The organism is Lysinibacillus sp. HST-98 (assembly GCF_016757845.1).
GTDB lineage: Bacteria > Bacillota > Bacilli > Bacillales_A > Planococcaceae > Lysinibacillus > Lysinibacillus capsici.
In genome coordinates this window covers 1-57,671 of sequence record NZ_JAENHX010000001.1, presented here as the reverse complement: position 1 = coordinate 57,671, position 57,671 = coordinate 1, and the positions used below count along the sequence as shown (strand labels likewise).

Annotated in this window: 53 protein-coding genes, 1 pseudogene and 2 riboswitches (1 of these 56 running past the window's edge); of the genes and pseudogenes, 37 read left to right on the top strand and 17 right to left on the bottom strand. The window is 38.8% G+C overall.

Going from position 1 to position 57,671, the window contains the following annotated elements:
- On the top strand, positions 1-1,684 hold the 3' portion of the coding sequence (ileS, locus tag JIN86_RS00270) for an isoleucine--tRNA ligase (protein WP_202340971.1). 1,409 nt of this gene lie to the left of the window's left edge; only the last 1,684 of its 3,093 coding nucleotides appear in the window; its start codon lies beyond the left edge, outside the window; its stop codon occupies positions 1,682-1,684.
- Positions 1,685-1,726: 42 nt separating this feature from the next.
- On the opposite strand, the gene JIN86_RS00265 is transcribed toward ileS, so the two are convergent.
- Positions 1,727-2,329 carry a LysE/ArgO family amino acid transporter gene (locus tag JIN86_RS00265; protein ID WP_202340970.1) on the bottom strand — a complete coding sequence of 201 codons (603 nt, stop codon included), beginning with the start codon at positions 2,327-2,329 and terminating at the stop codon, positions 1,727-1,729.
- A gap of 110 nt (positions 2,330-2,439) precedes the next feature.
- Between JIN86_RS00265 and JIN86_RS00260 the strand changes: the two genes are divergently transcribed.
- Together JIN86_RS00260 and JIN86_RS00255 are read left to right on the top strand one after the other, a co-directional pair.
- The gene (locus JIN86_RS00260; protein WP_202340969.1) at positions 2,440-3,882 is read left to right on the top strand and encodes an aminotransferase-like domain-containing protein; all 1,443 of its coding nucleotides are present in this window, start codon (positions 2,440-2,442) and stop codon (positions 3,880-3,882) included.
- A 282-nt stretch (positions 3,883-4,164) separates the two neighbouring features.
- Positions 4,165-5,349: an oxalate decarboxylase family bicupin gene (locus JIN86_RS00255; RefSeq protein WP_202340968.1), complete on the top strand. Its 1,185-nt coding sequence runs from the start codon at positions 4,165-4,167 to the stop codon at positions 5,347-5,349.
- A gap of 36 nt (positions 5,350-5,385) precedes the next feature.
- Here the strand turns inward: JIN86_RS00255 and JIN86_RS00250 are convergent, their stop codons facing one another.
- Positions 5,386-6,537: an MFS transporter gene (locus tag JIN86_RS00250; protein ID WP_004227862.1), complete on the bottom strand. Its 1,152-nt coding sequence runs from the start codon at positions 6,535-6,537 to the stop codon at positions 5,386-5,388.
- A 97-nt stretch (positions 6,538-6,634) separates the two neighbouring features.
- On the opposite strand from JIN86_RS00250, the gene yeiL reads away from it, so the two are divergent.
- Complete coding sequence (yeiL, locus tag JIN86_RS00245) at positions 6,635-7,297, top strand: transcriptional regulator YeiL (RefSeq protein ID WP_004227863.1); 663 nt, start codon at positions 6,635-6,637, stop codon at positions 7,295-7,297.
- 169 nt (positions 7,298-7,466) lie between these two features.
- On the opposite strand, the gene JIN86_RS00240 is transcribed toward yeiL, so the two are convergent.
- Positions 7,467-7,778, bottom strand: a complete 312-nt coding sequence (locus JIN86_RS00240; protein WP_004227864.1) for a hypothetical protein — start codon at positions 7,776-7,778, stop codon at positions 7,467-7,469.
- Between the two features lie 284 nt (positions 7,779-8,062).
- On the opposite strand from JIN86_RS00240, the gene JIN86_RS00235 reads away from it, so the two are divergent.
- From JIN86_RS00235 to panF, 16 genes are all read left to right on the top strand, one after another.
- Positions 8,063-9,043, top strand: a complete 981-nt coding sequence (locus tag JIN86_RS00235; RefSeq protein ID WP_004227865.1) for a diaminopimelate dehydrogenase — start codon at positions 8,063-8,065, stop codon at positions 9,041-9,043.
- A 596-nt stretch (positions 9,044-9,639) separates the two neighbouring features.
- Positions 9,640-12,828, top strand: a complete 3,189-nt coding sequence (locus JIN86_RS00230) for a winged helix-turn-helix domain-containing protein (RefSeq protein ID WP_202340967.1) — start codon at positions 9,640-9,642, stop codon at positions 12,826-12,828.
- Positions 12,829-13,034: 206 nt separating this feature from the next.
- Positions 13,035-13,853, top strand: a complete 819-nt coding sequence (locus JIN86_RS00225) for an alpha/beta fold hydrolase (protein WP_202340966.1) — start codon at positions 13,035-13,037, stop codon at positions 13,851-13,853.
- A 1-nt stretch (position 13,854) separates the two neighbouring features.
- On the top strand, positions 13,855-14,388 hold the full coding sequence (locus tag JIN86_RS00220) for a GNAT family N-acetyltransferase (RefSeq protein WP_202340965.1): 534 nt from the start codon (positions 13,855-13,857) through the stop codon (positions 14,386-14,388).
- A gap of 355 nt (positions 14,389-14,743) precedes the next feature.
- Positions 14,744-15,979, top strand: coding sequence for a substrate-binding domain-containing protein (locus JIN86_RS00215; RefSeq protein ID WP_202340964.1), 1,236 nt, complete (start codon positions 14,744-14,746; stop codon positions 15,977-15,979).
- A 60-nt stretch (positions 15,980-16,039) separates the two neighbouring features.
- Positions 16,040-16,816: an ABC transporter ATP-binding protein gene (locus JIN86_RS00210; protein WP_131520136.1), complete on the top strand. Its 777-nt coding sequence runs from the start codon at positions 16,040-16,042 to the stop codon at positions 16,814-16,816.
- Positions 16,791-17,498, top strand: coding sequence for an ABC transporter ATP-binding protein (locus JIN86_RS00205; protein WP_202340963.1), 708 nt, complete (start codon positions 16,791-16,793; stop codon positions 17,496-17,498). Before JIN86_RS00210 ends, JIN86_RS00205 begins: the two co-directional genes overlap by 26 nt.
- Positions 17,499-17,514: 16 nt before the next feature.
- Positions 17,515-18,387, top strand: a complete 873-nt coding sequence (locus JIN86_RS00200; protein WP_202340962.1) for a branched-chain amino acid ABC transporter permease — start codon at positions 17,515-17,517, stop codon at positions 18,385-18,387.
- Positions 18,384-19,400, top strand: coding sequence for a branched-chain amino acid ABC transporter permease (locus tag JIN86_RS00195; RefSeq protein WP_202340961.1), 1,017 nt, complete (start codon positions 18,384-18,386; stop codon positions 19,398-19,400). Before JIN86_RS00200 ends, JIN86_RS00195 begins: the two co-directional genes overlap by 4 nt.
- Complete coding sequence (locus tag JIN86_RS00190; RefSeq protein ID WP_004227892.1) at positions 19,397-20,401, top strand: 3-oxoacyl-ACP synthase; 1,005 nt, start codon at positions 19,397-19,399, stop codon at positions 20,399-20,401. Before JIN86_RS00195 ends, JIN86_RS00190 begins: the two co-directional genes overlap by 4 nt.
- Positions 20,402-20,413: 12 nt before the next feature.
- On the top strand, positions 20,414-21,325 hold the full coding sequence (phaZ, locus tag JIN86_RS00185) for an intracellular short-chain-length polyhydroxyalkanoate depolymerase (protein WP_202340960.1): 912 nt from the start codon (positions 20,414-20,416) through the stop codon (positions 21,323-21,325).
- Entirely contained in the window at positions 21,309-22,040 is a 732-nt protein-coding gene (fabG, locus tag JIN86_RS00180) for a 3-oxoacyl-ACP reductase FabG (protein WP_202340959.1), read from the top strand. The genes phaZ and fabG overlap by 17 nt, the downstream gene beginning before the upstream one ends.
- A gap of 15 nt (positions 22,041-22,055) precedes the next feature.
- A complete protein-coding gene (locus JIN86_RS00175) occupies positions 22,056-23,531 on the top strand; it encodes a class I adenylate-forming enzyme family protein (RefSeq protein ID WP_202340958.1) in 1,476 nt (491 codons plus the stop codon).
- Positions 23,532-23,666: 135 nt separating this feature from the next.
- Complete coding sequence (locus JIN86_RS23690; protein ID WP_255538087.1) at positions 23,667-23,798, top strand: Rossmann-fold NAD(P)-binding domain-containing protein; 132 nt, start codon at positions 23,667-23,669, stop codon at positions 23,796-23,798.
- Positions 23,799-24,048: 250 nt separating this feature from the next.
- Positions 24,049-24,312, top strand: a complete 264-nt coding sequence (locus tag JIN86_RS00165; RefSeq protein WP_009371718.1) for a YhdT family protein — start codon at positions 24,049-24,051, stop codon at positions 24,310-24,312.
- On the top strand, positions 24,312-25,757 hold the full coding sequence (panF, locus tag JIN86_RS00160; protein WP_202340957.1) for a sodium/pantothenate symporter: 1,446 nt from the start codon (positions 24,312-24,314) through the stop codon (positions 25,755-25,757). The genes JIN86_RS00165 and panF overlap by 1 nt, the downstream gene beginning before the upstream one ends.
- A 40-nt stretch (positions 25,758-25,797) precedes the next feature.
- On the opposite strand, the gene JIN86_RS00155 is transcribed toward panF, so the two are convergent.
- Complete coding sequence (locus JIN86_RS00155; protein ID WP_202340956.1) at positions 25,798-26,568, bottom strand: TSUP family transporter; 771 nt, start codon at positions 26,566-26,568, stop codon at positions 25,798-25,800.
- A 125-nt stretch (positions 26,569-26,693) separates the two neighbouring features.
- Here JIN86_RS00155 and JIN86_RS00150 point away from each other — a divergent pair, with 125 nt between their 5' ends.
- A complete protein-coding gene (locus JIN86_RS00150) occupies positions 26,694-27,476 on the top strand; it encodes a TrmB family transcriptional regulator (RefSeq protein WP_202340955.1) in 783 nt (260 codons plus the stop codon).
- Between the two features lie 23 nt (positions 27,477-27,499).
- Entirely contained in the window at positions 27,500-27,886 is a 387-nt protein-coding gene (locus JIN86_RS00145) for a hypothetical protein (RefSeq protein ID WP_202340954.1), read from the top strand.
- A gap of 50 nt (positions 27,887-27,936) precedes the next feature.
- Here the strand turns inward: JIN86_RS00145 and JIN86_RS00140 are convergent, their stop codons facing one another.
- A complete protein-coding gene (locus JIN86_RS00140; RefSeq protein WP_004227912.1) occupies positions 27,937-28,308 on the bottom strand; it encodes a nucleotide excision repair endonuclease in 372 nt (123 codons plus the stop codon).
- Between the two features lie 203 nt (positions 28,309-28,511).
- Positions 28,512-28,623, top strand: a riboswitch (SAM riboswitch).
- Between the two features lie 122 nt (positions 28,624-28,745).
- Between JIN86_RS00140 and metA the strand changes: the two genes are divergently transcribed.
- Positions 28,746-29,681 (top strand): homoserine O-acetyltransferase MetA, encoded by a 936-nt coding sequence (gene metA, locus JIN86_RS00135; RefSeq protein ID WP_004227915.1) that lies wholly within the window; start codon positions 28,746-28,748, stop codon positions 29,679-29,681.
- 40 nt (positions 29,682-29,721) lie between these two features.
- Here the strand turns inward: metA and JIN86_RS00130 are convergent, their stop codons facing one another.
- From JIN86_RS00130 to plsY, 6 genes are all read right to left on the bottom strand, one after another.
- Positions 29,722-30,870: a GerAB/ArcD/ProY family transporter gene (locus JIN86_RS00130; protein WP_202340953.1), complete on the bottom strand. Its 1,149-nt coding sequence runs from the start codon at positions 30,868-30,870 to the stop codon at positions 29,722-29,724.
- Between the two features lie 30 nt (positions 30,871-30,900).
- The gene (locus JIN86_RS00125; RefSeq protein ID WP_004227917.1) at positions 30,901-31,134 is read right to left on the bottom strand and encodes a hypothetical protein; all 234 of its coding nucleotides are present in this window, start codon (positions 31,132-31,134) and stop codon (positions 30,901-30,903) included.
- Positions 31,135-31,139: 5 nt separating this feature from the next.
- The gene (locus JIN86_RS00120; RefSeq protein ID WP_202340952.1) at positions 31,140-32,339 is read right to left on the bottom strand and encodes a Ger(x)C family spore germination protein; all 1,200 of its coding nucleotides are present in this window, start codon (positions 32,337-32,339) and stop codon (positions 31,140-31,142) included.
- Positions 32,340-32,364: 25 nt separating this feature from the next.
- Entirely contained in the window at positions 32,365-33,909 is a 1,545-nt protein-coding gene (locus JIN86_RS00115; RefSeq protein WP_202340951.1) for a spore germination protein, read from the bottom strand.
- Positions 33,910-34,096: 187 nt separating this feature from the next.
- Positions 34,097-34,387 carry a HesB/YadR/YfhF family protein gene (locus JIN86_RS00110; protein WP_004227919.1) on the bottom strand — a complete coding sequence of 97 codons (291 nt, stop codon included), beginning with the start codon at positions 34,385-34,387 and terminating at the stop codon, positions 34,097-34,099.
- A 19-nt stretch (positions 34,388-34,406) separates the two neighbouring features.
- Complete coding sequence (gene plsY, locus JIN86_RS00105) at positions 34,407-35,009, bottom strand: glycerol-3-phosphate 1-O-acyltransferase PlsY (protein ID WP_202340950.1); 603 nt, start codon at positions 35,007-35,009, stop codon at positions 34,407-34,409.
- A gap of 561 nt (positions 35,010-35,570) precedes the next feature.
- On the opposite strand from plsY, the gene parE reads away from it, so the two are divergent.
- The 7 genes from parE (at position 35,571) to JIN86_RS00070 (ending at position 43,880) form a co-directional block, all read left to right on the top strand.
- Complete coding sequence (parE, locus tag JIN86_RS00100) at positions 35,571-37,547, top strand: DNA topoisomerase IV subunit B (protein WP_004227922.1); 1,977 nt, start codon at positions 35,571-35,573, stop codon at positions 37,545-37,547.
- A complete protein-coding gene (parC, locus tag JIN86_RS00095) occupies positions 37,544-39,982 on the top strand; it encodes a DNA topoisomerase IV subunit A (protein ID WP_202340949.1) in 2,439 nt (812 codons plus the stop codon). Before parE ends, parC begins: the two co-directional genes overlap by 4 nt.
- A gap of 108 nt (positions 39,983-40,090) precedes the next feature.
- Positions 40,091-40,201, top strand: a riboswitch (TPP riboswitch).
- 155 nt (positions 40,202-40,356) lie between these two features.
- Positions 40,357-41,352, top strand: coding sequence for an ABC transporter substrate-binding protein (locus tag JIN86_RS00090; protein WP_202340948.1), 996 nt, complete (start codon positions 40,357-40,359; stop codon positions 41,350-41,352).
- A gap of 1 nt (position 41,353) precedes the next feature.
- The gene (locus tag JIN86_RS00085) at positions 41,354-41,644 is read left to right on the top strand and encodes a thiamine-binding protein (RefSeq protein WP_004227928.1); all 291 of its coding nucleotides are present in this window, start codon (positions 41,354-41,356) and stop codon (positions 41,642-41,644) included.
- On the top strand, positions 41,644-42,417 hold the full coding sequence (locus tag JIN86_RS00080; RefSeq protein WP_004227931.1) for an ABC transporter permease: 774 nt from the start codon (positions 41,644-41,646) through the stop codon (positions 42,415-42,417). The genes JIN86_RS00085 and JIN86_RS00080 overlap by 1 nt, the downstream gene beginning before the upstream one ends.
- Entirely contained in the window at positions 42,392-43,141 is a 750-nt protein-coding gene (locus JIN86_RS00075) for an ABC transporter ATP-binding protein (protein ID WP_004227933.1), read from the top strand. The genes JIN86_RS00080 and JIN86_RS00075 overlap by 26 nt, the downstream gene beginning before the upstream one ends.
- Positions 43,131-43,880: a TatD family hydrolase gene (locus tag JIN86_RS00070; protein WP_202341396.1), complete on the top strand. Its 750-nt coding sequence runs from the start codon at positions 43,131-43,133 to the stop codon at positions 43,878-43,880. Before JIN86_RS00075 ends, JIN86_RS00070 begins: the two co-directional genes overlap by 11 nt.
- Before the next feature lie 25 nt (positions 43,881-43,905).
- Here JIN86_RS00070 and JIN86_RS00065 read toward each other — a convergent pair whose 3' ends face one another.
- From JIN86_RS00065 to JIN86_RS00045, 5 genes are all read right to left on the bottom strand, one after another.
- A complete protein-coding gene (locus JIN86_RS00065) occupies positions 43,906-44,082 on the bottom strand; it encodes a hypothetical protein (RefSeq protein ID WP_004227938.1) in 177 nt (58 codons plus the stop codon).
- A 97-nt stretch (positions 44,083-44,179) separates the two neighbouring features.
- On the bottom strand, positions 44,180-45,724 hold the full coding sequence (locus JIN86_RS00060) for a solute symporter family protein (RefSeq protein ID WP_202341395.1): 1,545 nt from the start codon (positions 45,722-45,724) through the stop codon (positions 44,180-44,182).
- A gap of 8 nt (positions 45,725-45,732) precedes the next feature.
- Complete coding sequence (locus tag JIN86_RS00055; RefSeq protein WP_004227943.1) at positions 45,733-46,071, bottom strand: DUF485 domain-containing protein; 339 nt, start codon at positions 46,069-46,071, stop codon at positions 45,733-45,735.
- A gap of 481 nt (positions 46,072-46,552) precedes the next feature.
- On the bottom strand, positions 46,553-48,106 hold the full coding sequence (locus JIN86_RS00050) for a solute symporter family protein (RefSeq protein WP_004227944.1): 1,554 nt from the start codon (positions 48,104-48,106) through the stop codon (positions 46,553-46,555).
- Positions 48,107-48,442: a DUF485 domain-containing protein gene (locus JIN86_RS00045; RefSeq protein ID WP_004227946.1), complete on the bottom strand. Its 336-nt coding sequence runs from the start codon at positions 48,440-48,442 to the stop codon at positions 48,107-48,109. It lies immediately after the preceding gene.
- 585 nt (positions 48,443-49,027) lie between these two features.
- Here JIN86_RS00045 and JIN86_RS00040 point away from each other — a divergent pair.
- From JIN86_RS00040 to catA, 5 genes and pseudogenes are all read left to right on the top strand, one after another.
- Entirely contained in the window at positions 49,028-49,624 is a 597-nt protein-coding gene (locus tag JIN86_RS00040; protein WP_004227948.1) for an SCO family protein, read from the top strand.
- Between the two features lie 205 nt (positions 49,625-49,829).
- Positions 49,830-50,149, top strand: a pseudogene (locus JIN86_RS00035) (ArsR/SmtB family transcription factor).
- 31 nt (positions 50,150-50,180) lie between these two features.
- Positions 50,181-51,179 (top strand): NADP-dependent oxidoreductase, encoded by a 999-nt coding sequence (locus JIN86_RS00030; protein ID WP_202340947.1) that lies wholly within the window; start codon positions 50,181-50,183, stop codon positions 51,177-51,179.
- 353 nt (positions 51,180-51,532) lie between these two features.
- Entirely contained in the window at positions 51,533-52,075 is a 543-nt protein-coding gene (locus JIN86_RS00025) for a pyridoxamine 5'-phosphate oxidase family protein (protein ID WP_004227952.1), read from the top strand.
- Positions 52,076-52,529: 454 nt separating this feature from the next.
- On the top strand, positions 52,530-53,180 hold the full coding sequence (gene catA / locus JIN86_RS00020; protein ID WP_202340946.1) for a type A chloramphenicol O-acetyltransferase: 651 nt from the start codon (positions 52,530-52,532) through the stop codon (positions 53,178-53,180).
- A 292-nt stretch (positions 53,181-53,472) separates the two neighbouring features.
- Here the strand turns inward: catA and JIN86_RS00015 are convergent, their stop codons facing one another.
- Entirely contained in the window at positions 53,473-53,940 is a 468-nt protein-coding gene (locus JIN86_RS00015) for a GNAT family N-acetyltransferase (protein WP_202340945.1), read from the bottom strand.
- Between the two features lie 365 nt (positions 53,941-54,305).
- Here JIN86_RS00015 and JIN86_RS00010 point away from each other — a divergent pair, with 365 nt between their 5' ends.
- Positions 54,306-54,842, top strand: a complete 537-nt coding sequence (locus JIN86_RS00010; RefSeq protein ID WP_004230443.1) for an RNA polymerase sigma factor — start codon at positions 54,306-54,308, stop codon at positions 54,840-54,842.
- 1 nt (position 54,843) lies between these two features.
- Entirely contained in the window at positions 54,844-56,445 is a 1,602-nt protein-coding gene (locus JIN86_RS00005) for a DUF4179 domain-containing protein (protein WP_237497116.1), read from the top strand.
- The last annotated feature ends 1,226 nt before the right edge of the window (positions 56,446-57,671 follow it).

Here is a 57,671-nt window from a genome sequence, read left to right as displayed (position 1 = left end):
TGCTGCGCTACAACAATTAGCCAAAGGAGCTGTCAATGAACAATTAGAGCTCCATAAGCCATTTATAGATGACATTGTCTGTACCTGTCCTGTTTGCCAAGGCGACATGAAACGTACGCCTGAAGTTATCGATGTTTGGTTTGACAGTGGCTCAATGCCATTTGCCCAACAGCATTATCCATTTGAAGATGTAGCGAACTTTCATCATCAGTTTCCAGCAGATGTGGTCATTGAGGGCATCGACCAAACGCGAGGATTTTTCTATAGCTTATTAGCAGTATCGACCTTGTTTACAGGAAAACCACCTTATAAAAATGTGCTATCGTTAGGGCATGTACTCGATGAGCATGGACAGAAGATGTCCAAAAGTAAAGGCAATGCATTAGAGCCTGTTGAGTTAATCGAGGAGTATGGAGCAGATGCTCTACGTTGGGCATTTTTAGTTGATAGCTCCCCATGGAATCCAAAGCGTTTTTCAAAGAAAGTTGTCTTAGATGCGAAATCTAAGCTGGTGGATACACTCGACAATACGTTTAAATTTTATGATATGTATGCCCAAATCGATAACTTTACGTATGATGCTACAAATACAGGTACACGTTCACAGCTAGATCATTGGATATTGTCCCGCTTACATCACACTATCTTGCTTGTCACAACCTCCATGGATGATTATCAATTTACACAGGCTACACGGGAAATTGGTCAATTAGTGGAAGAATTAAGCAACTGGTATATTCGTCGTTCACGTGCTAGATTTTGGGCAAATGGAATGACAGCAGATAAACGAGGTGCATTTAGCACACTTTACGAGGCACTGACATCCATTTGTCCATTAATAGCACCGTTTACACCATTTATAGCAGAGGATATCTACCGTCAACTATGTGGAAAAAGTGTTCATCTTGAGAAATACCCACTATTCGACGATCAACTAGTGGATGTGAGGCTTGAACAAGAAATGGCAACAGTCTTAACAGTTGTGGAACTTGGACGTAGCATTCGCAATAGTCAGGGAATAAAGGTCAAGCAGCCTTTAAGTGAACTCATTGTTGCCCTAAAAGGTGAACTGTCGGATTACCAAGCCTATAGCGAACTCATTCAGGATGAGTTAAACATCAAAGCTTGTAGATGGACACATGATTTTTCAGCCTATGAAAGCGTGCATTATAAGTTAAACTTTAAATCAGCTGGCGCGGCATTTGGTCCAAAGGTTCATCAAGTAAAAGAGTATGTGTTGGCATTAACAGATGAAGAGAAACAAAGGCTACAACACCATGGAACAGTGGATCTCATGATGGACGGTCAACAGCTAACATTATTAAGAGAACATGTAATAGCTGAATCAATCGTCAAGGACCATTATATTTTAGCGGAGGATAGCACTTGCCGTGTCTTGATGAATGTTCAACTTACAGAGAGCTTACTACAAGAAGGGCAAATACGAGAATTAATTCGTACAATACAAGATGCACGAAAAAAATGGCAGCTACCAGTGGCGCAATATGTATCGATTGCCTTTAATGGTAGTGCAGGGGTACTTTTCATGATTCAGCAGCACGAAGCGTTATTACAAGAAAATGTATTAGTTAAAGCTATTCATTATGGTGAGCAATGGCCTCATGCAAAATCCATTGAGACGTCATTGTTTAATGAAAAGCTCACTTTATTTGTTTCTCTATAAAAGAAAAGCTCAGGGTTACCTCCTGAGCTTTTTCTATGTACGTTAAAATAAGCCACTTGCCAGATAACATGCTGTTGCCCAAATAAAGACGGCGGAGCATTTATTAAATAGTTGCATCAATTTTCCAGAGCCGTCTAGTTTTTTGAACGAGGCGCCAGTCAAAGTGAGACCGAAAAACCATAGCCAGGAAATGAACACACAAGCAATAGTGAACATCATTTGCTCGGCTCCACTATATTTTAATGCGCTCGTACCAATAACACCGATTGTATCTAAAATAGCATGTGGATTTAGAAGTGACACCGAGAGGGCAAAGAGAATTTGTTTTTTAATAGGCAATGCTTCGCTATTTTCAGTGTTTGCTGGATTTGAACGCCAAATGCTATAGCCCATATAAAGTAAAAAAACGATACCAATAGCCATTAACGTGATACGCAGCCACTCAAACTGTAGAACAATTAATGACAGACCGAATACCGCAAGTAGAATAAGCAGTGTATCACAGATCGCAGCTGTCACACCTGCTGGCAAAGCACGTAATAAACTTGGTTGTGTAGCACCTTGTGAAAAAACAAAAACATTTTGTACGCCTAATGGCAAAATGAGTCCAAATGCTAAAATGATCCCATGAAGAAAAGCTTCCAATGACCATTCCTCCTTTCTTTACTTATTTTAGATATGGTATAACTAAAAGAAAACGACCAATTGGATGGTTTTTTACCCACCCAATTTTATTGCATGGAAGGAGAAGGAACATGAGCTGGCAGCCGAATAGAAGAAGTGATAATACATTACAGCAGCAGATTGTACAGTGGATAACAGCCAATGTGGAGCGAGGAGACTGGGCAGCAGGGACAAAACTACCTACCCAAAGACAGCTGGCCATGCAGTTCGATGTGAATCGAAGCACAGTTCAGCAGGCTTTGGAGGAATTAAAAGCAATGGGCATTCTTGAAGCAAAGGTAGGCTCTGGTGTTTATGTTACGCACAATTCCTGGCATGCATTAATCCAACAAACACAGCCGAATTGGCAAACTTATATCGAAACAAGCATCCACAAGCCAAACTACCACACCATCCAATTAATTAATGAATACGAACAGCGTGAGGATGTAATTCGTTTAGGAACGGGAGAGCTAGCACCCAGTTTGTTGCCTACCGAGGAAATAGAAGCTTCACTGCGAGAGCTATCCTTTCAACCCAAAACATTGGGCTACTCTTCGCCACAAGGCAATGATCAGCTTCGTAAAGCTATTTGTAAATATGTTCAAAAAAGAGGCATTCCTGCTGAACCTCAAAACGTCTGTATTGTTTCAGGTGCACTTCAGGCACTACAATTAATTGCTGTTGGCTTATTAGAGCAAGGGTCTATTGTGTTTCAGGAGCCAACCTCCTACTTAAATTCTGTTCACCCTTTTCAGTCGGTTGGCATGCAAATGATTAGCATTGAACGTGATGTACAGCTTGCTCAAACATTAGCGCAAAGGAAACGAAAGAAACAAGCCGTGTTTTATGCCATTCCTACTTTACATAATCCAACAGGTCATGTATGGACAACAAGAGAAAAAGAACAGCTATATGAAGCTTGTCAGGCATCACGGATTCCGATTGTAGAAGATGATGTTTATCATGAATTGCTTTTTGAAGAGGCATCACCGCCGCTTAAGGCCATGGATAATAGCGGACAAGTTCTTTATATTGGCAGCGTCTCTAAAACCTTAAGCCCAGGGCTACGCATTGGCTGGCTCATCGGTCCAACCACTGTCATTGAGCGATTAGCCGATATAAAAATGCAAACAGACTATGGCTCAAGTGCCATTTCTCAGGAAATTGTCCTACATTGGCTGCAATCAGGAAAATATGAAAAGCATCTCGCAGGATTACGTCAACAATTACAGGAGCGAGCCGATTTTACGGAACAGCTTTTAAAAGAGAAGTTTACAGATGTGGCGAATTGGAGCAAACCAAGGGGAGGCTTTTATATTTGGCTCAAGTTTCATGAGCCGCTTGTAGATAAAGAGTTCTTTATGAAGCTGTTGCAGCAGCAAGTATTAATCAACCCCGGCTATATCTACGATCCACAAGATCTTCATCATATTCGTCTATCCTACGCTTATGCAACCTATGAAGAATTACAGGAAGGTTTACAAATCCTACATGAATGTGCGGTGGAGGCTATTGGACGAAAGAGTAAGTAAGGACTTGCTCTGGAGTTAGGGAAACGATAGAAGGTTGCTCTAAATAGGTTGAGAAGTGAGGAACCCATTCCAAAATGGTTGAGATGTGATCAAAGAAGTAGGACCCCACTCCAAAATCAGTGAAAAGTGATCATATAGCAAGCTCCTCTCTCAATTAAGTATCCACACTTAGCCACCCAACCCACTGATAGAAAAGAAAGTGAATAATCCAAGCCTTGTATCCATACATTTTAGAAGAATAGAAGTATTTTATTTTGATTACGAACATAAAGAGGTGAACGATTGGAAAATTTGCCACCGGGTTATTTTCAGGTGCCTCAGCCTATTCGAGGTGATGGGGCTGGAGGGGTGGATAAGGGACCACGGGATATTATGAGGGACTTAGAAAATCCTGATATGCTAGTGCCACCAACGACTGATGCAGGTTTGATTCCAAATTTACGATTCTCGTTTTCAGACACGCATATGACCTTAAATCAAGGTGGGTGGTCGCGAGAAATTACGGTTCGTGAATTACCGATTGCTACGACTTTGGCGGGTGTGAATATGAGTTTGGCACCAGGGGGCGTACGTGAGCTGCACTGGCATCAACAGGCGGAGTGGTCTTATATGCTGCTTGGTCATGCTCGCATTACAGCTGTCGATCAAAATGGTTGTAACTTTATAGCGGATGTGGGACCCGGTGATTTATGGTATTTTCCACCTGGCATTCCTCATTCCATTCAAGGACTTGAGGATGGCTGTGAATTCCTATTAGTATTTGATGATGGGCATTTCTCCGATCTGAACACACTGTCAATTTCAGATTGGTTTGCTCATACGCCAAAAGAAGTGTTATCAGCGAATTTTGGGGTTCCTATCCATGCTTTCGATCACATCCCGAGTGAACAAATATATATTTATCAGGATCGAGTTCCGGGGCCAATTGATTCTCAGAAAGTGCCATCTCCTTATGGGGAGGTTCCCCAAACCTTTAAACATCGTCTGTTGGCACAGCCTCCATTAAAAACACCTGGAGGCAGTGTGCGCATTGTCGATTCGACTAATTTCCCAATCTCTAAAAATATCGCGGCTGCACTGGTGGAAATTGAGCCAGGGGCGATGCGAGAGTTGCATTGGCATCCAAACAACGATGAATGGCAATATTATCTGCAAGGAAAAGGCCGTATGACAGTTTTCACAGGAAATGGAACGGCTCGAACATTTGATTATCGGGCGGGAGATGTTGGCTATGTCCCATTTGCGACGGGGCATTATATTGAAAATACTGGAACAGAGCCATTATGGTTTTTAGAAATGTTTAAAAGTGATCGATTCCAGGATGTATCCTTAAATCAATGGATGGCGTTAACGCCGACAGAATTGGTGCAAAGTAAGTTGCAGGTTGGTCCTGAGTTGCTTGAGGCTCTCAGAAAAGAAAAATGGCCTGTAGTAAAATATCCTGGTTTTTCCTATTATCCAAAATAATCAAAGCAGGTGAGGAAGTTCTCACCTGCTTTTAGTTTAATATTGATATTTTTTGCGTGTCAGGAGCAAAATAGCGATGGCTGGTATTGTACAAATGAGCATGGCCGCGAAGGACAGACCTGGCGATATTTCGTATAAATAGCCACCTAAAAATGTAAGGATGGCCGTACTTAAGCCCATAGCTAATGCAGAGTATAAACCCTGTGCATTGGGGATTTGTTCCTTAGGTAGTGCTTTTGTTAAGTAGCGAATAAAGGCAAAATGGGCTAATGCAAAGGATAATGCGTGCAAGGTTTGAGAAGCGATAAATACCCAGACATTTGGGAACATAAAGATTAGTAACCAACGTAGGGAAGAGCCGCTCGCTGCTAAAAGTAATAAGGACGATGAGCGCCATTTCGTCAATAACGTATCAGCCTTCATAAAGTAAAGAATTTCACAAATAACAGCGATATTAATAATCATACCCATATAGAATGGATCAACCTGTAAATCTTCTAAATAAATATAACCGTAACTATAATAGGAGGCATGTGAACCCTGGAGCAAGATGACGATGAATAAAACAATCGGGAAGCCTTTGATAGTCCATAGTGTTTTCATCGACAATGATTTTGCACGCTGTTCTTTTGTTGGGACTACCAGCAATTCCTTTGGTGTTGCAAATTGCTGCATAAGTAACATGCCCATCAACCCTATAATCATGCTCCAAAAGATGATGTTCTTTCCAAAAACGCCTGTCAGCATACTAATAATTAAAACAGCGATGACAAAGCCAAATGAACCATAGGAACGGCTTTTACCATAATGAATATTGCCATACTGGACAAGCGTAGCTGCACTACTTTCCACAGCAGGTAATAGCGCTGGGTAAAAAACACTAAATAAAATGGTCACGATTAATAATGCAGTAAAGCCTGTGCTTGGAATATAGAGCAAGGCAGTTAGCAACGAGCCTATTGCTAAAATGGTAATGAGTCGTTTATTGTGTACATATTTTGCAAGTGCTGGGAAGAAGAAAAGGTTGGATGTGGCACGAGCTAGGAGCCCACAGCCCATCACTACACTTGCCTGCGAGACGGTTAGATGTTTCGCATCCACCAGCCAACCTGTCCAGTAGGGTAAGAAAATGCCCCAAGTGATAAAAAATGTAAAGAAATTCTGAGAAAGCCATCGTTGATTGTTCATATAATTTCCGTACCTCCATTAACTATGTTGAATAATAGCATGTTCATCGCTACAATAATGTGAGATATCTCATATTTTTTATAGGGGAGAGTAAAAAATGCATATTTTAACAGCTGAAGCCCGTACCCATTATCTTGAAAAATATCCGATTGATGATTTTTTCTCATTTGATATCAATCCCTATTTAGAAGTCCGCCAGTTTGACAAGGGGGAGTGGATCTTCCAGGAAGGCTCCTTTCCAGACACCGTGTATTACATGATAGAAGGAAAGGCGAAGCTCTATATGACACATAAAAATGGGAAGGTTTCACTTATTGAATACCTAGAAGCTCCTCTTTTTATGGGGGAAATTGAATTGTTAAATGAGGCTAGGTACACAAAGGGGATACAAACCGTCACCAAAACAATTTGCTATTCGATTACACAGTCATGTAAGGAGAAGTTACTTGCGGATGCTTTGTTTTTACGTAGACTTTGTGTATTTTTAGGGGAAAAAGCGACAAAAATGACATCTAAATATACACAAAATCAGGCCTATCCGCTGGAAAATCGCTTAGCAGCCTTTATCCAATTATCTGCCGACCAAGGTGTCTACAAGGAAAAACATACGGAAATCTGTGAGTATTTAGGAGTTTCTTATCGCCATTTATTATATGTTTTGGCACAGTTTTGTGAAGAGAAGATATTAGAAAAGCGGAAGACTGGCTACCAAATTATTGATAAAAAACGTCTCGCGCAGCTTGCACAGGAAATACTATGAAAATAACCATTCCATAAAGGTTGCCTATTTCAATTCTTTCACTGTGTTTACTATTGTTAGTTATGACAGCTAAGAAACACATTGCTTCAGACTGCTACGAGCAGTGCAGATCAGCTGAGGGAATTAATTCAATTTTATAAGTTATAAATTAAAAATGGATTTGACTTCTTTAAATGAAGTCAAATCCGTTTTTGTTGTATTCACTTTTTTTAATGAACCAGCGAGCGATATCCTTTCCACTATGGTAAAAGTCCACTTCATTTACCTTGTTTTTTTGGATGGAGAGGTCAGGGATGTTTTCTAAAACGTCAAAAGGTAAAACACCGATACATAAATGATTATTTGTTAGATAATCTCCTTGTTGCTTACTGCCACTTTGTATCGATTCACTATGCTTGTTCATTGAGTTTTGTGTCATATGGAATGCAAGTAGTTCTCCTTGTGCCAATGCTGTGCTTGATGAGTAACCAGTACTTTTCATTCAACATGCCCCCTTTTGTCGTTACATTTATTGTACAAGACTAGATGGGAAAATAGCCGTTATTTACAAGGCTTTTACAATAACTTTAAGGTACATGGAAGATTTAGTAATTTGTAACCGTATTCATACCGTTATGGGATATAAACCATAGAAAACTGATATAAATTCTTTTTAAAAAACTCATACTCAAACTATTGTGAATTTTTCTAACACGAAGTATTATTGTAATTAGATTTAACGTGAAAGTTTTCACAAAGTCGCGAAATCGTTAGGAGGAATTTTTAATGAGTGCAATTCGAGTAGGTATTGTAGGATATGGAAATTTAGGACGTGGTGTGGAGTATGCCATTTCACAAAATCCAGATATGGAATTAGTAGCAGTGTTCACACGACGTGATCCTTCAACAGTAAACGTAGCAAGCAATGCGAGCGTATATTTAGTAGATGACGCTGAAAAATTCCAAAACGACATTGATGTTATGATTTTATGTGGTGGTTCTGCAACAGATTTACCAGAGCAAGGTCCACATTTTGCACAATGGTTTAATACAATTGATAGCTTCGATACACATGCGAAAATTCCTGAATTTTTCGATGCTGTAGATGCAGCGGCACAAAAATCTGGTAAAGTATCTGTTATCTCAGTTGGTTGGGATCCAGGTCTATTCTCTTTAAATCGTCTACTTGGAGAATCAGTATTACCAGTTGGTACAACATATACATTCTGGGGCGATGGCCTAAGTCAAGGACATTCAGATGCTGTTCGTCGTATTGAAGGCGTAAAAAATGCTGTTCAATACACATTACCGATTAAAGAAGCGGTAGAACGAGTTCGTAACGGTGAAAACCCTGAACTAACAACACGTGAAAAACATGCACGTGAATGTTGGGTTGTATTAGAAGAAGGTGCAGATGCAACAAAGGTTGAACAAGAAATTGTCAAAATGCCTAACTATTTCGATGAATATGACACAACAGTGAACTTCATTTCTGAAGATGAATTTAAAGCAAATCATACTGGTATGCCACATGGTGGTTTTGTCATTCGCAGTGGTGACAGTGGTGCAAACGATAAACAAATTCTCGAATTCTCATTAAAACTGGACAGTAATCCAAACTTTACATCTAGCGTATTAGTGGCTTATGCACGTGCAGCACACCGTTTAAGTCAAGCGGGTGATAAAGGTGCGAAAACAGTATTTGATATCCCATTCAGCCTGCTTTCGCCAAAATCAGCTGCTGAATTACGTAAAGAATTACTATAAACGTAGCTAATGATCCCGATTATCATTGAGTTGATAATCGGGAATTTTTTTAAGCCTAATTTTTTGCTAAAATAGGTTGCTAATGAAACGATTCATCTACATGTTTAATGCCAAATTCTAAGACTGCTTGATCAATACAAATGGAGGCGTATTGTGTGGGAAGATGAAGTAATGCTTCCTTTATAGCAAGAATAGCTTTTCTAGTTGCCGCTGTTAAATTTTCTTTCATAAATGATACTAAGTCTTTGACATTGCCCCTTTTTGGCTATTGGAAAATAACCACATATCCATATTTCACTCAAGTTCCTCCGCTCGGTAAAGCAGTTTAAAATAATATCCATTAAAATCGGAACTCGTATAATCTCTATATTTAAAGGCGGTTCATTTAGCCAATTTCCTTCTAAATTTTAGTAATATAACAGAGTACAAAAATTAGGAAGAAAATACAAACTAAATTCTACTTCCATTCCTCAAACAAAAAATGGGGATAAAATCTATAAAAATACATAAAAAATATGGTAAACTGTCAATAATTTAATAATCTGAATTTTTGTAGAAATTTTTGTAACCTTACAAAATATGGAGGTTATGTTTATATGACAGCAGATATTGTTATTCAATCAAAATGTATGGCGCCCAATCCATCCACGCATTGCATTAATAGAGCAACACTAATGCGAACGCTAAAGAAAACTCGTCATCATTCTTGTACTTTTTTGCATAGCGGTGCAGGGTATGGTAAAACAACCATTCTAACTCAATTTCTTGCAACCGAATCAAGTACATTTTCTTGGTACAGTATTTCTGATGAAGATGATAATTTATTACCCTTTTTGAGACATCTCTTTTTTAGTATACAGCGCGTCGTACCGAAATTTGGTCATACATTTGATGGGTGGGATCAATTATCACGCTTTCCTAAAATGGATGAGCTCAATCGTTGGTATAAGCTATTTATCAATTGCCTCTGTGATATAGACGAGCCTCTTCTTATCGTGATTGACGACTTTCACCTAGTAGACCATGTTTTTCCTATTAATTATTTCATGGAAAAAATCATTGAATTTGCTCCACCTAGCATTCATTTTATTATTGCTTCAAGAACACTACCCAATTGGGATATTATGAGGAAATTAAGGCTGCAAAAAAGATGGCTGGTTATGAAAGAGGACGAACTAGCCTTTTCAGCTGAGGAAATTGCGGTGTTTTTTGAAGAATATGTAGATGTACATTTATCCGAGGCAGAAATAAAAAAGGTATTAGAGATCACTGAAGGCTGGGCCATTAGCCTCTCTTTATTGGCAGAGCAATGGCATCATGCTTCGTTAGATCATTGGCTGAGGATTCCCACAAATGAGCTATTCACATATTTATCAGAGGAAGTCTATAGTAGAATGACTGCTACTGAGCAGGAGACTATCTTAAAATTAGCGATTTTTCCTACTTTTTCTGCGGAGTTATTGGAAGCGTTTTATGGCACTGAGATTGCGCAAATGCTAAATGCATTAACTCAGCGTCATTTATTTATTCAACCTGTGACAACAGATGGCTTATATCGTTTTCATGCATTGTTTAGTCGATTTTTAGAAATGAAATGGCGACAGTTTCCAAGTCTACATGCGGATCTTCATAAACAAGCAGCAGTGTATTATGGAGAACTTCAAAATATTCAAGCTGTCCTGTATCATGCCTTTAAAACGAATGATCATCATTTTTGTGGAGAGCTACTACAGCTTCATGCAGCATCAATCGTACATGCTGGTCAATTTGAATGGTTGCTCGAAAAAATCAATCGATTTAGTGCACAGGAAAAAGATAAATTTTATAAATTATATTATTTTGAGGGTGAATGTCATCGCTACCGAGCTTACTATGAAAAAGCAAAACAATCCTATGAAAAATGTGCAATTATCGCACAGCAGCAGCGTGATCACCTATTTATGACAAAGTCTCAAGCTGGGATAGCCCATATTTACTTAGACACCATTCAACCTGCTATAGCAGAGCCATATCTTGAGAAAGCATTAGAGCTAGCGAAACATACACCATTGCGCAAAGAGGAACTACTAGAACTTCAACGGCAATATGCTGAAAATTTAGTGAATCTAGGGAAGGCTAAGGGTGCACAGCTCTTTATGGAGGACGTTGCATTGCCAGAGAATGTCATACAACGAGCGAATGTCGATGTGCGTGTTTTACTACGAACAGGACAACTACAGGAAGCCAATGAGTTATTAGCGCAGCGACTTGAATTACCGCCTCAGCTTGTTGCAACCCATCGCGAAAGTGAACTGCTGGCAGCTTTCGTTTATGCATTGTTAGGTCAGGGCAAAGAAGCCTGGTATGCTGCCCAACATGGCATTCGAAGAGGAATAAAAGAGAAGTCTATTTTCATAGAGGCGGTTGGCTATATCAGAAAGGCTCATGCCCTGCTGTTAATGGATTATCCAGATCATCAGGGGGCATGTCAAGCCTATGAAAAAGCATTGACCCTCATGAATGCCATTAATATTTCTCGTGTGAAGGCTGAGCCATATATGGGGTTAGCCATTGTCAAACATTCGTTAGGCGATATGGTAGCGGCGAAGAAATACTTAGCACTGGGCTTACAGGAAACGGAGCAAGTTCAAGATGCTTGGATGACTGCGCTTATTCTTTTAGCAGAAGTAAAAATCATCCTTACTGAGCAAGAAATGGGGAGAGCGAAGCAATTATTAAAGAAGACACAGCAACTATTTCAGGAGTGCGGTGATCGCAATGGCTTGATGCATGTGTTATTTTATCAATCAATGATTGCCCTGAAAGAGTGTAATAAGAAGCCGTTTCAACAGTATTTTCAACAGTTTGCACAACTATGTGTTTCAAATGGCTATGAATACTTCTTACAAAGACCAACGATACTTGGTCCGAGCAATCGAATGGTTTTTTACGAGCTATTGCAATTTAGTCAAAAATGCCAGATGGAGCATCCAGCTATCTTAGCATTGCAAAGTCATTTTCAGGTCGAGGATAGTATTAGTTATCCGCATGATGAAGTACAGATGAATCTTTTTGGAAGTTTACATGTAATTCGTACACAACGAAAGCTGGAAGACAAAGAATGGCAACGTGATAAATCGAAGGAATTATTCGTGTACCTCTACTGCCATCGCCATCGCTTTACACCAAAGGAAGAAATAGCACAGGCATTATGGCCCGAGCGTAGTGTCGAGTCCTTGGATCGAGACTTTAAGGTGGTCTTAAATACGTTACTCAAAGTGTTGGAGCCACAACGACATGCAAGACAAGAGAGCTTTTTCATTCAGCGGAAAAATAATATGTATCAGTTACAAAATATTGCTTTTCTCCAAATTGATGTTGAACGCTTTCACTATTATTACAGCTTAGGAATCGACGAATTTGATCCACAGCTGTCCAATGAGTGGCTCTTATTAGCGGAAGCGAGCTATACGGATGCGCTCTATGCGGAAAAAAAGCAAATCGACTGGCTAACGCAGGACCGTGAAAAGCTACAATTTTTATATATCGAAGTCTTGGAACGACTAGCACAAAATGCAACAAGGCAACAGCAATATAAAAAAGCCATTTTTTTCGCAGAAAAGATGCTACGCGAGGATGCACTCTGGGAAGAAGCGTATCGCCTGCTCATGTACAGCCACTACCAGCTCCATAATCGTTCTCTTGCCTTAAAATGGTATGAAAAATGTGTCCAGCAATTACAACAGGAGTTTAACACAACCCCGATGGAATCTACCATGACAGTCTATGACTTGATAATGGGTTAGCCAGTGTTGTTTAGGCTAAGTGAAGTGTATTGAACTGTTCCTAAGTAATATGAAAGTGCTCCTATTGAGGGGGGAGGCCAGCTCCTAAGAGTAGACAAAGCGCTCTAATTAAGGGTAGAGCCGCTCATAAACCATGTCAACTCGCTCCACAGTGTCGTAGTCTAATATAAACTAGAAAAAAATGTAACCTATTTGGAGGAACAACAATGCCATTTTGTCAGACAAATAAAGCGAAAATTTACTACGAAATAATTGGAACAGGGATACCTATCATCATGCTACATGGTTTTTCTCCTGATCATCGTTTGATGAAGGGCTGTATGGAGCCTGTATTTAAAGAACGTGAAGGGTGGAAACGTATTTATCTGGATCTTCCAGGAATGGGGAAGACAACAGACTATTCATCGATTCAGAACTCGGATGAAATGCTAGAAGCGATTATCGAATTGATACACACAATCATTCCACAAGAATCGTACTTGTTGGTTGGTGAATCTTATGGTGGCTATTTAGCGCGCGGTATTATGAGGAAATCAGTGGATCAACTTTTAGGTACTGCCTTTATTTGCCCTCTCATCATTCCTGAAAAAGAACAACGTACGGTGCCACCGCATTGTATTGTACAAGCAGACACCGCTTTTTTATCAACATTAAGTCAGCAGGAGCAAGATGATTTTATGGCTAATCAAGTTGTCTTAGATGCCTATAATTGGGAGCGTTATTCAACAGAGGTGTTGGCAGGGTGTAATCTAGCGGATCAGGCATTTTTAGAAAAAATTCAACAAAGCTACGGATTTTCCTTTGCCGTTGACGAAAAGTCCTTTGATAAGCCAAGTCTCTTTTTGCTGGGTAAACAAGATTCTGTGGTTGGCTATAAGGACGCGTTTTCACTTCTAGAGAAGTTTCCCAGAGCAAGCTTTGCCATTTTAGATAGAGCAGGCCACAATTTGCAGATCGAACAACCTAAATTGTTTACCGAGCTGATGAGTGAATGGTTGAATCGTGTAGAGGGAGCGATGGATTAAAGTGATACTTGCAAATGATAAATTATTTTTAAGAGAATTCAGGCAGCAAGACTGGGTTGATGTGCATAAATATGCCTCTCAGGAGGTTGTTAGTAGGTATCAAACATGGGGACCGAATTCAGAAGAGGATACAAAAGAATTCATTCAGGATGCTCTCGATGAAGCAACACAAACACCAAGGGAACGATATGTTTTTGCTATTATTCATCAAGAAACATTAATAGGTGCGGTAGAAATCATGATTAGGGATTTTGTAAATGAAGTCGGGGAAATTGGCTATATCGTGAACCCTGATTATTGGGGAAAGGGAATAGCAACGCAGAGTGCTAAATTGGTGATGACTTTCGGCTTTGAAACATTAAAGCTCCATCGTATTTATGCAACATGCGACCCTCGAAATATTGGATCATCCAAAGTATTAGAGAAAATAGGAATGTCAAAGGAAGGAATATTACGTGAAAACATGCTAATGCAAGATGGCGTTTGGCGAGATTCATTATTGTATAGTATGTTGAAACAAGAATGGTTATCATGAAGCGTACGATTAAAAGTCATCTTTATTTAGGGGTATAAAGCTATCAGAAGGAAAAAAGCAATAAGAATCCAATGTATCACTGCAATTAAATGCAGTAGGGAAAGAGAAACGAATTATAGGAAAAAAATAGATGTGGACTCTAAAAAGCAAGAATGTTGATTTCTAAACATTCTTGCTTTTTGTTTTTAGAAATGTTGTTTAGTTGCCATTCTGCTTCGCTTCATTTTCGGGACATAGCTAGGTGGCTCATATTTTAGCCATTTAGCTTGTAACTAATTTGTAACTGAACTCTTATATAGTGTTGTCATAGCAAGAAAGCGCTTTCTAGGGAGCTTATTTTGAAGGGGGATATGGGATGAGGAAGCAGTGGTATTGGTTTCTTTTAGTGATGTTGGCTGTGTTGTTGGTGGCTTGTAATGGGGAAACGAAAGACGGTGCAACGGAAGCGGATTCTTCTGATGGGGAGACGAAGGTGGTCACTGCGGAAGGTGGCACAATTAAAATTGGTGTGCTTGCATCGTTAACTGGGGCGCTTGAGTCATATGGGAAGCAGACGCAGCGAGGATTTGATTTAGGCATTGAGTATGCAACAGGCGGCACGATGGAGGTCAATGGTAAGAAAATAGAAATTGTATATGAGGATACCGAGACAAAGCCAGAGGTGGCTGTGCAAAAAGCGACAAAGCTTTTAGAAGATGATCAGGTTGATTTTTTAGTCGGCTCTTCAAGCTCGGGTGATACGCTCGCTGTTCTACCACTTGCCGAGGAGTATGAAAAAATTATGGTGGTAGAGCCTGCAGTGGCTGACAGTATTACAGGTTCAGAGTTCAATGAGTATATTTTCCGAACAGGTCGTAATTCATCCCAGGATGCCTATGCGGCAGCAGCGGCGATTGCAGGCAAAGGTGTGAAGATTGCTACATTTGCGCCAGATTATTCGTTTGGCTGGGATGGGGTGAATGCCTTTAAAACGGCAGCGGAGAAATTAGGGGCTGAAATTGTACTAGAGGAGTATGCCGATCCTGCTGCAACAGATTTTACTTCCAATTTGCAAAAAGTGATTGATGCGAAGCCAGACTATTTGTTTGTGGTTTGGGCGGGGGCAAATTCACCATGGAATCAAATTGCAGATCTTAAAATTCAAGAAAAGGGCATTAAAATTTCGACGGGTGCGCCGGATATTATTGCGCTTCAATTTATGAACCCATTGGTTGGGATGGAAGGCTTCTCGGTGTATTATCATACACTTCCTCAAAATGATGTCAATGAATGGTTAGTAGATGAACATCAAAAACGTTTCAATGAAGTGCCCGACTTATTTACTCCTGGCGGCATGTCTGCGGCGATTGCGATTGTGGAGGCATTGAAACAATCGGATGGGGATGCAGACGCCAACAAGTTAATCGACGTTATGGAAGGTATGTCCTTTGAAACACCAAAAGGGACAATGACATTCCGTGAAGAGGATCACCAGGCGCTACAATCCATGTATTCGATTCGCTTAGAGCAACAAGATGGTGTGGATTATCCAGTACCAGTACTTATTCGGGAGCTTAGTCCTGAAGAGACAGCACCGCCCGTTATGAATTAAAGAATTGAGAGGCAGCATAGCTGTCTCTCTACATAAATGTGAGAAGGAAGGGAGTAGAGAATGGAGCCTATATTATATACAGATAATTTAACAATTCGTTTTGGGGGACATACGGCTGTAGATGGCGTTAATTTTCAAATGCCTGAGAAGCATTTAAAGTCCATTATTGGGCCGAATGGTGCTGGGAAAACAACCTTCTTTAATTTGATTAGTGGTGAGCTAAAGCCAACTGCGGGTGATGTTTATTTTAAAGGGCAATCACTTGCACAAAAGTCGGCCATTGAAAGAACTCGAATGGGATTGGGACGATCTTTTCAGATTACCAATGTTTTTCCAAACTTAACGGTTCTCGAAAATGTTCGTTTAGCCGTTCAATCCAAGGAGAGAATTCGTTATCAGCTATTCCGCCATTACAAAAGCTATCAGGCGATGACGGACAAAGCGGAGGAGTTATTGGCACTTGTGTTACTCGACAATAAACGAGATGCCCTGACAACAATGCTATCCCATGGAGAGAAAAGAAAGCTTGAGATTGCCATGCTACTCGCGTTAGATACAGAAATTCTACTGCTCGATGAACCAACTGCAGGGATGTCATTAGAGGAAGTACCTACAATTTTAGAAATTATTCGAAGCATAAAACAGCAGGGGGATAAAACCATTTTGCTCATTGAACACAAAATGGATATGATTTTGGATTTATCGGATTCTATTATGGTGTTGTTCAATGGTCAGCTATTAGCAGATGGTTCACCAGAGGAAATTATGAATAATGATACTGTGCAACATGCATATTTAGGAGGGCTGTACGATGACCACCTTACTGACATTAAATGAGGTTCACACGCACATTGGTCAATATCATATTTTGCAGGGCGTTAATTTTGAAGCGAAGGAGGGGCAGGTGACTGTACTGCTCGGACGCAATGGCGCAGGGAAAACGACCACCCTGAAAACGATAATGGGTTTAACGCCTGCAACAAAGGGTGACATTGCCTTTCGCTCCCAATCGATTAAAAAAAGCCCTACCCATAAGGTGGCGAAATTAGGAATCGGCTATGTACCTGAAAATCAAGGGATTTTTGCAGATTTAACGGTAGAGGAAAACATGAAGGTAGCGATGCGCAAGGAGGATACAGCCACATTAGAGCGACAGCAATATGTGCTAGAGCTGTTTCCTGACTTAAAGAAGTTTTGGAAAAAAGCTGGTGGGCATTTATCGGGTGGTCAAAAGCAAATGCTGTCCATGGCAAGAGCCTTTATCAATGATAGCCAATTAATACTGATAGATGAGCCTTCCAAGGGACTTGCTCCGATAGTTGTGGAAAAAGTGATGGAAGCGATTGTGGAAATGAAAAAGAAAACGTCCATTGTTCTAGTGGAGCAAAACTTTATCATGGCTAGTCGAATTGGTGATACTTATTCATTAATCGATGATGGGAGAACAGTCAATTCGGGCAATATGCAGGATTTGATTTATGATGAAGAGCTAAAACGCAAGTATCTTGGTATTGGATAGAGGGGGGTGCCTAACATTGGAGCTATTGGTCAATTTAATCATTAATGGCTTAGCCACTGGAATGTTAATTTTTCTGCTAGCAGCTGGTTTGACATTAATTTTCGGTTTAATGGATGTATTGAATTTTGCGCATGGTGGGTTATTTGTTTGGGGGGCCTATGCGGGCATCTTTACCTATATGTGGACAGAAAGTTTTATCGTTGGGATTATAGGCGCGATTGTGACTGGAGCGTTGCTTGGACTGTTGACAGAGAAATTCATTATTACGCCTGTTTACGGCAATCATATTCAGCAAATTTTAATTACCTTAGGGCTGATGCTCGTTTTGCAGGAGCTTATTAAGGTGGTCTTTGGTCCAAATGGGGTGGCAGTAAAAACACCAAGTTATTTAGCTGGAAGCTGGGAAATTGGTGATGTGATCATCATTAAATATCGTTTATTTATTATTGTCATAGGGTTTGTGATTTTTGGTATTTTCCAATATATGCTGAAGCGCACGAAGATTGGCTTGATCGTTCGGGCTGGGGTGCAGGATAAGGAAATGGCGCAGGCTCTCGGTATTCATATTAAGCGTGTATTTTTATACGTCTTTATGGTGGGCGCTGCTCTGGCGGCACTTAGTGGGATGTTGATGGCTCCCTACTCAGGTGTGATTTATGCGGAAATGGGCATGGAGTATGCCATTTTAGGCTTTATTGTTGTGGTAATTGGCGGTATGGGTAGTTTTTCCGGCTCCTTGCTTGCAGCGATTTTAGTGGGGCTAGCAGGTAGCTTTATGGCTTATTATGTCCCTGTGCTGTCACTGGCGGTCAATATGATTTTAATGGCCATCGTTTTAATTTTCCGTCCTCAGGGGCTGTTTGCGATGCGAAAGGAGCGGACATCATGAACAACAAAATATCCTTACGCGCTTTCGCTTTTTTCCTGTTACTTGTCATTTTTATTATCCTTCCTTTTGTCAATGATTCAAGGACACTACTTATTTTACTCACACAAATCTTTATTTTTGGGATATTGGCAATGAGCTATGATATTTTACTAGGCTATACAGGCATCGTCTCCTTTGGGCACGCCATGTTCTTCGGCATTGGTGCCTACACAACAGCAGTCATGCTGAAGCAGATCGATCACACACTCTTGATTTTTGTACTGTCTATCGTGATAGGCATGATATTAGCAGGCTTCATTAGCTTTTTAGTAGGTTTATTAACCTTACGCTTAAAAAGTCATTTTTTTGCGATGCTGACGCTAGCCTTTTCGGGGTTATTTTTAGTCTTAGCTGAAAAGTGGCGCTCTGTTACGTATGGCAATGATGGCTTTACATTCAGAGCACCTGATCTATTTAGAGATCGAATGACCTTCTATTTCTTTGTGCTAGCAAGCTTGGTTGTCATCTTTTTGGCGCTCTACCGCTTTGTTAATTCACCAACAGGTCGTATTTTAATTGCCGTTCGTGAAAATGAACAGCGGACGAAATCATTAGGCTTTAATACGTTGCACTATAAAGTCATTGCCTCAGTTGTGGCAGGCATTGTAGCAAGTTTTGCTGGCTCCTTATATGCAGTGTCATTGCGCTTCGTTAACACGAGTGTGATGGCCATGGATATTACGCTGGATGCATTGTTAATGACGATTATCGGTGGGGTTGGTACTTTAGTGGGGCCGTTATTAGGCTCGGCGGTCATTGAATATGCGCAACATGCACTGTCAGGGCTTGCACGAGATTATCCTATTTTTGAACGTTGGATTATCTTCTTCGGGATTCTCTATATTTTAGCCGTTATCTTCTTCCCAAAAGGTATTATTGGCTCATTAAGATTGCTCTTTTGGAAGTGGCGAGGAAGGCTAAAGCAACGAAAAACAACAGGTCCCCTGCCTCAGGAAAAGGAGCGATTTGAATGACAGTTGGTATTGTAAGTACGGGTATTTATCTACCTCAACAGAAGATGACATCGCAGGAAATTGCGGCTGTTTCCAATATTCCTGAGGACATTATCCGTCAAAAAATGGGCATTCATGAAAAGCCAATTCCTGATAAATCTGATCATACAGTGCAAATGGGTATCTGGGCAGCACAGGAGGCGATTCAAAAAGCGAATATAGACCCTAAGGATATTGATGTTGTCATCTATATGGGGGAGGAACATAAGGAATATCCACTCTGGACAGCCTCCATTAAAATGCAGGAGGAGCTTGGTGCAGTGAATGCATGGGCATTTGATGTGCAATTACGCTGCGGCACAACAATCATGGCGTTGAAAGTGGCGAAAAGCTTAATGGCTTCAGATGACACGATACGAACCATTCTGTTAGCAGGTGGTTATCGCAATGTTGATTTTATCGATTACAGCAATCCACGAACGCGCTTTATGTACAATTTAGCGGCAGGTGGAGGTGCCATGTTATTACAAAAAAACTATGATAAAAATCTGCTACTAGAGGCAGATATTATAACGGATGGTTCTTTCTCAGAGGATGTAGTCGTGCCAGTTGGGGGAACGAAAAATCCATTAACCCCAACCCATTTAACCGAAAATTTATATAAGCTTGACGTTTTGGACCCCATTGGGATGAAGGAGCGGCTAGAACAAAAATCTTTAAGCAATTTTTTGAAGGTCATTCGCAGTTCTTTAGCGAAAAGTGGATACAGTGACGATCAGCTAAATTATTTAGCGATGTTGCATATGAAAAGATCTGCACATGATTATATTTTAACGGAGCTTGGCTTACAACAGAAGCAGTCTAATTATTTGCAAGACTATGGACATATTGGTCAGATTGATCAAATTTTGTCCCTACAGCTAGCACAGGAGCAAAATCAAATTCAAGCAGGCGATATTGTGACGCTTGTGAGTGCTGGCATTGGCTATGTATGGGGCGCTATCACAATACGTTGGGGATAAGGGGGAAATGGCATGGTAAAAACGATTCAACTAGCAAATGGAGAGACAATGGCCTATCGCAAGCGATCAGGTGGAGGTCATCCTTTAGTGTTGGTACATGGCAATATGACATCTTCTAAGCACTGGGATATTCTGATGAATGCTTTAGACGACAAATACACTATTTATGCGATAGATTTACGTGGTTTTGGTGAATCATCCTATCTTAAGCCAATCACAGCTATTAAAGATTTTAGTGATGATGTCAAGCTATTTGTGGATGCACTACAACTGCAAAGCTTTGATATGATTGGTTGGTCAACAGGTGGAGCTGTCTGTATGCAGTTTGCAGCAAATTATCCAGGATACTGTCAACGACTGATTTTACTTGCGTCTGCTTCTACACGTGGCTATCCATTTTACACGGATTTAGGAACAGGCAATCCAGACTCCTTTAAGCGAGCCTATCATTATGAGGAGGTATTGGTGGATACATCCAAAACAAAGCTTATTCAAGGCTTCTACGATGCAAAAAATGCGGAAGGCTTACAGTCTATATGGAATGCATTAATTTATACGCATCATCGACCAAACGAAGGAAAATATCAAGAATATGTAGAGGATATGCTTACACAGCGCAATTTAGCAGAAGTATATCATGCACTCAATACATTTAACATAAGCGCTGTTGATAATGAGGTGGCAAAAGGCTCTCGGGAGGCCATGTTGCTTCATATCCCAATTTTAGTGCTACGAGGGGATCGTGATTTGGTGATTACAGAGGAAATGAATGCAGAGTTATTACAGGATTTAGGCAAAACAGCACAGTTTGTAGGTCTAAAAGACTGTGGGCATTCACCGTTAATCGATGATTTAGCACAATTGACAGCTGAAATTGAAGCTTTTTTAGAAATTGGAGGAAGACAGTATGCGTTTGAACAATAAAGTGGCTATCATTACTGGGGCTGCAAATGGTATTGGCTATGCGGCTGCTGAACGTTTTATCGAGGAGGGGGCATGGGTGTTTATCGCCGATTTTGACGATAAAGCAGGCATTCTAGCAGCACAACAACTAGGTGAAAATGCTGTATTTATACAAGTAGATGTTGCAAGTAGAGAGAGCGTTAAACAGCTGGTGACGGCAGTGATCGAACAGGCAGGACGGATTGATATTTTAGTGAATAATGCGGGGATTACACGAGACGCCATGCTGACAAAAATGACGGAGGATCAATTTCAGCAGGTGCTAGATGTCAATTTGACAGGTGTCTTCCATTGTACACAGGAGGTCATTCCCTATATGGCGGCAACAGGTGGAGGCAAAATTATAAATACATCCTCAGTTAGTGGAGCATATGGCAATGTTGGTCAAACCAATTATGCAGCGACAAAAGCAGCGATTGTAGGTATGACAAAAACATGGGCGAAGGAATTAGGGCGTAAGGGGATTAATGTTAATGCAGTGGCACCTGGCTTTACAGAAACAGATATGGTCAAAAAAATGCCTGAAAATATTTTGGCTCAAATGCGATCAATCGTCCCCCTACAACGTTTAGGGACACCACGTGATATTGCCAATGCCTATTTATTTTTAGCATCTGATGAGGCCTCCTACGTTCATGGGCATACTCTGCATGTGGATGGCGCAATTATGATGTGATAGGGGGTAGTCAAGATGTTTGTTGAGCAAGAATGGATTTTAAAACGTGCAGCTTTAACACCTCACCACATCGCCTTGATTAATTTAACATCAAAGGAACAATGGACCTACCAGCAATTATCTGAGGAAATCGGCAAGTGGAGTCAATTTTTCGAGCGTCAGCAGCTACAAAAAGGAAGTAGAGTCGCTGTTTTTGCGAAAAATCATATCCAATTGTTTGCTGTTTTATTTGCCTGTGGGCTACGTGGGCTCATTTATGTACCGTTAAATTGGCGCTTAAGCAAGGAGGAGCTAACACAAATTTTGGCGGATGCGACCCCTGCTATCCTATTATACGAAGAGGATAGTCATTGTCCCTTGGTTTTAGAAAAAATGTTTTCACTTCACGTTAGCCAGCATGAGAAGGAGATACAACCAAGTAGGCAAGACGTGGATGTGGATGATCCGTGGTTAATGATTTATACAGGAGGCACGACGGGTCAGCCAAAGGGGGTAGTGCTATCCTTTTTGTCGGTCAATTGGAATGCCATGAATACTATTATTAGCTGGGGTCTACATGCTCAAGATCGGACATTAAATTATATGCCGATGTTTCATACTGGTGGCTTAAATGCTTTATGCATTCCCTTACTGATGGCGGGAGGAACCGTCATTATTGGCGATAAATTTGATGCAGAAGAGGCTCTCCAAGCAACGAACCAATATCAAACGACCATTTCGCTTTTTGTGCCAACCATGTATCAAGCAATGATTGCTACGAAGTATTTTCAGGAAAATCAATTTCCTTCTATGAAGGTATTTTTATCTGGCGGTGCCCCGTGCCCTCATCCTATTTATGATGCTTTTTATAATAAGGGATTATTTTTTAAAGAGGGATATGGTTTAACAGAAGCAGGACCCAATAATTTTTATATTGACCGAGAGCGTGCCTATGCAAAAAAAGGGGCTGTCGGGAAAAGTATGCAATTCAATGAAGCGAAAATCATCAATCATACAGGAAAAAGTTGTGCACCTGGAGAAGTAGGAGAGCTATTGGTAAGAGGGAAGCATATGTTTCGCTTTTACTGGAATAACAAGCAAGAAACTGCCAATATCTTGAAAGATGGCTGGTTGAAAACAGGGGATTTAGCGATGATGGATGCGGATGGCGATTTTTATATTGTTGGGCGTAGAAAAGAAATGATTATTTCAGGTGGTGAAAATATCTATCCTCAGGAAGTAGAACAATGTCTACTACGGCATCCAGATGTGCGGGAGGTGGCCGTGATTGGTGTAGGTGATGACTATTGGGGTGAGATCGTGACAGCTTTTATTGTTTGTCCCCACCAGGTAGCCTCTCTATTAGATGATCTTAATGAGCTATGTCATCAACAATTAGGTCGTTATAAGATTCCAAAACAAATGATTTTCTTAGACGAACTACCGAAAACAAGCGTTGGTAAAATCGATAAAAAGGCATTGTATAGGCTTGTCGACTCATCTATCTGTTAAGTATGATGAGAAGGAAGATACGCTAGTCTTTCTAAATCCGAAATAAGAGAGGGACACATAAATGGCCCACGCATTAGTTATTGGTGGAACAGGGCAATTGAAGCTCCATGCTCGTTTGCAATAAAGACAAGTTTTATGATGGAAGAAGGTCATGCGAGATGGCTGACGCATGAGGAAATATCGCAAGGTGTCATTGTTGCCATTCAACAGGATCCACCTATTCATATCGTCGGGACGCTAAAACCTTGGGAAAAGCGACTGTTATAACTACTAACCTTCGTCTAACTAGATGGACGAAGGTTTTTACATATTTCCATTATCAGTTTGTTGTAGATGTCTACATAATCGTGAGGGGTGTAAGGTTTGTATGAAAAACGTCAGAATCAACCGACTTTTTTCTCCTTACATTTTACTTAGTATTACAAAATCATTTCTATATAACTTATCCTTATTTACTCACATCTCTTCCCATCAGACCGACATATCAGTAAAATAGAGTAGGTAAGGGGGATTACATGTGAAAGATCAACGCTTTAAAATAGCGCATCGAGAGGCGCTTATCGGAATTGGACTCGTCCTTGTCAACTTTGCGATTTGGTTTGGCTTTGCCTATGGATTAGGTTCAGGAGATCCAAAAAATTACACGTATGTATTTGGTTTTCCTGCCTGGTTTTTCTATAGCTGTATCGCTGGGACAGGTTTTATGATCCTTCTTATCTGGATTGTGATGAAACTCTTTTTCAAAGAGGTACCATTTGATGATGAGGAGGTGGATCGCTAATGCATTGGCAAGTTGTATTTCCATTGCTATTATTTTTAATTATTATATTTGGAATCGGTATTTGGGCCAATAAGCATGTACGTTCCTCTAATTCATTCCTACAGGAGTATTTCCTAGGTGGTCGTGAAATGGGTGGTTTTATCCTTGCGATGACGATGATTGCTACATATGGCAGTGCGAGTAGTTTTATCGGAGGACCGGGTGTAGCCTATACAAAAGGACTTGGATGGGTATTACTGGCAATGGCTCAGCTACCAGCAGGTTATTTTGTGCTCATGATATTAGGGAAAAAATTCGCCATTATTGCTCGTCGTTACCAGGCCATTACGTTAATCGACTTTTTACGCGAACGCTACAAAAGCCATGTCATTGTTATTTTATCAGCCATTAGCATCATTGTTTTCTTATTTTCGGCTATGATGGCTCAATGGGTTGGGGGGGCACGCTTAATCGAGTCGTTAACTGGCTTAAGCTACACTGCAGCACTGTTTATTTTTGCGATTTCCGTGTTAGTATATGTGATTATTGGAGGTTTCCGTGCGGTTGCGCTAACAGATACGGTCCAAGGTTCCATTATGTTGATTGGTACAATAATTTTATTAATCGGCACGATTGTGGCAGGTGGAGGCATCGACAATATAATGGCCTCACTGGTTGCTGAAAATCCTGACTTTGTGTCACCATTTGGCGCACAAGGAGATTTAACACCTTTGTATGTCTCGACATTTTGGATTCTCATCGGTGTAGGGGTTGTAGGACTTCCGCAAATTGCGGTTCGTGCGATGAGCTATAAGGATTCCAAAAGTATGCATCAAGCGATTCTTATTGGCACGATTGCCATAGGGACAATCATGTTTGGCATGCATTTAATTGGGGTGTTAGCCCGACCTGTCTTACCGGGCATTGAAATTGGTGATAAAGTCATGCCGCTCCTGACATTGAAGGTATTACCGCCATTTTTAGCAGGAATCGTTTTAGCTGCACCAATGGCTGCGACAATGTCAACGGTTAATGCTTTACTAATGCTTGTCAGTTCTACAGTTGTCAAAGACATCTATTTAAATTATATGAAGCCGAAAGCTAGTGATGCAGAGATTAAGCGTGCAAGCTTTATTGTAACAACAGTCATAGGCCTAGCGGTTGTCATCTTTGCACTCAATCCACCTGATTTATTAGTTTGGTTGAACTTATTTGCCTTTGGTGGACTAGAGGCTGTCTTTATTTGGACAGTCGTTTTAGGATTGTATTGGAAAAAAGCGAATAAATACGGAGCGATTGCGTCGATGATTACAGGCATGTTGTTGTACATTATGATTGATCGATTTTATCCTTCTGTCTTTGGTATGCATACAGTCACAATACCAATTGTCGCATCCTTCTTTATTTTTGTGCTTGTCAGTTTGTCCACTAGTCATAAATTTAAAAACGAAAAGCTTATGATTTAACGCCAAAACGCCACAGATTTCAAATTCTGTGGCGTTTCTTTTAATGCATCATAAAATCATAGGCATTTTTCGCAAGTAATGTCATCGTAACAACAATAAATAGCGTGCGGACAAAGCCACTTCCTTTTTTGATTGCCATGCGTGAGCCAAGCATAGCCCCACCAATTTGCGCAATGCCCATGATTAGACCATAAACATAATGAATTTGACCTAAGTAAGCAAACATACAAACACCAGCCACATTACTCGCCAAATTTAAAAACTTCGCATTACCAGCCGCCTTTAAAAAATCAAAGCCTACCAGTAAGAAGCTAAAGATTAAAAAGGACCCTGTCCCAGGACCAAGAAATCCATCATAAAAACCAATAGCAAATAATAGCAGCATAAATAAAAACAAATGTTTTTTAGATAGATTTTTTACAGTAGCGACGGCACCCCAATCCTTTTTAAAGATCGTATATACCCCAACAGCCGCCAGCATAACAAGCATTAATGGCTTTAGTAATGCTGGATTGATTAGATGTACAGTCCATGCACCACATAATGATCCGATAAATGCTAGCGGAAAATATTTGAGGACAGAGCGAATGTCCAGCTGGCCAGAACGGTAGAAAGAAATAGAGGAAGTGAGAGAGCCCATAGCTCCTGCTAGTTTATTCGTGGCAACAGCAGCGGCTGGATTGAGCCCTACAAATAGTAAGGCTGGTAGTGAAATTAAACCGCCCCCTCCCACTACTGAGTCAACAAAAGCTGCCAGAAATCCAAATGAAATTAATAGTATGAGAATATGTACATCGATTTCAAACAACATATGACACCTCTTTAGAATTAGTTACTACTGAAATAGTAACTAATTTTATTTACGCTGTAAACCCCATTTTTTCATTGGCAAATCTTCACAAAGGTAGCCTATAATAAAGATAATGGAGGGATTACATGGAGGAATTAATCACCCAGCTGAAAGAAATGGGTTTTACAGAATATGAAGCGAAGGCCTATACGGCACTTGTTCAGCAAAGTCATGTCAGTGCCTATCAGGTTAGTAAAAATTCTGGCATACCACGTGCAAGAGTGTATGATATTTTAAATATCCTTGTAGAAAAGGGCATCGTGTTAAAAGAAGAGACCGCAGAACAAACGACCTATTCGGCAATGCCTGTGTCTGTGTTCTTACAGCAAATTCAACAGCGCTGGGAGTCCAATTTTACGTCTATAAGCGGGAAACTAGAGAAATTAGAGGAAAAAGTGCAGGAAGCTGAGCCTAAAGTGGTCATGCTGAAGGGCAAGGAATCCATTATCAACTATTGTCAGTCACTTCTAAAGAAGGCGAAGAAAAAAGTGATGCTATCGATGTGGGAAGATATGTATGATGCCTTACGTGAAGATTTGCAAGAGGTGGCGCTGCATGTTCCTGTTCATGGCATTACGTTATATGTAGGAGAGCATCTCGCCTCTATTGACCAGCACAGAGCCACACATTATACAAAAAAAGCGTCGACACCGCATTGGTTTATCTTATCGGTAGATGGTCAGGAAATGATTTATGGTCATTCTCCATCTACCCAAGAGACGGCCTTTATCACCAATGATTCGGTTCATATTTATTTGTTAGAGGATTATATATGGCATGATGTACTCATTAATCGGTTAGTAAAACGGGATGATCAGGAGTTAGAAGACTGGATTGCTAAGGAGCGGAAAGCTTTTTTCTTAGAATAGTCTTATAAGGGAAGGGGAGTAACTTGAAAAACTTCGTGTTGCTATTTTTAATGAGCTTACTCATGCTAGGAGCCTGTAATGCTACACCACCATCCGAACCACCAACGATTCATGAGCTAACGGTTGTCCCAGATAATGTCCAAAAAAATATTGTTTCTAATGACAGAATACAACTATTACATGAAAATGATGCTCCATATTACCTTGTTTATTATTCAAAAGGGAATGTATTGGCAAGTATTACAGCTGAGGGAAATAGGCTTATCATCCAGTTAGAAGAAGGCAGCGAGCAAAGGAAAGAGGCTCAGCCCTTTGTTTTTCAAATCACCGTCAAGAATCCTGAGCTTGATACCATTGATTTGCGAATAAACGGTCAGAGTACGCCCATTGATCGTATGACCATTATGTGATAAAAGAAACCGAAATCTTTAGATGAGATTTCGGTTTCTTTATGAGATGTCTAATAAAAGACTTTGTCTACGTTATATTTAGAGCGGAAAGTATTAATCGCGTATGTTTCGTAAATTTCACGTTCCATTGGATCTTCTACTTCATAGACTTCAATTTTGAACACTTCATCACGATGGTTTTTCATCGGAGATACATTATCCTCGAAATGTTTTTTAATACGTTGACGAATTTTACGTGCTTTCCCAACAAACAATAGCTCATTCTTGTCATTATAGAATAAGAAAATGCCGCCTTTATCACGTGTGATTTTATGGAAGTCAATAAAACCGAAGTAAGGTGTGATTGGCACATCACCTGGTTTTAAATCTTGTTCACGTTGACGGATTACTAGATCTGGTTTTGGAAATTCAATTTTAATCAAACTATTCACGTTCCTCTCTCTTACTAAAAGTATATGGTAACATAATTACGGCATGTTTACCATAAATTTTAAATGTAGAAACACCCCATATAGCAAGCTTAGTGTACATCAAATGAGCAAGGAACATGCACATGAATCACAAAATATTCTATGAATTATTGATATTCTAACTAGTTCGTGTTACAATTCAAGATAATTAAATAATCTTATCAAGAGAAGCTGAGGGATTTGGCCCGATGACGCTTCAGCAACCTCTAACAATTGTTAGAAAGGTGCTAATTCCAGCAAAGGATTTTTTCCTTTGAGAGATAAGAGTGGACGTGAAAAAATCCTTCTCATTCTATCTCGTATGGAATGAGGAGGATTTTTTAATTTCGTTGCATCCTATGCAAGCAAGGTTTGCTAAAAGAGAGTGATTATAGAGAGGGGAAAGCAAGATGCCAATTAATATTCCGAAAAATTTACCAGCTGGAGAACATTTACGTGAGGAAAAAATCTTCGTCATGGAAGAAGATCGTGCGAAAACACAGCAAATCCGTCCATTAAATATATTAATACTAAATTTAATGCCTGAAAAAGAAAAAACAGAGCTCCAATTATTACGTTTATTGGGGAATACACCATTACAGGTGAATATTACCTTTTTGAATACAGCCACTCACGAGTCTAAAAATGTGAGTAAATCCCATTTGCAGCTTTTCTACACAACGTTCAATCAGATTCGACACCGACGCTATGATGGTATGATTATAACTGGTGCGCCAGTAGAAAAAATGGCTTTTGAAGAGGTCAACTATTGGCAGGAAATTTCAGAAATTATGGATTGGTCTAAAAAGAATGTGACATCCGTGCTACATATATGTTGGGGGGCACAGGCTGCATTGTATCATCATTATGGCATTGGCAAGGTTGAGCTTTCTGCTAAATGCTCAGGCGTCTATTCCCATGTGATTACAGATTTAACTGTAGATTTGGTACGCGGCTTTAGTGATTTATTTACTGCGCCCCATTCACGCTATACATCTGTTTCGATTGACGAGGTTCGCAATCATCCAGATCTACGATTATTATCCTATTCAGAGGATGCTGGGGTATTTATTGTACAATCAAAAGATAATAAAAATATTATGATTACGGGGCATCTAGAGTATGATGCGACAACGCTAGCCGATGAATACAGTCGCGATGTGGCGAAGGGCATAGATATCGCTGTTCCTGTAAACTACTTCCCGAATGACGATCCGACACAAGTGCCGATGAATACATGGCGTGCCCATACGCATCTATTATTCTCTAACTGGTTGAACTACTATGTTTACCAAGAAACACCATATGAATGGGATTTTGTAGATGAAATCGAATATCATATTTAATTAATAAAAAGTCTAATTTCTTTTCTAGCTTTAGAAGAAATTAGACTTTTTGATTGTCATTTTCTGTTTCCTGCTGAGGTGTTTCGTTTTTTTGAGCTTTGGATTTACGATTTCGAATAACTACCACAATCAGCAATAGTATGGGTAATAAAATGGTGAAAATAAAGGAAAAGATTGGCCAAATTTCATTATTATAATTAGTAGAATGCACAATATCTGGATGAACAATTTGAGAAAGTCCAATGACAATTATCCCCATCGGTATAATGAGTGGGCGATGATCCTTAATCTTCAAAATTTGTGCGAGGCCAACAACGGTCGTATAGAAATACATAAATGTACGAATATATATAGACGTAATCCACATAAATGCCATAATGATTTCAATGCGCTGTAAAAAATTACCTATTGATATTCTTTGGGCTAAGGCATAGCTAGGAAATGTCCTTGATGCTGTGTTTTCAGGACCTAATACAAGAATCGATAGGACAATCAACGTAACTAAGACGATTCCGCCAAAGATTGCCCCAATATATAGCCCTTTTTGTGCAGACTGCTGTACATTGACGCCAGTAGGATAGAGCATCAATAATACAATTAATGGAAAGGAAAAGATACTCATAAAACGTGCAATACTATAAAACATAGATGCTTTGGTCGCTTCTAGTAGAGGCTGAATATTCTCAAATGTAATTTGAGGGGTAATACTAAGGACGAAAAAAATAAAAATAAAGGTAAACAATGGGAAGAGGATTTCTGCCGAACGGGCAAAGGTCTCAATCCCTAAATAAGCGGCATACATAATAAGGATACTGAACAGTAGGGCAAATGCTAATGTCGGTGTCTCTGGCATAACTTCCGTTTTCATGAAAATACCGATAAAATAGAGTAATTCTCCAGCGGAAAGAAAGGTCATAATCAGGAAACAAGTCGCTGTGATTTTACCAAAAAAACGCCCAAGAATTTTTTCATTGGCCTCAATAAAGTTTAGGGATGGTGTTTGATTGGCCAGTGTTAAAAATAATTTTAGGACCAGTAAACTTAGGAGAACACCAATGCTTGCCGCTATCCAAGCATCTTGCTTTGCGGCACCAGTAATACTCGAAGGGATAATTAAAATCGCTGTACCGATAGAATAGAGAAAGGTAACGATCGTAAACTGTCTTGAACTAATTATCTCTTTTTCCATCTAGCTACCCTCCATTTCTCAATCCTCTTTCTATTTTGTGAATGACACAATGTAATCCCTAATCGGTGTGAAGATAAAGGTAATCAAATCTAATGGGCTAGGAATATGGATTTTCAGGGCAATCCCCATATTTAAAGCCGTTCCAATAAGAAGCAAAAAGGAGAATACAATCATGGCTTTTCTATCCTGTTGCTTTTTTAGCTTTGGAATAAAAATAAGCGCAACGATTATCGCGATGATCAAGATAGCTACGGCTAGTACCATTGCATTTATTCCTCCTTTGGCTTGTTTAATAATGAATTTTGCATCGTACCTGAACCTTGGGTAGTTACCTTTACATGAACTACCACTGCTAAATCTGGAAAAATGGAAGTCCAATCATCCTTGATTTTTTTCCACTGCTTAGGATCTGCCCGATGAAGGGCATCCCCAAATCCAAAAACATCTACTTCATATTGCTGTTGAATTTTCTCTACTGTTTTTTCTATGCGTTCATCAATTCCCTGGGCTGTTTTTTTATTAACGTAATCAATCGATTTATTTTTGGTAAGATCGATATCACATTCGACCTCTCCAACATTCTGCTCTACATTAATATGAACATCGATTTTCGGTTTCCCGTTTTTAAATGACCCTTTCACCTTTGTAGTGGATTGGGTAATTTCAGTAGACAAGGTCCCTTTATTAGGACAGGCAATGATTTCTATCGTACTTTGAATTTTGTCATTAAGAAAACTAACACTTTTGCTTTCACTTTCAGTCAGTAGCCCTATATATTTATCTCCTTTAAAGACTGCTAAACCTGTATAACGTAATAGCACAGGTGTTTTAACACGTTGCACATTTGTTTGATCTACCCCTAATTTCTTATCGCCATGAACTTCAATAGCAGAAATTAATGCCCCTTTATGCTTATTGCTTAACGTATTGACTAATTCATCAATATTAACAGCTATTGTGGAGCCCCAAGCCTTTTCAGAGACATCAAGGGAATTTAAGATTTTATTAGCAGGAACTTTTTCGATGGGTGTTAGTACATTTAATACTTCCTTCGCTGTTGCTTCGTGAGACATAATGACGTCGAAATCCTTACGAAATTCATGGTCCCTTACAATTAAATCAAGTGCATCACTCATGCCTTCTTTAGCAAGATCTTCCCCTAAAATAACCACTTGAAGGTGGGCAAAATAGGGCTTTCGAGCAGCGATGGTCGTCATTTTTCGTATCGCCTCAAAGATAGTTTCGCCTCTCGAATGATAGCTAACGACAGGTGAGCGTTGAGTGGAAGCTTGTCGCACTGAGACTTCACTAGGATCGACAATTTGAACTGTAATTTCATATTCCTCATCTATTTTGTCAATGCCTAGTGCTACGACAATGGCTAATTCATTTAATTCTCGCTTACTCCAGCAACCACTTAAAAGTAAAGTGAGGATACATAGTAAGCAAATCCAGTTTAATTTTGCCATATTCTATTCCTCATTTATCCTGAAGTTATTTCCTGCCTTTTACATTGGTATAGTTATGTCCTCTAACAATATTTTTTTGATTGACTAAACGAGGTCGTGTAAGTAATTTTCTACGCGGGAACAGCACAAATGCATCCTTCTGATCCTGTAATACCAACGGTGCGAATGGACTTAAATAAGGTACACCAAATGAACGAATGCTACATAGATGAAGAATAATTAGCATAATGCCAAACATTACACCGAATAAACCAAACATAGCAGCTAAAATCATTAATGGGAAACGTAGTACCCGAATCGTATTCGATAAGCCATAGGCAGGGAATAGGAAGCTGCAAATCGCTGTTAGGGCTACGATGATTACCATTACAGCGGAAACGACCCCTGCTTCAACTGCTGCCTGACCAATAACTAAAGTACCTACAATGGATACCGCAGGACCGATTGTTCGAGGCATACGAAGTCCAGCTTCCCTTAAGACCTCAAAGGCAACCTCCATAATAAGCGCTTCTACCACTGCAGGAAAGGGTACGCCCTCCCTTTGTGAAGCGATGCTAATTAACATGGGTGTTGGTAGCATTTCTTGGTGGAAGGTAGTAATCGCTACATACAAGGATGGTGCTACTAATGCTAGACTGATACCAAAGAAACGCAATATACGTACAAGTGAGCTAATCATCCAATGCTGATAATAATCTTCTGCTGATTGTAAAAAGGATGTAAATAGCGCTGGTACGACTAAGACAAAAGGTGTGCCATCAACTAGAATCGCCACTTTTCCATCTAATAATTCACCTGCGATGACATCAGGACGTTCGGAGTTATAGACTGTTGGAAACATAGAGTTTTTTGAGTCTTGAATAAAATCCTCAATATAGCCACTTTCCAAAATGCCATCAATATTAATACGATCTAATCGAGCCAATACCTCTGCGACGATTTTGTCACTGGCGATGCCATTTATATACATCACCGCTACATCTGTTTGTGTCACATCTCCAATTACACGGGACTTAATCCAGAGATTCGGACTTTTTATTTTGCGACGAATGAGCGCTGTATTCGTACGCAAGGTTTCCGTAAAGGATTCCCTCGGTCCGCGAATAACGGATTCCGTCGATGGCTCTGTGACAGCTCGATCTTTGGCACTTCTTGTACTTGTCACAATCCCCTCAGCAAAGCCATCTAATAAAATAACCGTTTCACCATTGAGAATGGCATTGTAGAGTGTTGTGAAATGCTCAATATTCGTGACATCGCCTACTGTTAAATAGGAATTCCGAACATATTGATTAATGGTTGTTATTTCAATATCTTGTTCTTCTTCAATATTTGCCATCAGTTTATCGATAACAGAATTAGAAATAGTCGTTTTATCCGATAAGCCATCAATGGAAATGATGGCGAGGCTATGGGGATCAGTTTCTCCAATCGCAATTTCCCGTATGATAATATCATTACTATGCCCTAGTGACTGTTGAATGATTTTTATATTTTTAGATAGGGAAGTATACAATAAATCGTTCGTTGTATGGGATGGGGAGGTATCGGTATGGTTAGACATGGACATGTGTTTTCCTCCTCAATTGGTGGTTCATTACCTTTAGAATGGACAATTTTTTTGAGAGATAAACGAAAGAGATATGAAAAATCTAGCTATTTGTGGCAATATCACATTCCTTGCGACTTTTGTGTGTCTTGTTTTGGAATAAATAAAAAACAGTCTGTCCTTTCATTTATTGAAAGGACAGACTGCTTTATGTACGATAGTCGTATTGTAATTCATCTTTACTTGTATCAACATCAACATGTAAATTGTGATCGTTAAAGAACCAAAGATCTTTCTCATCAATATAATAAATAACACCATCAATTTCTGTCTGCACACCTATAGCAATAGGTTCCTCACGTGTCATGCCTAGTGAAAAGCCTTCATGAAACGGACTTGAGCCACCATAACGTGCATAAAAACGGATTGTATCACCAGGTTCAACTTCCATTTCATGTTTGAACCATTGTAGGGCTTCATCTGTCAATGCAATATTCATTTCAAATGCTCCTCTCTTCCTACAGCCATTTTACCTTTGGTTCGGTGCCGTTTTTAATACGAGCAATATTGGCACGGTGCCGATAAATAATAAAGGTAAATAAAAAGGCTACCAAGATGCCTAATGCAAAGTCACCTGTTATAAAATAATAAACGATTGCATAGATAAGCGCTACTAAAGCGGCTATCATTGATGTTAAGCTGACGATTTTTGTGATTTTTAATGTCACAATAAAGGTAATAAATAGTAGGACAAAGAGTGGCCAAGAATAGCCTAATAATACACCCGCTGACGTTGCCACAGCTTTCCCACCACGGAAGTTGGCGAAGATCGGGAACATATGACCGATTACGGCGACAAGCCCCAGTAATAAAGGGTGGAGTGTAGTATCAGAGAAAACAGGAAGTGTCACGAGTAAGACAGCGGCAGTCCCTTTTAGGACATCCATCACCGTAACAATAATACCAGCCTTTTTCCCTAATGTTCTAAAAGTATTGGTTGCACCAAGATTACCGCTCCCGTGTTCACGAATATCGGTATTATAAAAAATTTTGCCTATCCATAATCCAGAAGGTATAGAGCCGATTAGATAAGCACATAAAATAATAAGTCCATTGATCATAGTTGGACTCCTTTCATTCATAGTCCATCACTTGGTACTAATAGTTTGTAACAAGTATTTTACACTTTTTCTTGCTAATCTACAATGTTATGAAGGAGATTTCATCCGAAGTCTTGAATCAATACAAAAGAGAATCTATTAGCGAGGACTAGGCTTTTAGACATAAATTTGTAGGAAGCACTAAAACCTTTATAAAAATATAGGCAAAATGGCAATTTTGTCAATCGTTCATTCCTTTGGTAGAATAGAAGTCTAACTTTATCCTGTTTAATCACAAGACACGAGGTAGTGTGCTTCTATTTGCAAGCATCACAACTATATTTTGCAACTTAGTAGGCTTCAATGCGTCAAATGATGATGGAAGCTAGAAGCAGTCTGTCTTGCTTAAATACCAATTTTAAGCAACTGTTGAAGATGTTTACTATTAATAAAAATAATCAAAACTGTGAGCAATTTTTAAAATTTTATTGGACCTGTCGCTAGCTATTGACAGGAAATGCTATTATTATTAGGATGAGAACATAAATAGAACATGTGTTTGTTTTTTGGAGGGGAATTTTTTTGACGAATAAACAGTCACCTAGCGTCTATAATGATGACGCTATACAAGTATTAGAAGGATTAGAAGCGGTACGCAAACGACCTGGCATGTATATCGGTTCGACGGATGGCCGTGGACTTCATCACCTTGTGTATGAAATCGTAGATAATGCGGTAGATGAAGCACTGGCTGGCTTTGGATCTCATATTATTGTCACAATTCATAAAGATCAAAGTATGAGTGTACGCGACTTTGGACGTGGGATGCCAACCGGTATGCATAAAATGGGCAAACCGACACCAGAAATTATTTTTACTGTGTTACACGCTGGTGGCAAATTTGGTCAAGGTGGCTATAAAACAAGTGGAGGTTTACATGGTGTTGGTTCTTCCGTTGTGAATGCGCTCTCAACATTTTTAGAGGTGACAATTCATCGCGATGGTAAAAAGTATCGTCAACGCTTTGAGCATGGAGGACAGCCTGTCACAACACTTGAAAATATTGGGCAGACCAAGCAGACAGGAACGCTTGTTCATTTCCTACCAGATGAAACAATTTTCTCTGTCACAAAATTCAATTATGATACGTTAGCAGAACGATTACGCGAATCAGCCTTTTTATTAAAGGGCTTAAAAATTGAATTAATTGATGAGCGCGAGGAGGGCAAGAGCGATGTGTTCTTTTATGAGAATGGCATCGAGGCTTTCGTTGCGTATTTGAATGAGGAAAAAGATGTCCTTCATCCAGTAAAATATGTAGAAGGCGTACAGGATGAAATCGAAGTAGAGTTCGCTTTCCAGTATAACGATGGTTATTCAGAAACGATTTTATCATTTGTTAATAATGTCCGTACACGTGATGGTGGTACACATGAAACGGGTGCAAAGGCAGCATTGACACGTGTCTTTAATGAATATGCAAGAAAAATTGGCTTGTTAAAGGACAAGGATAAAAACCTTGAGGGGACAGATATTCGTGAGGGCTTAGCAGCGATCGTGTCTGTTCGTATTCCAGAGCATTTACTGCAATTTGAAGGACAAACAAAGGGCAAGCTTGGGACAAGTGAGGCTCGTTCTGCCGTGGATAGCGTAGTGTCTGAGCAAATTTTGTATGTGCTAGAGGAAAATGCAGAGTTATCAGCTTCTCTTGTTCGTAAAGCGATTCGAGCGCAGCAAGTGCGTGAAGCAGCTCGTAAAGCGCGTGAGGATGCACGAAATGGCAAGAAAAACAAAAAGGGTAGTACGATCCTATCTGGAAAATTAACGCCAGCTCAGTCACGTAATGCAGCAAAAAATGAGCTGTATTTAGTCGAGGGTGATTCTGCGGGTGGCTCTGCTAAACAAGGTCGTGACCGTACATTCCAAGCGATTCTGCCATTGCGCGGGAAAGTAATCAATACAGAAAAAGCCAAACTACAAGATATTATGAAAAACGAAGAAATTTCAACGATTATCCATGCGATTGGAGCAGGTGTTGGTACGGATTTTGCGGTGGAAGATTCTGCCTACGATAAAGTAGTCATCATGACCGATGCGGATACGGACGGGGCACATATTCAAGTCTTGCTATTAACATTCTTCTATCGTTATATGCGTCCACTTATTGAGTCTGGGAAGGTCTATATCGCACTACCGCCGCTTTATAAAGTCTCAAAAGGTACTGGAAAAAAAGAAATCATTGAATATGCTTGGACAGAAAGCGATTTACAAAAGGCCATCAAAAAGGTTGGCAAGGGTTACATATTACAGCGCTATAAAGGTCTTGGCGAGATGAATGCAGACCAACTATGGGACACAACGATGAACCCTGAAACACGGACATTGATTCGTGTCACAATCGAGGATGGTGCACGTGCGGAGAGACGTGTCACGACGTTAATGGGCGATAAGGTAGAACCACGTCGTAAATGGATCGAAGCCAATGTAGACTTCGGTATGGAGGATGATTCTAACATTCTAGAGAATGAATTCATCCAACAAGAGGAGGACCAAGCATGAGTAGTACAGAAAAGTTCCAAGATTTACCGTTAGAAGAAGTGATGGGTGACCGTTTTGGTCGCTATAGTAAATATATTATTCAAGACCGCGCGTTGCCTGATGCACGTGACGGTCTTAAACCAGTACAGCGCCGTATTTTATATGCGATGTTTACGGAGGGCAACACACATGATAAGCCGTTCCGTAAATCCGCAAAAACAGTGGGTAACGTAATTGGTAACTATCATCCGCACGGCGATAGCTCTGTGTATGAAGCGATGGTACGGATGAGTCAGGATTGGAAGGCACGTCATATGCTCATTGAGATGCACGGGAACAATGGGTCAGTCGATGGCGATCCTCCAGCTGCGATGCGTTATACAGAGGCAAGACTATCTGCTATTGCTGCTGAAATGCTACGAGATATTGGCAAGAAAACGGTCGAGTTTGTGCCAAACTTTGATGATCAGGATATGGAGCCAACTGTTTTACCAGCACGTTTTCCTAACCTTTTAGTCAACGGCTCTACAGGGATTTCCGCTGGCTATGCGACAGATATTCCGCCACATGCCTTAGATGAAGTACTGGATGCTGTGTTGATGCGCTTAGACAAGCCTAATGTTACTGTAGATGAATTGATGACGGTGATGAAAGGGCCTGATTTCCCAACGGGTGGCATCATTCAAGGTGTTGATGGCATTAAAAAGGCGTATGAAACAGGTCGTGGTAAAATCATCGTCCGTGCACAAGCAGTTGTTGAACCAATCAAGGGTGGTAAAGAGCAAATTGTTATCACTGAGTTACCATATGATGTAAATAAAGCGAATCTTGTGAAAAAAATTGATGAGCAACGTGTAGATAAACGACTAGAAGGCATTGCGGAAATTCGTGATGAATCAGACCGTACAGGCTTACGAGTGGTAATTGAGCTGAAAAAGGATGTACCAGGACAAGGAATTTTACAGTACTTGTTTAAAACAACGGATTTACAGGTAGCTTATAATTTTAATATGATTGCCATTCATAATCGTCGTCCTACGATGATGACATTACCATTATTGCTAGATGCGTATATTGCCCATCAAAAAGAAGTGGTAACAAACCGTTCCATTTATGATTTGCAAAAGGCAAAGGACCGTTCTCATATTGTAGATGGATTAATTAAAGCTCTTTCTATTTTAGATGAAGTCATTGCGACGATTCGTTCTTCTAATGATAAGAAGGATGCAAAGCTTAATTTACAAGAGAAGTTTGATTTTACAGAAGTACAGGCAGAGGCCATTGTAAGCCTGCAATTATATCGATTAACGAATACGGATATTACAGAGCTTCGTCAGGAACAGGACGAGTTAGATAAGTTAATTGCGAAGCTAGAGGGGATTCTACAAAGTGAGGCTAAACTTGTGCGTGTTATTAAACAAGAGCTGCTTGATATTAAGAAACGCTTTACAGAGCCTCGCCGCTCGAAGATTGAGCAAGAAATTGAAGAAATTAAAATTACATTGGATGTCCTTGTGCCAAGTGAGGAGGTTGTCGTAACAGTAACGAAGGATGGTTATATTAAACGCACATCCACACGTTCTCATGCCGCTTCAAATGGGCAAGATTTTGCCATGAAGGATTCAGATTATTTATTGTATGAAGCAAACTTAAATACACAGCACCATCTATTGCTGTTCACAAATCGAGGCAATTATATTTATCAGCCTGTTCATGAGCTGCCTGATATACGCTGGAAGGATCTCGGCCAGCATATTTCAAGTATTGTCCCAACAGGGGAAGATGAATCGATTATTGCGGTTTATGGCTTCGAAACATTTGAACAGCCAAATACGTATGTCTTCACAGCCACAAAAGATGGTCAAATTAAGCGCTCACCACTCGCAGACTATGCAGTGACACGTTATTCAAAGCCTATTAAAACGATGAACGTCAAGGCTGGTGATGCGATGATCTATGCCTCGTTTGTAACAGATGGCGTGGAGCTGATGCTCACAACGGATACAGCCTATGCGATTCGTTTCCCAATGGAGGAACTACCTGTGACAGGTGTGAAAACAGGCGGTGTGAAAGGGATCACACTAAAAGATGGAGAAGCCTTAGTTGGCGTCAATGTATTACAGCCTGATGTTACCCAATATGTAGTGATTGTGACACAGCGTGGTGCCGTGAAGAAAATGAATGTCGCTGAAGTTGAAGTAGCAGGTCGTGCAAAACGTGGACTAAAAGTATTAACGGAGTTAAAAGCTAACCCTCACCGAATTGTGGCAGTTGTTCAAGCAACAGACGGGGAGCAGGTTGTGATTGAAACTGAAAAAGGTGTTCAAGAGGTGATAGACGTGCAAGCATTGTCTCGTGCGGATCGCCATTCCAACGGTTCATTTAAAGTGGATATTGCAACAGATGGGGCAATCTCTCATGTTGTCACAGCCAAAAAAGAACAGAAACCAAGCTAAAAGAATGCCCAGTCTCTTAGGAGTGCTGGGCTTTAAGCTCTTTTCAAAAATAGCACCTTGTCATTTAAGTGAAACTATGGGTATAATAATCATCGAAAAGTTCATAGCGAAAGAATGTAGGGGGGCTAGTAATTGCTAGCTGAGATTGTGTCCGAAAGACGCTGACCCTTTGAACCTGATTTGGCTCGTACCAGCGTAGGGAACATCTATTCAAAAAAGCAAAGTTTTGAAGATTGATTGCGATACGTCTGGGAGGAATCCTAGGCGTTTTTTTATGTTTCGAGCAACAACTTGCCAACATTGTATATACGCTTTCTTTTGGTGACAACATTCATTCATGAACACTTTCATATTACAAACTGGGAGGCTTTTGCATGAAGAAATGGTTATTTATTCTAATGGTAGCACTATTAACATTAGCAGGCTGTAGTGACAAGGAGGATAAGCAGGCTGTTGACAAGCTGAAAAAGGTGTCTGTGGTACTGGATTGGACGCCGAATACAAATCATACAGGACTATATGTTGCGAAAAAACTCGGTTATTTTGAGGAACAGGGCTTAGATGTTGATATTATTATGCCTGGTGAGGCGGGCGCAGATCAGCTTGTTGCTTCTGGCAAGGCAGATTTTGGCGTGAGCTATCAGGAAGGCATAACACAGGCACGAGTACAGAATGTGCCGCTGGTCTCAATCGCAGCAATTATACAGCATAATACATCTGGCTTTGCTTCTATTGCTTCAAAGGGCATTACATCGCCAAAGGATTTTGAAGGTAAAACCTATGGTGGTTGGGGTGCGCCATTAGAGCAAGCTGTCTTACAATCACTAATGCAAAAAGAAAAGGCAGATATTAATAAGCTAGATATTGTCAATGCTGGGGATTTAGATTTCTTCACAATGATGGAAAAAGACATTGATTTTGCTTGGATTTATTATGCATGGACTGGTATTGAGGCTGAGCTACGTGGGGAAAAGATTAATATGCTATATCTTACAGAGTATAGTGATCAATTAGATTATTATACGCCCGTTTTAGCTACAAATGAAAAAATGATACAGGACAACCCCGATGTAGTCAAAGCCTTTGTGGCAGCGGCAGCGAAGGGCTATGAATACGCAATTGAAAACCCAAGTGAAGCGGCGGATATTTTAATCGAAGTTGCCCCTGATTTAGATAAAGTGTTAGTGCATAAAAGTCAGGAATGGCTGGCTGATAAATACCAGGATGATGCCAAGCAATGGGGAGAGCAAAAGCTTTCTGTGTGGGAAAATTATGCGAAATGGATGTCTAGCAATCAAGTACTAGAGGGCGAATTTGATGCGAAAAAAGCCTTTACTAATGAGTTCTTACCTAAAAAGGAGGCCAAATAAGATGGCAAATTCATTAATCAGTGTACAAATCATTCCGAAGACAGAGAAATATGAAGATGTTATACCGTATGTAGATGCAGCAATTGCGGTGATCGATGCTTCTGGGGTGAAATATGAGGTACATCCATTGGAAACAACGATGGAAGGTGAGCTTTCAACATTGCTCCAAATCATTGAAAAAATGAATGAGAAGATGATCGAGCTTGGTGCCATCAATGTCATTACACAAGTGAAAATTTTATATCAGCCAACGGGTATTACGATGGATACATTAACGGAGAAATATCAGTAATGAAACGTGCATTACAGAAGGGAAGGACGATAATTTTTATCGCCTTCCTCTTATTCATATGGGAACTAATCGTGCGGTTCGCTGAAGTTCCTCATTGGTTATTACCCGCACCAAGTAGTATTTTATCGGAGGCCATCCAGTCGTATCAAACCTTTCTACCACATGCATTTGCTACGGTACAGCTAGCTCTACTAGGTTTGGCCATTGGCATCGCTTGTGGGCTAACGGTGGCAGTAGTGTTACATCGATTTAATTTTATTCGAGAACTGTTTTATCCAATTCTTATTATGTCGCAGAATGTTCCTATTCTAGTCTTGGCACCGCTACTTATTATTTGGTTTGGCTTTGGCTTATTACCGAAGCTTATCATTATCTGTCTTGTGTGCTTTTTCCCGATTGTCATTGCAGCGATGGATGGATTTAGACAAACAGCTCCAGCATTAAAGCATTATTTTGACATGGTTGGTGCTACAAAGGCACAAACCTTTTGGAAGTTGGAATGGCCTTATGCCTATCCTGCGATTTTTTCAGGCATTAAAATTGCGGCTACATATAGTGTGATGGGGGCTGTGATTGCGGAGTGGCTTGGTGCAAAAAAGGGTATTGGTGTTTACATGACCCTAGCCCAGTCCTCCTTCCGTACAGATCGCGTATTTGTGGCAATTTTTGCGATTGTTCTCTTGAGCTTACTATTGTTTAGCGGTATTCGTTTAATTGAAAAATTTATGGTGAAGGGAAGAGGCTATCATGCTCAGCATTCAAAACATCGCTAAATCCTTCGATGCACTAAAAGTACTTGATCAACTTTCTTTTGACGTAAAGGATGGCGAGTTTGTGGCCATTGTTGGTCCTTCAGGCAGTGGTAAGAGCACACTTTTTCAATTAATTGGTGGTGTTTCGCCAATTGATCAAGGAGCCATTTTACTAAATGGAGAGGATATCCAACGAAAAAAAGGAACGATTGGCTATATGCCACAGCAACCATGTCTATTACCCTGGCGTACAATAGTAGAAAATGTCACGCTTGTAGAGGAATTACAGCATAAACCGAATATTGAACGTGCCAAGGAATGGTTAGAAAAGGTTGGTCTTGCCTCCTTTATCCATGCCTACCCGAACGAACTGTCTGGAGGTATGCAGCAGCGTGTGTCCTTTATTCGAGCAATGGTCAGTGAAAAGCCGATTTTATGCTTAGACGAACCATTTTCTGCGTTGGATGAATTTACTCGACTGGAAATGCAAGCATGGCTTTTATCTATCTGGGAAGAGTATCGCAAATCCATTCTATTTGTTACACATAGTATTGAGGAAGCTCTCTTTTTAGCAGATCGCATACTTGTTTTAACCAAACGTCCAGCAACCGTTAAAAAGGAAATCATCGTGCCATTTGAGAGACCTCGGAAAGAGGAAATTCGACATTCTGCAGCATTCACAGCGTTAAAGCAACAATTATTTATGTATTTACAGGAGGAAAAGGGTGATATGTATGTTGATTGATGCGCATATTCATTTGGATCAGTACACCGATGAGGAAATTCCTTCCTTATTAGAAGAGGTGAAAGCTGTAATCGCGGTTAGCATGCAACTTTCCTCTTGTGAAAGAACGTTGCGTTTATCGAAAAGCTATCAGCAAGTAAAGGCTGCTTTTGGCTTTCATCCTGAACAGCCTTTACTAAGTCCAAATGATGAGACAGCATTATTCGATTGGATTCGTTCGCATCAGGATGACATGGTTGCTATTGGTGAGGTGGGTCTACCTTATTATTTAAGACAAGAGCAAGGGATTGATGAACGTCCCTATGTGGCGTTATTAGAGCGTTTTGTTGTATTGGCGAAGGAACTGGACAAGCCAATTGTGTTACACGCAGTATATGAGGACGCCCATGTTGTGTGTGATTTGCTGGAAAAGCATCAGCTTCACGAAGCCCATTTTCATTGGTTTAAAGGGGATGAAGCTATTGTGAAGCGCATGATAGAGCGTGGTTATTTTATCTCCATAACCCCAGATTGCTTGTACGAAGAGGAAATTCAACAGCTAATTTATGCGTATCCGATTGATTTGATGATGGTAGAAACGGATGGTCCTTGGCCGTTTGAGGGACCGTTTACGAAGAAGCGTACATCTCCCTGGATGATGCACTCAACGATTGAGGTGATTGCCTCCATCAAAGGGCTATCAACACAGGAAGCGGCCAAAATTATTACGCAAAACACGAAAACATTTTATCGGCTTTAATAAGAAAAAGCAGTATAGGTACGAGTTATTCGTCCTTATACTGCTTTTTATATTTCGTATAATCATGCTCTAATTTTTCGTTTTTTGTTTTCGTTAGACGTTCATGTGTACTAAAAGAGATAGATTGTCGATTTTTTTCAACATCTTTACCAACGGTGCGTTTAATGTGCATCCGCTTCTTTTTAGCTTTAGATTGTGACATGAGCATCGCCTCCAATTCATTTTTAATTCTATAGTAGCGAATAGGGGAGAAAAAGTAAAACCTCGTAAGCAAGATACTTACGAGGCTGTCGAGTGTATTAGTGAGATACGTCCTGTACAGAAATACCTGTGTTTGCTTTAACGTCAACTTCACGATACTTCGCATCATCTGTTTCTTTAGAAAGTAATGTGCCGATGAAACCACCAAGGAAACCAAGTGGTACAGAGATTATGGCTGGGTTCGTTAACATAATTAATGGATCACCAACGAAAATTGCCTTACCTTCAACTGGATTCCAAACGTTTGGAGACATAGCAACTAATACTAACGCAGAGATTAAACCTGTTAACATCGCAGTAACAGCACCTGCTGTATTGAAGCGTTTCCAATAAATTGTGTAAATAATAACTGGAAGGTTAGCAGAACCTGCAATACAGAATGCTAAAGATACTAAGAATGCCACGTTTAATGTTTGTGCACCAAGTGCTAATAGGATAGAAATAACAGCGATTGTAATCGAACCGATACGAGCTGCAAGAACTTGCTCTTTTTCTGTAATTTTACCCTTTTTGATAATTTGTCCATAAATATCATGAGATAGGGCAGATGCACCAGATAGTACAAGACCTGCTACTACCGCTAAAATTGTTGCGAATGCTACTGCACAAACGAATGAGAATAGAATGTCGCCACCAAGTGCTTCTGCAAGAAGTGGGGCAGCCATGTTACCAGCAGCGTTTGCTGCGATAATATCTTCTTTCCCAACGAATGCTGCTGCACCGAAGCCTAAGAAAATTGTTAGAACGTAGAAGATACCTACGATCCAAGTAGCCCAAATAACAGATGAACGAGCTGTTTTCGCGTCTTTTACTGTGAAGAAACGCATTAAGATATGTGGAAGACCCGCAGTACCTAATACTAACGCAATTAACATAGAAATTGTATCAAGTCCATTTGTATATTTAAGACCTGGGTTTAAATAAGCAGCACCACTGTCAGTAACCGTTGTCATTTCTTTAAACATTGTAGAGATACTGAAGCCGAACTCTTTTAATACTAAGAACGAAATAATAACTGTACCCAACATTAAAAGACAAGCTTTAATAATTTGTACCCAAGATGTTGCAGTCATACCACCGAATAGTACGTAAGTTGTCATCATGAACCCTACGATTAATACGGCGATCCAATAGTCGATCCCTAAAAGTAATTGAATAAGTGCTCCTGCACCAACTAGTTGTGCAATCATGTAGAATAAAACAATTGTAATAGTGCTTAAAGCAGCTGTTCCACGAACTTTGGCGTTATCAAAACGCGCTGTAATCATGTCAGCTAATGTAAATTTCCCAAGGTTACGTAATGGCTCAGCAACGATATATAATACCACTAAGTAAGCTACTAAATAACCAATAGAGAAGAAGAATCCATCAAATCCAAATAATGCTACAGCACCAGCGATACCCAAGAAGGATGCTGCTGATAAATAGTCACCAGCGATAGCTAGTCCATTTTGCCAGCCTGTTAAGCCACCACCAGCAGTGTAGAAATCACTTGCTGAAGATGTACGTTTAGATGCCCACCATGTAATAACTAATGTTAAACCAACAATGCCTACGAAGAAGAATATGGCTGTAAAACTCATTCCGTTACTCATCGGCGGCCACCTCCGTTCTCGTATTCAGCGATAATCGCTTTTGCTTCTCTATCGAAACTGTTTGCCTTTGCTACATATAAATGACATAACCCCCATGTCATGATGAAGAGACCTGCTGCATAAATCCACACCCAAGTAATTTCCCCAAATGCCTTTTGGTGTAGAATGGTCGTGTACGATGTCAGAATTGGTAACAACATGTATGCCGATAAAAATATGGCAGTTATAGACCAAAGAAAAGAGTTCTTTCTTCGTACAAGAGACTTAAATGATTCCTGATTTGCAATTGAATCATAGTCAATCACGATACCTTTTTTTGCTTGATTGTTCGCCATTAACATTCCCCATTTTGTGTATATTTTTTCTACCTCAAGACTTGATTTTGCTAGTTTAGTGAATTCACATTTTCATTTTATGAAACAGTTCACAAAATTGCAATACATTTCAGAAAAATTATGTAAAAAAAATTTTTCAGAAAATACTCCTAAGTGAGAAAAAATGGCGCTAAGCCAAGAATATAAAGGGTTTTAGAAAATTCAGATAAATAAATGAAGTGAAGAGAAATCTAGATTCTTGACAAAAAACGAAGGGTAAATTTACAAAAAAATCTTGTTTTTTCAATTAAAAATAAACACTATTTACCTAGTGAAAATTGGATTTTTTCTGTTTTTTGGAAGTAAAATAATATTGTTCGATAAATAAATTGGTAGATATTGAATAACAAAAAAGGCGAAAAACTCGACCAAAAATCGAATTTTTTGCCTATTTTTTTGCATTTTTTGAATTAGGATTCATTATGCAGGAGGTGTATAAATATTAATGTGAAATATCAGAGACAGACACACCTGTATTTGCTTTCACACGAATTTCTTTATAAATACGTTCTGCTTCTTCCTGTGGTACTTTGTTAGATGAAAGGACAGTACCTAGGTATCCAGCAATAAAGCCTAATGGAATTGTAATAATCGCTGGAACAGCAAGTGGCACAAGTGGTTGTCCAACAAAGATTGCTGCACCTTCAACAGGGCTCCACACATTCGGTCCCATTGCTCCTAAAATTAAACATGATACTAGCCCCGTTACCATCGCAGTTACAGCACCTGTAGAATTAAATTTCTTCCAATAGATTGTATAAAGGATCACAGGTAGGTTTGCTGATGCACCGATACAAAAGGCGAATGACACTAGGAATGAAACGTTTAAGTTTTGTGCAAACAGAGCGAGAATAATAGACACGATCGCAATCGAGATAGAGCCTGTACGAGCTGCTACTACCTGTTGCTTCTCTGTTAATTTACCACCCTTAATGATTTCTCCATAAATATCGTGAGAAATGGCAGAAGCTCCTGTTAGTACTAAACCAGAAACAACAGCTAAAATAGTCGCAAATGCCACTGCTCCGATAAATGCCATCAATACATCTCCACCTAAGTAATGCGCAAGAAGCGGAGCAGCTGTATTACCAGCCTTACTTTCAGCAAGAATTTGATCTAAACCTACAAAGTTTAATGCACCGAACCCTAAGAAAATTGTTAATGAAAAGAAAATAGCTGTAATCCAAGTTGTCCAAGAAATAGAGGCACGTGCTGTCTTTGCATCCTTTACTGTAAAGAAACGCATTAAAATATGTGGTAAACCAGATGTTCCTAAAACTAAAGCCATCATCATCGAAACCGAGTCGATTGTGCTTGTATACTTAATTCCAGGTACAAGGAACTTTTCGCCATGATCTACTGCAATTGTGTCGAACATCTTCATAAGAGAGAAGTCAAATTTCATTAGCACTAAAACCGCTAATAGACCTGTCCCGAATAATAATAGACTTGCTTTAATGATTTGCACCCAAGAAGTCGCTGTCATACCACCAAACAATACATAAGTTGTCATCATAACACCGACAATTAATACGGCAATCCAATACTCAATACCGAATAATAGCTTAATCAATGCACCAGCACCTACTAGCTGTGCAATCATATAAAGAATTACGATAATAATGGTACCAGACGCTGCCACACCACGAATTCGTTTTTCATTGAAACGAGCCGTTAACATATCTGCTAACGTGTAGCGGCCTAAGTTTCGCATTGGCTCAGCAATGACATAAAGCAGTACTAAATTCGCTACTACATAGCCCACAGAGAAGAAGAAACCATCAAAGCCAGTTAAGGCAATTGCACCAGATACCCCAAGAAAGGCTGCTGCAGATAAATAGTCACCAGCAATCGCAAAGCCGTTTTGCCACCCCTTTAAACCACCGCCCGCAGTGTAAAAATCAGCCGCAGAAGATGTACGCTTTGCTGCAATATAGGTAACAACAAGTGTTAAGCCAACAATAGCTAAAAAGAAACCTATGGATACGATGTTCATTTATTTTCCACCTTTCGCCTGATACTCTGCAAGAACAGCAGCTGCAGCTTTATCGAATGAAGCAGCTTTTTTTACATATACTGTACAAAGCACAATGGTCATGATAAATAACCCTGCAGAATAAACCCATACACCCGTAATATTTCCGAAGAATTTTTGTTGTAGTACAGGCTGGAAAGCAAGAATCGGAAGCAGGATATAAAGAATTAAAAACACTGCTGTAATTGAGAAAAGAAAGGTATTTTTCTTTTTTACAAAGCTATTAAACGATTCCATTGCTTCAATTGCATGATAATCAATTGATTGGGCCTGTTTTTTGCTTGAAACATTCGCCATTATTATTCCCCCTAAAGTTATATATTTCTGTTTTAAACGACATATTTCTTTTTCGTTCGTCGTTATATTCACTTATTTTATGGGGGAGATTCCTATAATGCAATACTAAATTTTGATTTTTTATAATTTTTAGTCACTTCTATTTTGAGGAAATAACATAGAAATAATAAGGATTTATTAGAAAAATTCCGTTTAAAAGAGTGTGTGGTTTTCTGATGAAATAATATTGTTAAAATAGTTTGTTGTTGATAAAAATGAATGTAGGAGAAAATACAAACATAAAAGAGAATTTTCTGTATTTTATTATTCCGCTATTAAATTCCAGGGTAGCTTGTTAAGTAGAAATAATTTGTTATATAACAATTATCTGAGATTTTGGGAAATAACGAAAATGATAAAAAAAAGCTATGAAAAAATTTTTAAAAAGGATGTGTTATTTGGAAGAATTAGTGAGGCGGAATTCCAGAATCAGTTAATGTTCACATGTTATACAAATAGCCATCTGGGTGTAAGTCCATTATCTTGTGTTTAGCTTCTATAATGAATAAAATAAGGTGATGAAATGAAGGGAAGTGGGCACCACTAATGACAAAGAAAAGTATATTGCTAGTTTTAGTTCTAGCATTTAGTAGCATTCTAGCTGCTTGCGGTAGTTACAAGTTTGAACCAACATTAAATCTCGAGGTTCAAGATTTCACAGTAACGAATCAAAAAAATGAACAAGTGACCCTAGATGATCTTAAAGGTAAGCCTTGGTTAGCCATGTTTATTTTTACAAACTGTACGACAATCTGTCCACCCATGACATTTAATATGACAGAAGTTCAACAAGCACTACAGGATGAAGGCCTTGAAGATTATCAAATTGTGGCATTTAGCGTGGATCCAGAAGTGGATAAGCCTGATGTTTTAACAAATTACTTAAATACGTATAATGTTGTAGATGAAAGCAAATGGCAGCTACTAACGGGCTATCAACAAAAATTCATTGAACAATTTGCACGTAAATCATTTAATTCATTAGTTAAAAACGATCCTAACTCAGACCAAGTCATACATATGTCGAGCTATTATTTAGTAAACGCAGACGGCACAGTTGTAAAAGACTATGATGGCGCGACAAACGTACCAGTTGAAACAATTGTTGGAGATATGAAAGCTCTTATTAAGGAGAGCAAATAACACAGAAGTCCATGTGACTTTTGTGTTTTTTTATGGAAAGAGGGGAAAGTAAGATGTACGCCTTTAAAAAATCATTCGTCTCGATTTACTTTCCCAATATTGCACCGAATATGGCAATATTGTCTCGTTTTATGCAGCAATGGTTCATTAACTTAAACTATTCAACTGATTAGTAAGAGGAGGGATTTAAATGAATTAACAAGACCTGCTTAACTTGATTAAGGAAGACTTTATAAATTCTCAAAAGGTACTATTAGCAATTGGTGATGAAACCAGACAAGCCATTCTAATGGTATTAATGAGCACAGATTGTCAAACGGGATTGCGTGTAGGTGAAATCACAGAACAAACGCATTTATCTCGCCAGCTGTGTCACATCATCTTAAGATTTTGCGAGATGCTGGTGTTATTTTAATGCGCAAAGAAGGTACAAAAAACTTTTACTATATAGATATACGGACAAAACTAGGTTCGTTAAAAGATCTTGTTTTGGATATTGAGACGTTGTTAACGGAATTTTATTGACAATATAGTAGGTTATCTGGAGGAATGAACGATGAAAGCAATGGTGATCGATCAATATGGCAAAGCCCCAATGCACATGGCAGAAGTGCCTACACCTGAAATAAATGAATATGAGGTACTTGCTGAAATCCATGCAGCAAGTATTAATCCGATTGATTTTAAAATCCGTGATGGGAAAGTAAAGCTGTTAATCCACTATAAAATGCCACTGATCCTTGGAAATGATTTTTCAGGAGTCGTCGTAAAGGTTGGCGAAAAAGTGACGCGCTTTAAAGTAGGAGATGCAATTTATGCACGTCCAAGGAAGAGTAAAATTGGTACTTTTGCGGAATATATCTCGATTCATGAAGATGACATAGCCCTAAAGCCTAAAAATTTGAGCTTTGAGGAAGCTGCATCAATCCCACTGGTTGGCTTAACGTCATACCAAGCTTTACATGACATCATGCAATTACAAAAAGGTCAAAAGATTTTAATTCATGCTGGCTCTGGTGGTGTAGGTACCTTTGCTATACAACTAGCAAAAGTAATGGGCGCCTCAGTGGCAACAACGGCTAGCGAAGCTGGTGCAAACTTAGTTACATCTTTGGGTGCAGATAAAGTGATTAATTATAAGAAAGAAAACTTTGAAGCTATACTGAAAAATTATGATGCAGTCTTTGATACGCTTGGAGGAAAGACCTTAGAAAAATCTTTCGAGATTATCAAGGATGGTGGAAAAATTGTCTCCGTATCAGGCAGGCCGAATGCTCGTTTCGCCAAAGAATATGGTTCAGGATTTTTCAAAACATTATTATTTTCAGCAGCCAGTCATAAACTGACCTCACTTGAAAAGAAATATCATGCTCAATATTCCTTCTTATTTATGAAACCTAGTGGCGAGCAATTACGCATAATCGCCGATTTAATTGAATCTGGTAAAATCAAACAAGTCATTGATAGAACTTTTTCATTTGAAGATGCTCAAAAGGCGATGGAATATGCGGAGTCAGGTAGAGCAAAAGGGAAGATCATCGTAAAAATGAAATAGCCTTTATGTTGTATTTTAGCAAAGTTTAAGTGAAAAGTACGTAATAACCACAAACCTCAAATAAAATAAGAGGCTTCTGCTTTTGTAGGATAGATGTAGTCCAATAGTGAGATGAGCGATGGTTCACCACTTGCGTTCTTTGAAGGCAAATATAGCAAAGTTAGTCAGCCAATAAGCTTATAATTACCTATCTCCTAAAAAATAGCACCATCGTTTGAGCATTATTTGTTCGAACGGTGGTTTTGTCTTTGTTTAAGTGGAAAATGGATTGCTTAATTGCTGTTGTTATGGACGTTTTTATTCAATCCAAAGGTTGATAAAATCACATCATACTACAAGTAGGAGTGATAACAATGGATAAGGTACGTTATAAAGTAAGAGAAGTGTTGGACAAGAACAAAATTGATGCATTTTTGCAGCAAGCTCGCATTGGGCATTTGGGTATGGTTGATGGTCATCTGCCATATGTTGTCCCCCTTAATTTTGTGTGGACAAATGGAGTGCTTTATTTCCATGGAGCCACTGGCGGGAGACGAAATCAAGTGATGGAAGAGAATCCAGAGGTTTGCTTTACGGTTTGTGATGAATATGGAACCATTACAAATCCAGTACCTGCAAAGACGGACACGGCTTATATGAGTGTCATGGTTTTTGGCAAGGCTCAGCCAATTTTCGATTTGGATGAAGCGACACACATGTTGCAAGAAATGATAAATAAATATGTACCTGGTTACTATAATCGCCCCTTATCCCAGCAACACGTGGACAAATATCGATCAGCCGTTTTCGGAGGGCCTGTTCAAGTTTACCGTATTGATCCTCAACATATTACCGCGAAAGAAAATCCAATTGCCTTAGGGGAGATGTTCAATATTGAGAAAATCCCACATACATAGTATTGGTTTTCAGAAATTAGTACATCAAATCACTGCAAGCACCACTAACTCTAGTCAGATATGTAGCTTTGGAATAAAGATGGATTAACCAATAGCCCTTAATCCTTATCTAATAGCAACATCAAAACCTCCATTTTGAAAAATTGATCAAAATGGAGTTACTCTCTTTAGATAAGTATGAGATTTTTATAAAAAAGTTTGATCATTTTTCAGCTATGTTGTTCCTCAATTGCGCCCTATTATTGAAGAATAAGCTATTGCATGATGTCCTCGTATTGTTCAGTAGTTTTTGGATTAGCAGTAAGCTCGCTATGCAAATCTAAATTAATAATCGAAACCGTAATTATATGTTAAGATTGACTTATATAAAATAAAAGGAATGATCTTATGAAAAAAGCAGTCCAATTAGCTTCCTAAAATTATCTAGATTTTAAATTTTAGGAGGCTTTATAAGATGAGATTCAATAAAATTGATATTAATAATTGGGAACGAAAAGAAATTTTCAATCATTTTTTAAATCAACAAACGAGCTTTAGCATCACCAGAACTATTGATATTACCGAACTTTATAAAATTACAAAAGATAAGGGATATAAATTCTATCCTGTATTCATCTTTTTAATTACTCATGTAGCAAATTCAAATAAACATTTTAGAATGAACTTTAATTCTGCTGGAGAGTTTGGATACTGGGATAAGGTAGTCCCAATGTATACTATCTTTGATAAGCAATCAGAGTTATTTTCAGCCATTTATACAAATACAGATGAAGGTTTTAAAAAGTTTTATGAGAACTATATTTCCGATACTGAGAAGTTCAATGGTAAAGGAAAGCTTTTTCCTAAAACACCGATCCCTGAAAATGTCGTCAATATTTCTATGATTCCATGGACTTCTTTTACTGGTTTTAACTTAATCGTGAATAATAGCCCAAATTATTGTTTGCCGATAATCACTGCAGGTAGGTTTATCAATAAAACTAGTAATATTTATTTACCTTTATCCTTGCAGGTTCATCATTCTGTCTGCGATGGTTACCATGCAGCACTATTTATGGATAGATTTCAGACTCTTGTAGAAAATAAACTAGAGTTTCTTGTATAAATTAAACACGAAACACTGACTAATTTCTTTTAGTTGGTGTTTTTTACTAACCTGCACCTAAAACAAGGTAGTATATGTGCCTTATTTTGTATTCCTTGTATCAGATTATTGTCTATATGCTTTCCTCCTATGTCCACTCAAGTTACTGAACAATTTCTTTCAAGTATGCAAAACCACTTTTAAAGATGTTAATTAAAAAGACACAAATCCTTTTATAAGAATTGCGCCGGATTGTAGAAGGTTGTGATTCAACTAAAGCCCTCGTTACTTCCATATAACAAATTACTAAATGTCAGTTGATAGTTTTGAGCATATTTATTCCCGCTATTTCAAATCCGAGTTCCTCATATAGTTTCCTAGCCCCTTCATTACTTCCAAAAACATGAAGTTTGAAGTAATAAATTCCTTCCCGTTCTAACCACTCCTCAACATTTTTCATCACTCTAGTCCCGAAACCTTTACCTCTGTATTCTTCAAAAATAAAAATCTCATAAAGAAATGCACTTTTCTTTTCCTTTTCAACCTTTATCCAAACAAATCCAATTAACGAATCATCTTCATATATATTATATAAATGATGATTAGAGGTTGCTATTCCTTGAGGAAGTAGATTATATAACTGTTTACGTGCTTTTGAAAGCGGATCTTCGCTACTTACCTCATGGACATTTTCTGATTGAACTTTGCTATATCTCTCTACCTTATCTTCTAAATAAATTGTAAATTCTTTTTCTGACATTTTCTTTAAGACAATATCCATTTTAATCTCCTATTTTGAATGACTTGTAAAAAAATTGATACACTGAACTGTTCAGTAAATTTATGCGAACTTTCTACAAATATATCTATATTTTAACATTCATACTAATTTATTTGTGTAGTATTACTCCACAATCTGGCCCTTTAATGATAACGAGCACTGATTCTTATTACAGAATCGCGCCCGATTGCTTGTTAAAGTAAGCACGCCGTTAGGTAAAGAAGATTTATAATTAAAGTAAGTGTTTTTGAATAGATAAGGTGCTTTCTCCATCAATTTCGAAGGCAGATGATCCATTTGAAAAAATGAACTATTTATAATGCTAAATTGTTACTTGTGTAGAAAACGGAAAAGGAGGTGGGAATGTGGAACAAATTAGCGATGAAAGGGTCTTGTTTCAAACATATTATAAGGACGTCTTCAGAGCTTGCTATTACATGCTTCAAAATAAATACGATGCAGAGGACCTTTGTCAGGATGTATTTGCAAAAGCTTTGAGTGAAGATTTCCAATCTATACAAAATCAAAAATCTTGGCTACTTAGTATTTCTATGAATATGTCTCGAAATTATTTAAAGAAAATGAAAAGACTGCTATTAAAAGAAAATTTTGAATTCCTATCATTGATGCGAGTTGACAAATCCCAAAATATTGAGCGTACAATACAGCTCAATGAAAATAAAAGTGAGTTAGTCGACTTAATGAACAAATTGCCTGTTCGTATACGGAAGGTAATGATATTGAAATATGTGCATGATTGTAAAGATAGAGAAATCGCTGAAATTCTAAAAATCCCTGAGGGAACGGTTAAATCGAGGCTTTTTAAAGGTAAAAAATTAACGAAAGAGTTTATCCAAGTAGATGAAAATTTGTTATTTGAATGGAGGGATCATCGTGAATAATATGGACGATTTAATGAAAGAAAAAGTGAAGTACGATCAAGTAGATTATCCTAATGAGAATGAAATGTGGAGTAAAATCATCCGTAAACAACAAAATCAAAATTATAAAACTAAAAAACATAGCTATAAACCACAAGTTATATTAACCGCCATTATGTTCACAATTGTTTTATCAGCCACACCTGTATTTGCTAAATATACAACAGAAATCTTGGACTGGATGCGAAATATGAATAGAACAGGCATTATTACTTCTTTAGAAAATGGCTTTGGACAGGAAGTCAATAAAACTGTAGAAAACGAAGCTGGCGTATTAAATATCCATAATGTAATTTCAGATCAAAATGGTACTACTATTAACTTTAGCTTAGATATAGATCATGATTATCCAATCGATGCAGCAGATTTCGAACAAGCATCACTCAAAATAAATGACGGAAAAGAAATAAAGTTGGAGGCTAACGCAGTATATAATCAGGAAACGGATCAATTAGTAGGGATTCTACATACAGATGAGGGAATCCCGCACAACAGCAATGTCACACTTCAACTTGGAGGTGTAAAGGAGACACAGTTGAAAAGTGTAGAGTTAAAAGATGTGGTTCAATCGAACGCGTTCCCTGAAAAAATTACTATTAATCAAGATGGAATATCACATATAGAATTCACTTCAAATGGATATCAAAACGGGCAATATACATTGGATTATCTTATCGATCTGGAGGAGTCCAATAACATAGAAAACGCATATTTATCTTATAAAATTCAAGGTGAAAACATTGCGAGTTTTGGCGTTACTCATAAACGTCCAAAACCAAATGTCATTAAAAGTAGTGATTCACTAGAAATTCAAAAAGAAGTGGTAGAAAAATTAGGGGTATTTTTAAGTTATACTGATACAGTAAGTTATAAACCAGATACGTGGAGCCTGGATTTCCAATACAATCAGGATCTTGCTAAAAAATCTACATTTGTTATGGATATAGACGAAACAATTGAGATAGGCTCTCAGCAACTTCAATTTAACGAGCTTGTTATTACACCGAGTGAAGTAAAGCTTTATTTTGATGAAAAATATATAGATTCTAATTCTAATATAGCTCATTTCAACTATCGTCAGTTTAAATTACGAATTGGCGAACAGGAATTATCGGGAAATAATTTTAAAGATTATATTTCTTTTGAAACACTGGGGCTGATAAAGGATATTACGAATAAAGAAATTTCTCTTACTTTAAATGATGCGAAGATTTCTTATGAAGCTGGAAAGCAAGACAAAGTAGAGCTAAGAAATATTTCTGAAGTTCCAAAGACTCTAAATGCAGAATTAAACGGGTATCCAATTGATATTACCTACTATACGAAAGGTAATGATTTAATTGTTGAATCAGAAAGTAAGAACGAGCAATTTGGAGGTATCACACAAAATGTTATTTATGAGAATGGCAAAAGAATCTTTGCTGAAACTCGTTCTAATGACGGAGTGTTAAGAACACACAAACAAGTAGAAACATTTAAAAATATAAAAGAAAAAGATATTACATTAAACTTCTTCCTTTATACTGTCAATGAGGATCGAGCGAAAACTATTGTTTTACAGTAAATCGTTTGCAGTATAACTTCTTTCAGCAAATATTTTATGTAACGTAAGTGAAACGGCAGTTACAAATGTTTTATGTAACGTAAGTGAAACGGCAGTGACAAATATTTTATGTAAGTCTTTTCGTAGCGACAGTACACAACTGCTTGGTGTTTTAACTGTAAGTCATCTAAAGGTAACGCTACTTGAAGGCACATGATAATAAAAGAATAATTCATTTGAGTATAAAAAAAGCGTGTTTTGATTAATTCAAAATACGCTTTACTATTTCTTTGGTTGTTGTTTTCGAAAAGATTATTGCTTTTCAACGCTTAACGCATCTAAACGAACGATTTTTGTTTGCTCTGCTTGTGTTTATGTATCGTAAGCTTTGCCTCAAAAAGCTTTCCACGACCGCTAAATACAATATATCATATCTGCATCTAATTGAGGAATTTTTCTCTTTAATTTGACTGTTCAACAAACCATCAGAATAGGTGCATTTGTTGTAATCAATATTCAGCTAGGATTAACTAAAAACGAGACAAATAAAAACACCTTTCGTTATAAAAAGGTATTGAATAATCAATGAGGATGTTTCTATAGGGACAAAAGTATGTTACAAACTATATGGCCTTTTCATGAAAAAAGACGCATTCTTAATTAAAGAATTGCGCCCGATTGTTGAAGATCGGTTTTTCAATTAAATGCCCTATAATTTTCTTCGTTTGTTTTTCAAGTCATTTATTTTAATAACACCATAATAAACAATCCAAAATAAGAGAATTATAAATACAGAATAATTCTTTTTACTTTCAGGCAATAAAATTAAAGTTACAATATATATAAGAACACTAGGAACAAGTAATACCCAATACAATTTTCGTCTATTCATTTAAAATCACTTCTCCTCCAAGACAATCTATTGACAGTATAGTTCTTGCACAAACAACCCTAATAAAGGAATTTTAAATATATTATACCATTAACAAAAAAGCTCCCAAAGCGTCCTTTGGTGACCTTAATTGTTATTCAACAATCTGGCCCTTTTCATGAAGAAAGACGCTTTCCTAATTTCAGAAAAGTGCCCGATTGTTGAAGATCGTTTTTGAACTAAAGCACCTGGTTAGTTCAATAAGAAAAAAAGAGCTGCATACGCAACTCAATTATTTTTAACTAATTCTTAATATATATTTACCCCTATAATATATGTCAATTCATTCATAGATTTGTTATTTATAGTTTTCAAG

Bases quoted from the DNA above. Each gene is read 5' to 3' on its own strand.
- JIN86_RS00260 (WP_202340969.1), top strand. From the start codon at position 2,440: ATGAGCTGGCAGCCGAATAGAAGAAGTGATAATACATTACAGCAGCAG.
- JIN86_RS00250 (WP_004227862.1), bottom strand. From the start codon at position 6,537: ATGAACAATCAACGATGGCTTTCTCAGAATTTCTTTACATTTTTTATC.
- yeiL (WP_004227863.1), top strand. From the start codon at position 6,635: ATGCATATTTTAACAGCTGAAGCCCGTACCCATTATCTTGAAAAATAT.
- JIN86_RS00240 (WP_004227864.1), bottom strand. From the start codon at position 7,778: ATGAAAAGTACTGGTTACTCATCAAGCACAGCATTGGCACAAGGAGAA.
- JIN86_RS00235 (WP_004227865.1), top strand. From the start codon at position 8,063: ATGAGTGCAATTCGAGTAGGTATTGTAGGATATGGAAATTTAGGACGT.
- JIN86_RS00230 (WP_202340967.1), top strand. From the start codon at position 9,640: ATGACAGCAGATATTGTTATTCAATCAAAATGTATGGCGCCCAATCCA.
- JIN86_RS00225 (WP_202340966.1), top strand. From the start codon at position 13,035: ATGCCATTTTGTCAGACAAATAAAGCGAAAATTTACTACGAAATAATT.
- JIN86_RS00215 (WP_202340964.1), top strand. From the start codon at position 14,744: ATGAGGAAGCAGTGGTATTGGTTTCTTTTAGTGATGTTGGCTGTGTTG.
- JIN86_RS00210 (WP_131520136.1), top strand. From the start codon at position 16,040: ATGGAGCCTATATTATATACAGATAATTTAACAATTCGTTTTGGGGGA.
- JIN86_RS00205 (WP_202340963.1), top strand. From the start codon at position 16,791: ATGACCACCTTACTGACATTAAATGAGGTTCACACGCACATTGGTCAA.
- JIN86_RS00195 (WP_202340961.1), top strand. From the start codon at position 18,384: ATGAACAACAAAATATCCTTACGCGCTTTCGCTTTTTTCCTGTTACTT.
- JIN86_RS00190 (WP_004227892.1), top strand. From the start codon at position 19,397: ATGACAGTTGGTATTGTAAGTACGGGTATTTATCTACCTCAACAGAAG.
- phaZ (WP_202340960.1), top strand. From the start codon at position 20,414: ATGGTAAAAACGATTCAACTAGCAAATGGAGAGACAATGGCCTATCGC.
- fabG (WP_202340959.1), top strand. From the start codon at position 21,309: ATGCGTTTGAACAATAAAGTGGCTATCATTACTGGGGCTGCAAATGGT.
- JIN86_RS00175 (WP_202340958.1), top strand. From the start codon at position 22,056: ATGTTTGTTGAGCAAGAATGGATTTTAAAACGTGCAGCTTTAACACCT.
- JIN86_RS23690 (WP_255538087.1), top strand. From the start codon at position 23,667: ATGATGGAAGAAGGTCATGCGAGATGGCTGACGCATGAGGAAATATCG.
- panF (WP_202340957.1), top strand. From the start codon at position 24,312: ATGCATTGGCAAGTTGTATTTCCATTGCTATTATTTTTAATTATTATA.
- JIN86_RS00155 (WP_202340956.1), bottom strand. From the start codon at position 26,568: ATGTTGTTTGAAATCGATGTACATATTCTCATACTATTAATTTCATTT.
- JIN86_RS00150 (WP_202340955.1), top strand. From the start codon at position 26,694: ATGGAGGAATTAATCACCCAGCTGAAAGAAATGGGTTTTACAGAATAT.
- metA (WP_004227915.1), top strand. From the start codon at position 28,746: ATGCCAATTAATATTCCGAAAAATTTACCAGCTGGAGAACATTTACGT.
- JIN86_RS00130 (WP_202340953.1), bottom strand. From the start codon at position 30,870: ATGGAAAAAGAGATAATTAGTTCAAGACAGTTTACGATCGTTACCTTT.
- JIN86_RS00125 (WP_004227917.1), bottom strand. From the start codon at position 31,134: ATGGTACTAGCCGTAGCTATCTTGATCATCGCGATAATCGTTGCGCTT.
- JIN86_RS00120 (WP_202340952.1), bottom strand. From the start codon at position 32,339: ATGGCAAAATTAAACTGGATTTGCTTACTATGTATCCTCACTTTACTT.
- JIN86_RS00115 (WP_202340951.1), bottom strand. From the start codon at position 33,909: ATGTCCATGTCTAACCATACCGATACCTCCCCATCCCATACAACGAAC.
- JIN86_RS00110 (WP_004227919.1), bottom strand. From the start codon at position 34,387: ATGAATATTGCATTGACAGATGAAGCCCTACAATGGTTCAAACATGAA.
- plsY (WP_202340950.1), bottom strand. From the start codon at position 35,009: ATGATCAATGGACTTATTATTTTATGTGCTTATCTAATCGGCTCTATA.
- parC (WP_202340949.1), top strand. From the start codon at position 37,544: ATGAGTAGTACAGAAAAGTTCCAAGATTTACCGTTAGAAGAAGTGATG.
- JIN86_RS00090 (WP_202340948.1), top strand. From the start codon at position 40,357: ATGAAGAAATGGTTATTTATTCTAATGGTAGCACTATTAACATTAGCA.
- JIN86_RS00085 (WP_004227928.1), top strand. From the start codon at position 41,354: ATGGCAAATTCATTAATCAGTGTACAAATCATTCCGAAGACAGAGAAA.
- JIN86_RS00080 (WP_004227931.1), top strand. From the start codon at position 41,644: ATGAAACGTGCATTACAGAAGGGAAGGACGATAATTTTTATCGCCTTC.
- JIN86_RS00075 (WP_004227933.1), top strand. From the start codon at position 42,392: ATGCTCAGCATTCAAAACATCGCTAAATCCTTCGATGCACTAAAAGTA.
- JIN86_RS00070 (WP_202341396.1), top strand. From the start codon at position 43,131: ATGTTGATTGATGCGCATATTCATTTGGATCAGTACACCGATGAGGAA.
- JIN86_RS00065 (WP_004227938.1), bottom strand. From the start codon at position 44,082: ATGTCACAATCTAAAGCTAAAAAGAAGCGGATGCACATTAAACGCACC.
- JIN86_RS00060 (WP_202341395.1), bottom strand. From the start codon at position 45,724: ATGAGTTTTACAGCCATATTCTTCTTCGTAGGCATTGTTGGTTTAACA.
- JIN86_RS00055 (WP_004227943.1), bottom strand. From the start codon at position 46,071: ATGGCGAACAATCAAGCAAAAAAAGGTATCGTGATTGACTATGATTCA.
- JIN86_RS00050 (WP_004227944.1), bottom strand. From the start codon at position 48,106: ATGAACATCGTATCCATAGGTTTCTTTTTAGCTATTGTTGGCTTAACA.
- JIN86_RS00045 (WP_004227946.1), bottom strand. From the start codon at position 48,442: ATGGCGAATGTTTCAAGCAAAAAACAGGCCCAATCAATTGATTATCAT.
- JIN86_RS00040 (WP_004227948.1), top strand. From the start codon at position 49,028: ATGACAAAGAAAAGTATATTGCTAGTTTTAGTTCTAGCATTTAGTAGC.
- JIN86_RS00030 (WP_202340947.1), top strand. From the start codon at position 50,181: ATGAAAGCAATGGTGATCGATCAATATGGCAAAGCCCCAATGCACATG.
- JIN86_RS00025 (WP_004227952.1), top strand. From the start codon at position 51,533: ATGGATAAGGTACGTTATAAAGTAAGAGAAGTGTTGGACAAGAACAAA.
- catA (WP_202340946.1), top strand. From the start codon at position 52,530: ATGAGATTCAATAAAATTGATATTAATAATTGGGAACGAAAAGAAATT.
- JIN86_RS00015 (WP_202340945.1), bottom strand. From the start codon at position 53,940: ATGGATATTGTCTTAAAGAAAATGTCAGAAAAAGAATTTACAATTTAT.
- JIN86_RS00005 (WP_237497116.1), top strand. From the start codon at position 54,844: ATGGACGATTTAATGAAAGAAAAAGTGAAGTACGATCAAGTAGATTAT.